This is a genomic window from Escherichia albertii (assembly GCF_028622335.1).
Taxonomy (GTDB): domain Bacteria; phylum Pseudomonadota; class Gammaproteobacteria; order Enterobacterales; family Enterobacteriaceae; genus Escherichia; species Escherichia albertii.
On record NZ_CP117568.1, the window covers coordinates 4,610,243 to 4,667,913 of the forward strand.

The 57,671-nt window shown below is 50.9% G+C and carries 51 protein-coding genes, 1 tRNA gene, 1 other RNA gene and 2 pseudogenes (1 of these 55 cut by a window edge); 26 read left to right on the plus strand and 29 right to left on the minus strand.

Annotation, left to right across the window (positions count from 1 at the left end):
• Window positions 1-27: 27 nt before the first annotated feature.
• Window positions 28-624 carry an undecaprenyl-diphosphate phosphatase gene (ybjG, locus tag PS053_RS22325; RefSeq protein WP_000892318.1) on the minus strand — a complete coding sequence of 199 codons (597 nt, stop codon included), beginning with the start codon at window positions 622-624 and terminating at the stop codon, window positions 28-30.
• A gap of 284 nt (window positions 625-908) precedes the next feature.
• Here ybjG and mdfA point away from each other — a divergent pair, with 284 nt between their 5' ends.
• Window positions 909-2,141 (plus strand): multidrug efflux MFS transporter MdfA, encoded by a 1,233-nt coding sequence (gene mdfA / locus PS053_RS22330; protein ID WP_256879287.1) that lies wholly within the window; start codon window positions 909-911, stop codon window positions 2,139-2,141.
• A gap of 39 nt (window positions 2,142-2,180) precedes the next feature.
• Here mdfA and ybjH read toward each other — a convergent pair whose 3' ends face one another.
• The 3 genes and pseudogenes from ybjH to PS053_RS22345 form a co-directional block, all read right to left on the minus strand.
• Complete coding sequence (ybjH, locus tag PS053_RS22335) at window positions 2,181-2,465, minus strand: protein YbjH (RefSeq protein WP_000605490.1); 285 nt, start codon at window positions 2,463-2,465, stop codon at window positions 2,181-2,183.
• Window positions 2,466-2,549: 84 nt separating this feature from the next.
• Window positions 2,550-3,365, minus strand: coding sequence for a Cof-type HAD-IIB family hydrolase (locus PS053_RS22340; protein ID WP_002430166.1), 816 nt, complete (start codon window positions 3,363-3,365; stop codon window positions 2,550-2,552).
• A pseudogene (locus PS053_RS22345) lies at window positions 3,365-4,575 on the minus strand (MFS transporter). Before PS053_RS22345 ends, PS053_RS22340 begins: the two are co-directional and overlap by 1 nt.
• Window positions 4,576-4,657: 82 nt before the next feature.
• Between PS053_RS22345 and PS053_RS22350 the strand changes: the two are divergent.
• Complete coding sequence (locus tag PS053_RS22350) at window positions 4,658-5,233, plus strand: TetR/AcrR family transcriptional regulator (RefSeq protein ID WP_256879286.1); 576 nt, start codon at window positions 4,658-4,660, stop codon at window positions 5,231-5,233.
• Between the two features lie 135 nt (window positions 5,234-5,368).
• Here PS053_RS22350 and PS053_RS22355 read toward each other — a convergent pair whose 3' ends face one another.
• Window positions 5,369-7,054, minus strand: a complete 1,686-nt coding sequence (locus tag PS053_RS22355; RefSeq protein ID WP_001024864.1) for an aspartate:alanine antiporter — start codon at window positions 7,052-7,054, stop codon at window positions 5,369-5,371.
• 268 nt (window positions 7,055-7,322) lie between these two features.
• Here PS053_RS22355 and PS053_RS22360 point away from each other — a divergent pair, with 268 nt between their 5' ends.
• Window positions 7,323-7,700, plus strand: coding sequence for an inner membrane protein YbjM (locus tag PS053_RS22360; protein ID WP_000681105.1), 378 nt, complete (start codon window positions 7,323-7,325; stop codon window positions 7,698-7,700).
• Between the two features lie 31 nt (window positions 7,701-7,731).
• Here the strand turns inward: PS053_RS22360 and grxA are convergent, their stop codons facing one another.
• On the minus strand, window positions 7,732-7,989 hold the full coding sequence (gene grxA, locus PS053_RS22365; RefSeq protein WP_001195235.1) for a glutaredoxin 1: 258 nt from the start codon (window positions 7,987-7,989) through the stop codon (window positions 7,732-7,734).
• Between the two features lie 175 nt (window positions 7,990-8,164).
• On the opposite strand from grxA, the gene PS053_RS22370 reads away from it, so the two are divergent.
• The 10 genes and pseudogenes from PS053_RS22370 (at window position 8,165) to rlmC (ending at window position 16,920) form a co-directional block, all read left to right on the plus strand.
• On the plus strand, window positions 8,165-8,452 hold the full coding sequence (locus PS053_RS22370; protein ID WP_054411044.1) for a YbjC family protein: 288 nt from the start codon (window positions 8,165-8,167) through the stop codon (window positions 8,450-8,452).
• A complete protein-coding gene (gene nfsA, locus PS053_RS22375) occupies window positions 8,436-9,158 on the plus strand; it encodes a nitroreductase NfsA (protein ID WP_054411042.1) in 723 nt (240 codons plus the stop codon). Before PS053_RS22370 ends, nfsA begins: the two co-directional genes overlap by 17 nt.
• A gap of 59 nt (window positions 9,159-9,217) precedes the next feature.
• Window positions 9,218-10,120 (plus strand): annotated as a pseudogene (gene rimK / locus PS053_RS22380) (30S ribosomal protein S6--L-glutamate ligase).
• Between the two features lie 87 nt (window positions 10,121-10,207).
• Window positions 10,208-10,684, plus strand: coding sequence for a type III secretion system chaperone family protein (locus tag PS053_RS22385; RefSeq protein WP_002430164.1), 477 nt, complete (start codon window positions 10,208-10,210; stop codon window positions 10,682-10,684).
• A gap of 350 nt (window positions 10,685-11,034) precedes the next feature.
• Complete coding sequence (potF, locus tag PS053_RS22390; RefSeq protein ID WP_059235217.1) at window positions 11,035-12,147, plus strand: spermidine/putrescine ABC transporter substrate-binding protein PotF; 1,113 nt, start codon at window positions 11,035-11,037, stop codon at window positions 12,145-12,147.
• Between the two features lie 94 nt (window positions 12,148-12,241).
• Window positions 12,242-13,375 carry a putrescine ABC transporter ATP-binding subunit PotG gene (gene potG / locus PS053_RS22395; RefSeq protein ID WP_059215684.1) on the plus strand — a complete coding sequence of 378 codons (1,134 nt, stop codon included), beginning with the start codon at window positions 12,242-12,244 and terminating at the stop codon, window positions 13,373-13,375.
• A 9-nt stretch (window positions 13,376-13,384) separates the two neighbouring features.
• Window positions 13,385-14,338 carry a putrescine ABC transporter permease PotH gene (gene potH, locus PS053_RS22400; protein WP_025237300.1) on the plus strand — a complete coding sequence of 318 codons (954 nt, stop codon included), beginning with the start codon at window positions 13,385-13,387 and terminating at the stop codon, window positions 14,336-14,338.
• Window positions 14,335-15,180, plus strand: a complete 846-nt coding sequence (gene potI / locus PS053_RS22405; RefSeq protein WP_001061658.1) for a putrescine ABC transporter permease PotI — start codon at window positions 14,335-14,337, stop codon at window positions 15,178-15,180. The genes potH and potI overlap by 4 nt, the downstream gene beginning before the upstream one ends.
• A gap of 59 nt (window positions 15,181-15,239) precedes the next feature.
• Entirely contained in the window at window positions 15,240-15,728 is a 489-nt protein-coding gene (locus PS053_RS22410) for a YbjO family protein (RefSeq protein ID WP_000389264.1), read from the plus strand.
• A 40-nt stretch (window positions 15,729-15,768) separates the two neighbouring features.
• Entirely contained in the window at window positions 15,769-16,920 is a 1,152-nt protein-coding gene (gene rlmC, locus PS053_RS22415; RefSeq protein WP_256879285.1) for a 23S rRNA (uracil(747)-C(5))-methyltransferase RlmC, read from the plus strand.
• 141 nt (window positions 16,921-17,061) lie between these two features.
• Here the strand turns inward: rlmC and artJ are convergent, their stop codons facing one another.
• From artJ to PS053_RS22445, 6 genes are all read right to left on the minus strand, one after another.
• Window positions 17,062-17,793 carry an arginine ABC transporter substrate-binding protein ArtJ gene (artJ, locus tag PS053_RS22420; RefSeq protein ID WP_002462427.1) on the minus strand — a complete coding sequence of 244 codons (732 nt, stop codon included), beginning with the start codon at window positions 17,791-17,793 and terminating at the stop codon, window positions 17,062-17,064.
• Window positions 17,794-18,088: 295 nt separating this feature from the next.
• Entirely contained in the window at window positions 18,089-18,757 is a 669-nt protein-coding gene (gene artM / locus PS053_RS22425) for an arginine ABC transporter permease ArtM (RefSeq protein WP_000895403.1), read from the minus strand.
• Window positions 18,757-19,473 carry an arginine ABC transporter permease ArtQ gene (gene artQ, locus PS053_RS22430; protein WP_001001694.1) on the minus strand — a complete coding sequence of 239 codons (717 nt, stop codon included), beginning with the start codon at window positions 19,471-19,473 and terminating at the stop codon, window positions 18,757-18,759. Before artQ ends, artM begins: the two co-directional genes overlap by 1 nt.
• A gap of 6 nt (window positions 19,474-19,479) precedes the next feature.
• A complete protein-coding gene (gene artI / locus PS053_RS22435) occupies window positions 19,480-20,211 on the minus strand; it encodes an arginine ABC transporter substrate-binding protein ArtI (protein WP_000756580.1) in 732 nt (243 codons plus the stop codon).
• Window positions 20,212-20,228: 17 nt separating this feature from the next.
• Window positions 20,229-20,957 (minus strand): arginine ABC transporter ATP-binding protein ArtP, encoded by a 729-nt coding sequence (gene artP / locus PS053_RS22440; RefSeq protein ID WP_000027216.1) that lies wholly within the window; start codon window positions 20,955-20,957, stop codon window positions 20,229-20,231.
• 217 nt (window positions 20,958-21,174) lie between these two features.
• On the minus strand, window positions 21,175-21,690 hold the full coding sequence (locus PS053_RS22445) for a lipoprotein (RefSeq protein WP_001270732.1): 516 nt from the start codon (window positions 21,688-21,690) through the stop codon (window positions 21,175-21,177).
• Window positions 21,691-21,815: 125 nt separating this feature from the next.
• Here PS053_RS22445 and PS053_RS22450 point away from each other — a divergent pair, with 125 nt between their 5' ends.
• Both PS053_RS22450 and amiD read left to right on the plus strand, forming a co-directional pair.
• Complete coding sequence (locus tag PS053_RS22450) at window positions 21,816-22,139, plus strand: heavy metal-binding domain-containing protein (RefSeq protein WP_001160731.1); 324 nt, start codon at window positions 21,816-21,818, stop codon at window positions 22,137-22,139.
• Window positions 22,136-22,966, plus strand: coding sequence for an N-acetylmuramoyl-L-alanine amidase AmiD (gene amiD / locus PS053_RS22455; RefSeq protein ID WP_000832593.1), 831 nt, complete (start codon window positions 22,136-22,138; stop codon window positions 22,964-22,966). Before PS053_RS22450 ends, amiD begins: the two co-directional genes overlap by 4 nt.
• Here amiD and PS053_RS22460 read toward each other — a convergent pair.
• The 8 genes from PS053_RS22460 to aqpZ form a co-directional block, all read right to left on the minus strand.
• On the minus strand, window positions 22,963-23,976 hold the full coding sequence (locus PS053_RS22460) for an NAD-dependent epimerase/dehydratase family protein (RefSeq protein ID WP_024164829.1): 1,014 nt from the start codon (window positions 23,974-23,976) through the stop codon (window positions 22,963-22,965). The two genes, amiD and PS053_RS22460, sit on opposite strands and share 4 nt — an antisense overlap.
• A gap of 98 nt (window positions 23,977-24,074) precedes the next feature.
• A complete protein-coding gene (locus PS053_RS22465; RefSeq protein ID WP_256879284.1) occupies window positions 24,075-25,505 on the minus strand; it encodes an SDR family oxidoreductase in 1,431 nt (476 codons plus the stop codon).
• Between the two features lie 10 nt (window positions 25,506-25,515).
• Window positions 25,516-26,517 carry a low-specificity L-threonine aldolase gene (gene ltaE, locus PS053_RS22470; RefSeq protein WP_256879283.1) on the minus strand — a complete coding sequence of 334 codons (1,002 nt, stop codon included), beginning with the start codon at window positions 26,515-26,517 and terminating at the stop codon, window positions 25,516-25,518.
• Window positions 26,518-26,554: 37 nt separating this feature from the next.
• Window positions 26,555-28,273: a ubiquinone-dependent pyruvate dehydrogenase gene (gene poxB / locus PS053_RS22475; RefSeq protein WP_000815389.1), complete on the minus strand. Its 1,719-nt coding sequence runs from the start codon at window positions 28,271-28,273 to the stop codon at window positions 26,555-26,557.
• A 133-nt stretch (window positions 28,274-28,406) separates the two neighbouring features.
• On the minus strand, window positions 28,407-29,375 hold the full coding sequence (gene hcr / locus PS053_RS22480; protein ID WP_000178653.1) for an NADH oxidoreductase: 969 nt from the start codon (window positions 29,373-29,375) through the stop codon (window positions 28,407-28,409).
• An 11-nt stretch (window positions 29,376-29,386) separates the two neighbouring features.
• Window positions 29,387-31,039: a hydroxylamine reductase gene (gene hcp, locus PS053_RS22485; protein ID WP_000458800.1), complete on the minus strand. Its 1,653-nt coding sequence runs from the start codon at window positions 31,037-31,039 to the stop codon at window positions 29,387-29,389.
• A gap of 143 nt (window positions 31,040-31,182) precedes the next feature.
• Window positions 31,183-32,082 carry an L-lysine exporter LysO gene (gene lysO / locus PS053_RS22490; protein ID WP_002462423.1) on the minus strand — a complete coding sequence of 300 codons (900 nt, stop codon included), beginning with the start codon at window positions 32,080-32,082 and terminating at the stop codon, window positions 31,183-31,185.
• Between the two features lie 494 nt (window positions 32,083-32,576).
• Complete coding sequence (aqpZ, locus tag PS053_RS22495; RefSeq protein ID WP_002462422.1) at window positions 32,577-33,272, minus strand: aquaporin Z; 696 nt, start codon at window positions 33,270-33,272, stop codon at window positions 32,577-32,579.
• A gap of 424 nt (window positions 33,273-33,696) precedes the next feature.
• On the opposite strand from aqpZ, the gene PS053_RS22500 reads away from it, so the two are divergent.
• A complete protein-coding gene (locus PS053_RS22500) occupies window positions 33,697-35,355 on the plus strand; it encodes an ATP-dependent endonuclease (RefSeq protein ID WP_000599780.1) in 1,659 nt (552 codons plus the stop codon).
• Here the strand turns inward: PS053_RS22500 and PS053_RS22505 are convergent.
• Window positions 35,352-36,308 (minus strand): VirK/YbjX family protein, encoded by a 957-nt coding sequence (locus tag PS053_RS22505; protein ID WP_129560754.1) that lies wholly within the window; start codon window positions 36,306-36,308, stop codon window positions 35,352-35,354. The two genes, PS053_RS22500 and PS053_RS22505, sit on opposite strands and share 4 nt — an antisense overlap.
• Before the next feature lie 150 nt (window positions 36,309-36,458).
• On the opposite strand from PS053_RS22505, the gene macA reads away from it, so the two are divergent.
• Complete coding sequence (macA, locus tag PS053_RS22510; RefSeq protein ID WP_059219859.1) at window positions 36,459-37,574, plus strand: macrolide transporter subunit MacA; 1,116 nt, start codon at window positions 36,459-36,461, stop codon at window positions 37,572-37,574.
• Complete coding sequence (macB, locus tag PS053_RS22515) at window positions 37,571-39,517, plus strand: macrolide ABC transporter ATP-binding protein/permease MacB (RefSeq protein ID WP_256879282.1); 1,947 nt, start codon at window positions 37,571-37,573, stop codon at window positions 39,515-39,517. Before macA ends, macB begins: the two co-directional genes overlap by 4 nt.
• A gap of 71 nt (window positions 39,518-39,588) precedes the next feature.
• Here macB and cspD read toward each other — a convergent pair whose 3' ends face one another.
• Window positions 39,589-39,813, minus strand: a complete 225-nt coding sequence (gene cspD, locus PS053_RS22520; protein WP_000410785.1) for a cold shock-like protein CspD — start codon at window positions 39,811-39,813, stop codon at window positions 39,589-39,591.
• A 149-nt stretch (window positions 39,814-39,962) separates the two neighbouring features.
• Between cspD and yljB the strand changes: the two genes are divergently transcribed.
• The 3 genes from yljB to clpA all read left to right on the plus strand — a co-directional run bounded on the left by yljB (window position 39,963) and on the right by clpA (window position 42,763).
• Window positions 39,963-40,037 carry a hypothetical protein gene (yljB, locus tag PS053_RS22525; RefSeq protein ID WP_212741660.1) on the plus strand — a complete coding sequence of 25 codons (75 nt, stop codon included), beginning with the start codon at window positions 39,963-39,965 and terminating at the stop codon, window positions 40,035-40,037.
• Between the two features lie 98 nt (window positions 40,038-40,135).
• Window positions 40,136-40,456: an ATP-dependent Clp protease adapter ClpS gene (gene clpS, locus PS053_RS22530; protein WP_000520793.1), complete on the plus strand. Its 321-nt coding sequence runs from the start codon at window positions 40,136-40,138 to the stop codon at window positions 40,454-40,456.
• A gap of 30 nt (window positions 40,457-40,486) precedes the next feature.
• Complete coding sequence (gene clpA / locus PS053_RS22535) at window positions 40,487-42,763, plus strand: ATP-dependent Clp protease ATP-binding subunit ClpA (RefSeq protein WP_025237287.1); 2,277 nt, start codon at window positions 40,487-40,489, stop codon at window positions 42,761-42,763.
• A 345-nt stretch (window positions 42,764-43,108) separates the two neighbouring features.
• Here clpA and PS053_RS23240 read toward each other — a convergent pair.
• From PS053_RS23240 to trxB, 7 genes are all read right to left on the minus strand, one after another.
• Window positions 43,109-43,246, minus strand: a non-coding RNA gene (locus tag PS053_RS23240) — RtT sRNA.
• A gap of 46 nt (window positions 43,247-43,292) precedes the next feature.
• A tRNA-Ser gene (locus PS053_RS22540) sits at window positions 43,293-43,380 on the minus strand.
• A gap of 480 nt (window positions 43,381-43,860) precedes the next feature.
• A complete protein-coding gene (infA, locus tag PS053_RS22545) occupies window positions 43,861-44,079 on the minus strand; it encodes a translation initiation factor IF-1 (protein WP_001040187.1) in 219 nt (72 codons plus the stop codon).
• Between the two features lie 284 nt (window positions 44,080-44,363).
• Window positions 44,364-45,068: a leucyl/phenylalanyl-tRNA--protein transferase gene (gene aat, locus PS053_RS22550; protein ID WP_001241660.1), complete on the minus strand. Its 705-nt coding sequence runs from the start codon at window positions 45,066-45,068 to the stop codon at window positions 44,364-44,366.
• A gap of 44 nt (window positions 45,069-45,112) precedes the next feature.
• Window positions 45,113-46,834 (minus strand): heme ABC transporter ATP-binding protein/permease CydC, encoded by a 1,722-nt coding sequence (cydC, locus tag PS053_RS22555; RefSeq protein ID WP_085456136.1) that lies wholly within the window; start codon window positions 46,832-46,834, stop codon window positions 45,113-45,115.
• Window positions 46,835-48,601 carry a heme ABC transporter permease/ATP-binding protein CydD gene (gene cydD, locus PS053_RS22560; protein ID WP_059227828.1) on the minus strand — a complete coding sequence of 589 codons (1,767 nt, stop codon included), beginning with the start codon at window positions 48,599-48,601 and terminating at the stop codon, window positions 46,835-46,837.
• 105 nt (window positions 48,602-48,706) lie between these two features.
• Entirely contained in the window at window positions 48,707-49,687 is a 981-nt protein-coding gene (trxB, locus tag PS053_RS22565) for a thioredoxin-disulfide reductase (RefSeq protein WP_256879281.1), read from the minus strand.
• A gap of 544 nt (window positions 49,688-50,231) precedes the next feature.
• Here trxB and lrp point away from each other — a divergent pair.
• The 5 genes from lrp to serS form a co-directional block, all read left to right on the plus strand.
• Window positions 50,232-50,726, plus strand: coding sequence for a leucine-responsive transcriptional regulator Lrp (lrp, locus tag PS053_RS22570; RefSeq protein WP_000228473.1), 495 nt, complete (start codon window positions 50,232-50,234; stop codon window positions 50,724-50,726).
• Window positions 50,727-50,860: 134 nt separating this feature from the next.
• Window positions 50,861-54,829, plus strand: a complete 3,969-nt coding sequence (locus PS053_RS22575) for a DNA translocase FtsK (RefSeq protein WP_059227749.1) — start codon at window positions 50,861-50,863, stop codon at window positions 54,827-54,829.
• Window positions 54,830-54,987: 158 nt separating this feature from the next.
• A complete protein-coding gene (lolA, locus tag PS053_RS22580; RefSeq protein ID WP_002462419.1) occupies window positions 54,988-55,599 on the plus strand; it encodes an outer membrane lipoprotein periplasmic chaperone LolA in 612 nt (203 codons plus the stop codon).
• A gap of 10 nt (window positions 55,600-55,609) precedes the next feature.
• Window positions 55,610-56,953, plus strand: coding sequence for a replication-associated recombination protein RarA (gene rarA / locus PS053_RS22585; protein ID WP_059219851.1), 1,344 nt, complete (start codon window positions 55,610-55,612; stop codon window positions 56,951-56,953).
• A gap of 90 nt (window positions 56,954-57,043) precedes the next feature.
• On the plus strand, window positions 57,044-57,671 hold the 5' end (the start) of the coding sequence (gene serS, locus PS053_RS22590; RefSeq protein ID WP_000886690.1) for a serine--tRNA ligase. 665 nt of this gene lie beyond the right edge of the window; 628 of the gene's 1,293 nt are visible here — the first part of the coding sequence; its start codon is at window positions 57,044-57,046; its stop codon lies off the right edge, out of view.

A 57,671-nucleotide genomic window follows, 5' to 3' on the forward strand; every position in this document is an offset into this window, starting at 1 on the left:
GCGTAATACTACACTTTTTACTATAAATCAGTCACGCACCCAGCCTTTGCGGATTGGTAAAGCAAAGCAGAAACGATACCACGATTGCAGATGCTGGTAGAGTGTTAACCCCGCCGCCTGCCAGATAATCTGGGCGCTAAGGCAGCCAATCATACCTGCCAGCAAACCACCGAGCATGTCCAGAGGCCAGTGTACGCCAAGATAAATTCGCGACCAGGCAATAATTATCGCCAGAACCATCAAGACTGCGCCAGACCACAGGCGATGCCAGCATAGAAACGCCAGCGCGAAGGTGAAAATCACCGTACCGTGATCGCTGGGGAAAGAGTCATCCGCCGCATGATGTAAGAAGTTATAGCCGATATTCTCGGCAAATGGACGGTCGTGGGGAAACAGGTGACCCATTGTCCAGGAAACAAACAGGCTGACTGCCAGCGCGATGGCGATTTTTATCACCAGTTGTCGTTGAGCCGTAAGTCCCCACAGCCAAAGTACCACAGCCAGTAGCGGCACCACGGTAATCAAATCTTTAGCGATAAAAATCGCCAACGAGATCATCCACGGGGCCGAGTCTGGCGTCGCGTTAATAAGAGAGAATAGAGAAAGATTCAAATTTTCTAACATAACATCCAGACTTAAAAAGTGATTAATGGGGAGCCATCAGCTAACCGACGAGAATAAAGCGCGCGTTAAACAGGGTAAAGCGGCATTGTCTTATTTCTCTCAAACAGACTGGCTTGCAGCAGGTGATGGTAACGCGAAGAAATTAAATAAAGCTTAAAGAAAGAGTGGCTATATCAGGAATAATGTAAGAATGTGCTTAACTGGAGTTTCAGGTTCAAAATTTGCTTTCTCGGTAGCCGCGCTTTTATTAAACTTTGCGCGATTATTATTGGCGAAGAAATTGCATGCAAAATAGATTAGCTTCCGGTGCCAGACTTGGGCGTCAGGCGTTACTTTTCCCTCTCTGTCTGGTGCTTTACGAATTCTCAACCTATATCGGCAACGATATGATTCAACCCGGTATGCTGGCCGTGGTGGAACAGTATCGGGCGGGTATTGATTGGGTTCCGACGTCGATGACCGCCTATCTGGCTGGTGGGATGTTTTTACAGTGGCTGTTAGGGCCGTTATCGGATCGTATTGGTCGCCGTCCGGTAATGCTGGCGGGCGTGGCGTGGTTTATTGTCTCCTGTCTGGCGATATTACTGGCGCAAAATATTGAACAATTTACGGTACTGCGATTCTTGCAGGGCATTAGCCTCTGTTTTATTGGCGCTGTGGGTTATGCCGCGATTCAGGAATCTTTTGAAGAGGCGGTTTGCATCAAAATAACCGCGCTAATGGCGAATGTGGCGCTAATTGCTCCGCTACTCGGCCCGTTGGTGGGAGCAGCGTGGATCCATATGTTGCCCTGGGAAGGGATGTTTGTCCTGTTTGCGGTGCTGGCGGCGATCTCTTTCTTCGGTCTGCAACGTGCTATGCCGGAAACGGCGACGCGTATTGGTGAGAAACTGTCGCTGAAAGATCTTGGCCGTGACTACAAGCTGGTGCTGAAGAACGGTCGTTTTGTTGCCGGGGCTTTGGCGCTGGGATTTGTCAGCCTGCCGTTGCTGGCGTGGATCGCCCAGTCACCGATTATCATCATCACCGGCGAACAACTGAGCAGTTATGAATATGGTTTGCTGCAAGTGCCTATTTTTAGCGCGTTAATTGCGGGTAATTTGCTGCTGGCGCGTCTGACTTCACGCCGCACCGTTCGTTCATTGATCATCATGGGAGGCTGGCCGATTCTGATTGGTCTGGTTGTCGCTGCTGCGGCAACGGTCATCTCATCGCATGCATATTTATGGATGACGGCAGGGCTAAGTATTTATGCTTTCGGTATTGGCCTGGCGAATGCGGGATTAGTGCGTTTAACGTTGTTTGCCAGCGAAATGAGTAAAGGCACCGTCTCGGCGGCAATGGGCATGTTGCAAATGCTGATTTTCACCGTGGGCATTGAGATCAGTAAGCACGCGTATCTGAACGGTGGCAACGGTCTGTTTAATCTCTTTAATCTTGCCAACGGGATTTTGTGGCTATTGTTGATGGTTATCTTTTTGAAAGATAAACGGATCGGAAATTCACGCGAAGGATAAAAAATGCCTGAGTGCGCAGAGTACTCAGGCATTTACGCATTAATGGTGATGGTCGTCGATCTGATGTTCGATAACCATCCCTTCGCCTACGCTGGCGAGGTGGCGAACATATGGATGTGGACGGTAAGCCGGAGCTGGCGTAGGGGCCACATATACTGTTTGCGGCACGGTGGTGACGCTGACGGCTTGCGGCACATTAACGGAGTCAGGAACCACGACCACTTTGTATCCGCCTGGCACATCGACGGTGACACTTTGCGCCATTGCTGCACCAGTAAAGCTCAAAAGAAATACGCCCAACAGTAGACAATTCTTCATAATCATTTCGCCTGAAATAATCCAGAGGGTTAATTTCTGCGAATTATGCGACCTTCATTCTGGCATTGTGTTGCCGGGCGTGCTGCCGTTTTATTGATTAAATGGCGCTTCGTGTTTAAGAACTTTATCGATCACGTCCAGTACGCCTTCGTGGTTATTAGACCCTGCGCGGTATTTTGCCGCTGCAACTACGGCACTGCCGGCATTTTCCATTGCAAAGCTATAGCCGGCCTGGCGCAACATCTCTATATCGTTGCCGCCATCGCCAAAGACCACCACTTCGCTGTCGTCAATTCCCCAGAGCTTTTGGAGTTGACGCAGGCCATTGGCTTTATGTACGCCAGGAATAATCAGATCGATACTACCGTTGCCGGTATGTACCGGCACCATAATATCGCCAATCGAATCATGTAATTCTTTTTGTACTTGTGGAATTAGTTCGTCGGAGAGATTCAGGCCAAATTTAAAGAAGATATCTTCCAGATTGTCAAAGTTATCGACGTATTCCAGTCGGTGATAATACATCTCTGCTACGGCTTTCATTTCGTCGTTATACTTTTTCAGGGTATAGGCGCTATTTTTACCACAGGCGATGATTTCAACCTCCGGGCGCGTCAGCAAATGTTTAACAATAGTGGTAAATGCCTCCTTAGACAGCTCGCCATTAAAAACATCTTTGCCTTCGCTCACTACCCAACCGCCATTTTCTGCCACAAAAGCAATTTCATCAGCAATGTCGGGAAAGAAAGAAATTAGCTGATAATATTGATTACCACTGGCGACCACAAAGCGGATACCTTGTGCTTTCATCTGCTGATACTGAGCCATAAACCGCTCACGGTTATAGCTTTTTTGATCGCTTAAGAAAGTACCGTCCATGTCTACTGCAATTAATTTAATGCCCATCAACTATTCTCCATCGCAGTTTGCGTTTTTATATCGGGTTTGGCGACAGCCCTGGCAATGATTGCCGCGAGTATGACCAGCGCCAGCACAACCAGCATTGCGCTACGTAATCCATAATGTTCGCCGAGATAGCCCAGCAGCGGCGGCCCGACGAGGAACGCCAGATAACCGGTCGTTGCCACCACGCTGACACGGGTTGGCGCATCGGGGCCGGTATCGCTGGCGGCCGAAATAGTCAGAGGGAAGCCCAGCGACGCACCCAGTCCCCAGAGAACAACGGAAACCCCGGCCACCCATGCGCTATCGACAAAAATAATCAGCCCGATCCCCAACGCTCCCATCAATGCACTGGCGCGCACAACGGCAACGCGACTGTAGCGGTCAATAAACCAACCACCGGTAAAGCGTCCTACGGTCATCCCTAGTGTGAAACCGGCGTAAATCAGTGAGCCGGAAGTAGGGCTAAAGCCGTGACCATCGACCATGAGTAATGGTAGCCAGTCGTTGGCGGAACCTTCGGCAAAGGCCATTGCCAGCACTACGACACCAATCAATAACAACTGAATGTCGCGATAAAAAGGCACGCCTTTTTCACCATGTTGTGCGCCATCGGCAGCATTTTTTCCCGTACCATCGGGTATTGCCTGAATAGCGATATAAATAGGCGTGATGCCAACCACCGCCGCCAGCAAAATGTGAATTGTTGCCGGAACACCGAAGGCCGTCAGCGCCATCCCTACACCAGCGCCTGCCAGCGTGCCCAGGCTATAAAAGCCATGCATCATTGGCAAAACTGTTTTATTCATTTCGCGCTCAACGGTGGCGCCTTCAACGTTTATCGCCACTTCTGCGGAACCAAAACTGGCCCCAAAGACGCCAAGACCAACGGCAAAGAGTACGGGCGATATCAACCAGAGCGCCAGACTTAATATCATCATCCCGAGCAGAGCGCAGGACATCGTGACACCAGGATGACGTTACGTGTTCCAAAACGTTTCACTAACCACGCCGAGCAGAGAATGCCGCTCATCGAACCGATCGACAGGCCAAAGAGGACACCACCCATCTCAGCGATAGATACAGAAAGAATATCTCGAATTGCGGGTGTACGGGTTGCCCAGGAAGCCATTAATAGTCCGGGTAAAAAGAAGAACATAAACAGCGCCCACATACGGCGTTTTAGTGCTTTGCGTGAAGAATTTGCTGTCATAGCTCACGTCAAAAAAGAGAAGGGAAGACAACATTAACAAGGTTGTGTACATTTGTACACAATTGCAAAGAGAGGAAATGACATGCGTCGCGCTAACGATCCCCAACGGCGAGAGAAAATCATCCAGGCTACTCTTGAAGCCGTAAAACTGTACGGTATACATGCTGTTACGCATCGCAAAATTGCCGTTCTGGCTCAGGTTCCGTTAGGGTCGATGACTTACTATTTTTCGGGAATCGACGAACTTTTGCTGGAAGCATTCAGTCGTTTTACGCAGACCATGTCCCTGCAATATCAGACTTTTTTTGATGATGTTAGTGATGCTTCCAGCGCTTGCCAGGCCATAACAGAGATGATCTACAGCTCGCAGGTGGCAACCCCGGATAATATGGAGCTGATGTATCAACTCTACGCTCTGGCCAGTCGGAAACCGCAATTAAAAACGGTCATGCAAAACTGGATGCAACGTAGTCAGCAAACCCTCGAACAATGGTTTGAACCAGAAACAGCCCGGGCGCTTGATGCGTTTATTGAGGGGATGACGCTGCATTTTGTTACTGACTGTAAGCCGCTATCGCGCGAGGAGATTTTGAAGATGGTGGCGCGGGTCGCGGGACTGGAGACAAATTTCAGGCAACAAAAAACCCATCAACCTTGAACCTAAATGGCGGGGTTGATGGGCTCCACAAAATGGGGACATCAAAGAAAAGCAGTGGCACTAATTAAGACTGATGCCCCGAAGAAAAGTTCTGCGCTTGTGCAAAAAAATTTCATTCTCAGGGCAACTTCAGGTTTATCCGAGTCCTGGCCACACCATTACAATGATTGTCCCCGCCAGCGTCAGTAGCACGTTAGCTATTGCATAGGTACCTGCATAGCCCAGCGCCGGGATATTACTGCGCGCAGTATCGCTGATAATCTCCATTGCCGGAGCGCAAGTACGTGCTCCCATCATTGCGCCGAATAACAGCGCGCGGTTCATACGCAGTACGTAAGCACCGAACAGGAAGCAGATAACCACTGGCACCAGACTGACAATCAATCCGGCAATTAGCATTTGACCGCCAATTGCACCAAGGCCGTTATTGATGCCGCTACCGGCGCTTAAACCAACGCCTGCCATAAACACCATCAAACCGAACTCTTTCACCATGCTTAAGGCACCCTGCGGAATATAGCCGAAGGTAGGATGGTTGGCGCGCATAAAGCCCAGCATAATACCGGCAAATAACAATCCGGCAGCATTACCCATGCCAAAGCTAAATGTACTGAACTGGAAAGTGATCATCCCAATCATCAGACCAATGACAAAGAATGCGCAGAATGCCAGCAAATCGGTAACCTGGCTGTGAATTGAGATAAAGCCAATGCGATCGGCGATGGTTTTCACGCGACGGGCATCACCACTGACTTGCAACACGTCACCTTTATTAAGCACCACGTTGTCATCGATTGGCATCTCTATCTGGCTGCGGATGACGCGGTTAAGGAAGCAACCGTGATCGGTCAATTTCAATTGCGCCAGACGTTTACCAACGGCGTTATGGTTTTTAACTACTACCTCTTCAGTGACGATACGCATATCGAGAAGGTCACGATCAAAAACTTCTTTACCGTTACGGAAGCTGGGATCGAGTCGGGCGTGGGCGTCAGGGTAACCGACCAACGCAATTTCATCCCCCATTTGCAGCACGGCATCGCCATCCGGGTTCGCCAGAATCCCATTACGGCGGATACGCTCGATATAGCAACCCGTTTGCCGATAGATGCCCAGTTCTCGTAGATTTTTGCCGTCGGTCCATGCAACCAGTTCCGGGCCGACGCGGTAGGCGCGGATGACAGGTAAATAGACTTTACGGCTGGCGTCGGTGTCCAGACCTCGTTCACGGGCGATCTGTTGAGCACTGGTCTGCAAGTCCTGATGCTGCAACTTCGGCAAATAACGCGCGCCGACAATCAGACTGACCAGACCAATTAAATAGGTTAACGCATACCCGAGGCTAAGATTATCCAGTGCCAGAGAGAGCTGCCTGCTTTCCATACCAGAATGGCGTAACGTATCGCCGGCACCAACCAGAACGGGTGTTGAAGTCATGGAGCCAGCTAACATCCCGGCTGTCAGGCCGATGTCCCAGCCAAACAGCTTACCCAGCCCTAAGGCGATCAGCAGCGCACTGCCGACCATTACCAGGGCTAACATTAGATAATTTTTCCCATCGCGAAAAAAAATGGAAAAAAAGTTGGGTCCGGCTTCGACCCCGACGCAGAAAATAAACAGCATAAAACCAAGATTCAGTGCGTCGGTGTTAATGCTGAAATGTTGTTGGCCTAATAACAGCGATACGACCAAAACGCCAATGGAATTACCCAGTTGGATTGAGCCAAGTCGTAATTTCCCGAGACACAGCCCAAGCGCGAGGACCACAAATAATAACAGAATGTAATTCCCATTTAACAATTCGGCGACGTTTATATTCACGGAGACTAACTTCTTGTTTACGAGTAAGCTGTTGAAAGAAATGGTAATTTACGATAATGTTTTTACCAGAACTCAGGGCGCAGATTCATTCAGCGCACCTAAACGATAGTAAAGCAACAATATATTTTACTAGTGTAATCACATTAGGTACCAGCGGCTATAAGAATTGCGTTGGCCTATATTAGCATGGAATGCGAAGCGGCTTTATCTTACTGAACGCCACACTGGCGAAAAATGTGTTCGATAGACGCAGTGTCAGGAGGAACGAGTGAAACATAAACAACGTTGGGCGGGGGCAATCTGCTGTTTTGTCCTTTTCATTGTGGTGTGCCTCTTTCTGGCGACGCATATGAAAGGCGCTTTTCGGGCTGCCGGGCACCCTGAAATCGGTCTGCTGTTTTTCATTCTTCCTGGAGCGGTTGCCAGCTTTTTTTCACAGCGTAGAGAAGTTCTTAAACCGCTGTTTGGCGCAATGCTGGCAGCACCGTGCTCGATGTTAATTATGCGACTGTTTTTTTCTCCCACCCGCTCATTTTGGCAGGAGCTGGCGTGGTTATTAAGTGCAGTCTTCTGGTGTGCGCTGGGAGCGTTGTGCTTCTTATTTATCAGCAATCTGTTCAAGCCACATCACAGAAAAAATCAATAAAGCCCTCAAACAGAGAGGGCTTATCCGGCGATCAGGCGTCAAGATTCTCTTTCACCCATGCGGCAAAATCGGTATAGCCGCCAATGTGTTGCTGATCAACAAAAATCTGCGGCACGGTTTCTACAGGCTTCCCGGCTTTCTGCTGCAAATCTTCTTTAGTGATCCCTTCAGCACGAATATCAACATACTGATACTGAAAATCATCACGTTCGTTGCTCAACTGCTCTGCCAGATCTTTCGCTCGCACGCAGTAAGGACATCCCGGGCGCCCAAAAATAACGGTTTGCATTGTTTCTCTCCTCACAGGTCTACATTTGTCATGATCACGCTAAAGCTTATTCGCTAAAAGTAGGTTTAGGCTGTTGCATTGATTGGCTAAAACTATGATTGATTAAAGCTATAACTGTTAAGCACAACGTAACGAAAGGTTTTAAACTGGCTATTCACTTTGTAGAGGGAAGCTTATGCGCGCGATGGGTAAATTGCCTAAAAGCGTGTTGATACTGGAATTTATCGGAATGATGCTGCTGGCGGCGGTGCTGTTATCGGTAAGCCACTACCTTACGTTTCCGGCACCGTTTGCTACGCCAGAAGCGCAAATTCTGATGATTTTTCTCGGTGTTTTACTCATGCTTCCCGCTGCCGCGGTGGTTATTCTTCAGGTGGCAAAACGACTTGCCCCACAATTGATGAACCATCCACCGGAATCTTCACGTTCAGAAAGAGAAAAAGATAATGACGTCAACCATTGAACTTATTTGCGGTCATCGCTCCATTCGCCATTTCACTGATGAACCAGTTTCTGCTGCGCAGCGGGAGGCGATTATTAACAGCGCCCGGGCGACGTCCAGCTCTAGTTTTTTGCAGTGCAGCAGCATTATTCGCATTACCGATCCCGCACTGCGTGAAGCCCTGGTGCCGCTAACCGGTGGGCAAAAACACGTTGCGCAAGCTGCAGAGTTCTGGGTTTTCTGTGCCGACTTTAACCGTCATTTACAGATTTGCCCGGATGCCCAGCTTGGTCTGGCTGAACAACTGCTTCTCGGTGTGGTTGATACGGCGATGATGGCGCAAAATGCGTTAACCGCGGCGGAATCGTTGGGATTGGGCGGAGTATATATTGGCGGCCTGCGCAATAACATTGAAGCGGTGACGGAACTGCTGAAATTGCCAAAGCATGTTCTGCCTCTGTTTGGTCTGTGTCTTGGCTGGCCGGCGGATAATCCAGATCTTAAGCCGCGTTTACCTGCCTCTATTCTGGTGCACGAAAACAGCTATCAACCGCTGGATAAAGACGCGCTGGCGCAATATGACGAGCAATTAGCGGAATACTACCTCACTCGCGGCAGCAACAATCGTCGGGACACCTGGAGCGACCATATTCGCCGGACGATTATTAAAGAGAGCCGTCCTTTTATTCTTGATTATTTACATAAACAAGGTTGGGCGACGCGCTAAATCGGTAATGCCGGTGTATGATACGCCGGCTTTTGGCCAGGTTGACAGAGAGGTACAGGGTGAAAATTGCCATATTGTCCCGGGATGGAACGCTCTATTCGTGTAAGCGGCTGCGTGAAGCTGCGATACAGCGCGGTCACCTGGTTGAAATTCTCGATCCGCTTTCTTGTTACATGAACATTAATCCTGCTGCGTCTTCGATTCATTATAAAGGGCGCAAGCTTCCTCATTTTGATGCAGTGATCCCGCGTATTGGTACCGCCATTACCTTTTATGGTACGGCAGCGCTGCGCCAGTTCGAGATGCTGGGCAGTTATCCGCTGAATGAATCCGTCGCCATTGCTCGCGCGCGTGACAAATTGCGCTCAATGCAGTTACTGGCGCGTCAGGGCATTGACTTGCCCGTCACGGGCATTGCACATTCGCCGGACGATACCAGCGATTTGATCGAGATGGTCGGCGGCGCGCCGCTGGTGGTCAAACTGGTCGAAGGCACACAGGGAATTGGAGTGGTGCTGGCGGAGACGCGGCAGGCGGCGGAAAGCGTGATTGACGCATTTCGCGGGCTGAACGCTCATATTCTGGTACAGGAATATATAAAAGAGGCGCAAGGGTGTGATATTCGTTGTTTGGTTGTCGGCGATGAAGTGGTTGCGGCAATTGAACGGCGAGCGAAAGAGGGCGACTTTCGTTCCAATTTGCATCGCGGTGGTTCAGCAAGTATTGCCAATATCACGCCGCAGGAGCGCGAAATTGCTATTAAAGCCGCGCGGACGATGGCGCTGGATGTTGCGGGGGTAGATATTTTGCGTGCTAATCGTGGACCGTTAGTGATGTAAGTGAATGCGTCGCCAGGTCTGGAAGGCATAGAAAAAACGACCGGTATCGACATCGCGGGTAAAATGATCCGCTGGATTGAACTTCACGCGACGACAGAATTTAGCCTTAAAACGGGCGGTTAATCGCAATATCGTTGTTGATCATGGTTTTGCCTGCGCTTTTTGCGTAAGCTGTGCCGGTCTTTTTATCGGAAGAGGTTGTACAAAATTATGACATCGCTGGTCGTTCCTGGTCTGGATACGTTGCGTCAATGGCTCGATGACCTGGGGATGAGTTTTTTTGAATGTGATAACTGTCAGGCGCTGCATTTGCCGCATATGCAGAATTTCGACGGTGTCTTTGATGCCAAAATCGATCTGATTGATAACACGATCCTGTTTTCTGCTATGGCCGAAGTCAGACCATCTGCCGTGTTGCCGCTGGCGGCAGATTTATCGGCTATCAATGCCAGTTCGCTGACCGTGAAAGCATTTCTTGATATGCAGGATGATAATCTGCCAAAACTGGTGGTTTGCCAGTCTTTATCTGTTATGCAGGGTGTGACCTATGAACAGTTTGCATGGTTCGTGCGCCAGAGCGAAGAGCAGATTTCGATGGTTATCCTCGAAGCCAATGCCCATCAACTGCTACTGCCAGCCGAGGATGAAGGGCAAAACAACGCGGCTGAAAACTATTTCCTTCACTGATAACTCCTTTTGATCTCGCAGTCGCTGTTGCAGTGGCTGCGTGTCGTAATATTTCCTGCTGAATTTAACCTTTCATTAAAGATTATTTCACTTGTATGGTGGCGAATTTGTTTTATCGCATAGATCAAATGCGAATAAAAATTTGCTAAATGCCGTTTTTTAATTACAGCTATAGTTTCAAACCCTGGCTAAAGTTATTCTTGCGAGGCTTTTATATAGCGAGCAATGCTGGCCGGGAGAGAGTTCTCTTTTCTTACACCGTGCCGATAAAGAATATGCACGTTTATTGCATATCTTTCAGTGTGACAATTTTTGTTCGTTTGTTAACGAACTTTCAGAAGGAAAGAGATATGGCTGCCTTAAATAAAAAATGGCTATCGGGTCTGGTTGCAGGCGCTCTGATGGCTGTCTCTGTCGGCACGCTCGCGGCTGAACAAAAAACACTTCACATCTATAACTGGTCTGATTATATCGCCCCGGATACGGTGGCTAATTTTGAAAAAGAGACCGGTATCAAAGTCGTCTATGATGTTTTTGATTCCAACGAAGTGCTGGAAGGTAAATTAATGGCGGGGAGCACGGGATTTGATCTTGTTGTTCCGTCAGCCAGCTTTCTTGAACGCCAGTTGACCGCGGGTGTGTTCCAGCCGCTGGATAAAAGCAAACTGCCAGAATGGAAGAATCTCGATCCAGAGCTGCTGAAGCTGGTGGCAAAACACGATCCCGACAATAAATTTGCCATGCCGTATATGTGGGCAACCACTGGAATTGGCTACAACGTTGATAAAGTCAAAGCAGTGCTGGGCAAAAATGCTCCCGTTGATAGCTGGGATTTAATCCTGAAACCAGAAAATCTGGAAAAACTGAAAAGCTGCGGCGTCTCTTTCCTCGATGCGCCGGAAGAAGTTTTTGCCACCGTGCTGAATTATCTCGGCAAAGATCCGAACAGTACTAAAGCGGATGATTACACCGGCCCGGCTACCGATCTGCTGTTAAAGCTGCGCCCGAACATTCGTTATTTCCACTCTTCTCAGTATATCAATGACCTGGCGAATGGCGATATCTGCGTTGCTATTGGCTGGGCGGGCGATGTCTGGCAGGCGTCTAACCGTGCGAAAGAAGCGAAGAACGGCGTGAATGTTTCCTTCTCGATTCCTAAAGAAGGAGCGATGGCATTCTTTGATGTCTTTGCCATGCCTGCGGATGCCAAAAATAAAGATGAGGCTTATCAGTTCCTGAATTATCTGCTACGCCCGGATGTGATTGCGCATATCTCCGACCATGTGTTCTATGCCAATGCTAACAAAGAAGCAACGCCGCTGGTGAGTGCGGAAGTGCGTGATAACCCAGGAATTTATCCTCCGGCGGATGTCCGCGCGAAGTTGTTCACTCTGAAAGTACAGGACCCCAAAATCGACCGTGTGCGCACCCGCGCCTGGACCAAAGTGAAGAGCGGAAAATAATCTGCTGAATCAGAAGCCGGACGGGAACAAAGCTCCTGCCGGCAATTCGCACCATCATGGTGCGCTTGCACACATTAAATGCCGGAGAGCAGCCGTGAATGACGTTATCTCTCGCCCGCAGGCGAAAAACCGTAAGGCGCTGACACCGCTATTAGAAATCCGTAATCTGACCAAATCTTATGAGGGGCAACATGCAGTCGATGATGTCAGCCTGACCATTTATAAAGGCGAAATCTTTGCACTGCTGGGTGCGTCCGGTTGTGGTAAGTCTACGTTGCTACGGATGCTGGCAGGTTTCGAACAACCCTCTATCGGACAAATCATGCTTGATGGTGTCGATTTGTCACAGGTGCCGCCTTATCTGCGGCCTATCAATATGATGTTTCAGTCCTACGCGTTGTTTCCGCATATGACTGTGGAGCAGAACATCGCCTTTGGTTTGAAGCAGGACAAACTGCCAAAAGCGGAAATTGCCAGTCGGGTCAATGAGATGCTCGGGCTGGTGCATATGCAGGAGTTCGCTAAACGCAAACCACATCAGCTTTCCGGCGGTCAACGTCAGCGTGTGGCGCTGGCCCGAAGCCTCGCCAAACGCCCGAAGTTATTACTGCTTGACGAACCGATGGGCGCGCTGGATAAGAAACTGCGTGACCGGATGCAGCTTGAAGTGGTGGATATTCTGGAGCGCGTCGGTGTGACCTGCGTAATGGTCACCCACGATCAGGAAGAGGCGATGACCATGGCGGGGCGTATCGCCATCATGAATCGTGGAAAATTTGTCCAGATTGGCGAGCCGGAAGAAATTTATGAGCATCCGACTACCCGCTACAGCGCTGAGTTTATTGGTTCAGTTAATGTTTTTGAAGGGCTGCTAAAAGAACGCCAGGAAGAGGGGTTGTTGCTCTATTCTCCGGGACTGGTACATCCGTTGAAAGTGGATCCTGAAGCATCCGTGGTAGATAACGTACCGGTACATGTGGCGGTGCGCCCGGAAAAAATCATGCTCTGTGAGGAATCTCCTGCCGATGGTTGTAACTTTGCGGTGGGGGAGGTGGTGCACATTGCCTATCTTGGCGATCTTTCGGTGTATCACGTTCGTCTGAAGAGCGGACAGATGATTAGCGCCCAGCTACAAAACGCCCATCGTTATCGCAAAGGTTTACCAACCTGGGGCGATGAAGTGCGCTTGTGCTGGGAAGTGGACAGTTGTGTGGTGCTGACGGTGTAAGGAGCAAAGATGAGTACACTTGAACCTGCTGCCCAGCCCAAATCGCCAGGCGAATTTAAGCTTTGGTTATCGCGGTTGCAAATGAAGCACGGGCGTAAACTGGTGATTGCGCTGCCCTATATCTGGCTAATCCTGCTGTTTCTGCTGCCATTTCTGATCGTCTTTAAAATAAGCCTGGCGGAAATGGCGCGCGCTATTCCCCCGTATACCGAACTGATGGAGTGGGCTGACGGGCAACTTTCCATCACTCTTAATCTCGGTAATTTCCTGCAACTGACCGACGATCCGCTCTATTTAGATGCTTATCTTCAGTCGTTACAGGTGGCGGCGATTTCGACTATTTGCTGTTTACTGATCGGCTATCCGCTGGCGTGGGCGGTGGCGCACAGTAAGCCCTCGACCCGCAATATCCTATTGCTGCTGGTGATCCTGCCGTCGTGGACCTCGTTTCTGATTCGTGTCTACGCCTGGATGGGGATATTAAAAAATAACGGTGTGCTGAATAATTTTCTGCTGTGGCTGGGGGTTATCGATCAACCGCTGACCATTCTGCATACCAACTTTGCGGTTTATATTGGCATTGTTTACGCCTACGTGCCGTTTATGGTGCTGCCGATTTACACTGCGTTGATTCGTATTGATTATTCGCTGGTGGAAGCCGCACTGGATCTCGGTGCACGGCCGCTGAAAACGTTCTTTACCGTGATTGTGCCACTGACCAAAGGCGGGATTATTGCCGGATCGATGCTGGTCTTTATCCCGGCGGTCGGCGAGTTTGTGATCCCGGAACTGCTTGGCGGCCCGGACAGCATCATGATTGGTCGCGTGCTGTGGCAGGAATTCTTCAATAACCGTGACTGGCCAGTGGCTTCGGCGGTGGCGATCATCATGTTGTTGCTGTTGATCGTACCGATAATGTGGTTCCACAAGCATCAGCAAAAAAGCGTGGGAGAACACGGATGAATAATTTACCGGTTGTTCGTTCACCCTGGCGGATTGTGATTTTGCTACTGGGCTTCACCTTTCTTTATGCGCCAATGCTGATGTTGGTTATCTATTCGTTTAACAGCTCGAAGCTGGTGACGGTGTGGGCAGGCTGGTCAACGCGCTGGTACGGCGAGTTATTGCGTGATGACGCGATGATGAGCGCGGTTGGTTTAAGTCTGACAATCGCTGCCTGTGCGGCGACGGCGGCGGCGATCCTCGGGACTATTGCGGCGGTCGTGCTGGTACGTTTTGGGCGGTTTCGCGGCTCAAATGGCTTTGCCTTTATGATAACCGCACCGCTGGTGATGCCGGATGTGATCACGGGCTTGTCGCTGTTGTTATTGTTTGTCGCGCTTGCGCATGCTATCGGCTGGCCAGCGGATCGCGGCATGTTGACCATCTGGCTGGCGCATGTCACCTTTTGTACGGCTTATGTGGCGGTGGTTATTTCTTCGCGACTGCGAGAGCTGGATCGCTCTATTGAAGAAGCCGCGATGGATCTCGGCGCGACGCCGCTGAAAGTGTTTTTCGTTATTACGCTACCGATGATCATGCCAGCGATCATTTCTGGCTGGTTACTGGCTTTTACTCTGTCGCTTGATGATCTCGTCATTGCCAGTTTTGTCTCCGGCCCCGGAGCCACCACATTGCCGATGCTGGTTTTCTCTAGCGTACGGATGGGAGTGAATCCAGAAATTAACGCTCTGGCGACGTTGATCCTCGGTGCGGTTGGCATTGTTGGATTTATCGCCTGGTATTTAATGGCACGTGCAGAAAAGCAGCGGATACGCGATATCCAGCGTGCAAGACGTGGCTGAAGACACTAAAATTTGCCAACCTGGCTATATTGTGCCGCGCAGGTTGCGGCATTGTTTTCATGGAAGACGAAACGTTGGGATTTTTTAAGAAAACATCTTCATCACATGCCCGTCTGAATGTACCCGCGATGGTACAGGTGGCGGCGCTTGCCATTATTATGATCCGCGGCCTTGACGTGCTGATGATTTTCAATACGCTGGGCGTGCGTGGTATTGGTGAGTTTATCCATCGTAGTGTGCAAACCTGGAGCCTGACGCTGGTCTTTTTAAGCAGTCTGGCGCTGGTATTTATAGAGATCTGGTGCGCGTTCTCGCTGGTGAAAGGCCGTCGCTGGGCACGTTGGCTTTATCTGCTGACACAAATCACTGCGGCCAGTTATTTGTGGGCAGCCTCGCTCGGTTATGGGTATCCAGAGCTGTTTAGCATTCCCGGTGAATCAAAACGCGAAATCTTCCACAGCCTGATGTTGCAGAAGTTGCCGGATATGCTCATCTTGATGCTGCTATTCGTGCCCGCCACCAGTCGGCGGTTCTTCCAGTTGCAATAATGTGTATAATCGTCGCCCCTGATGATGTGAAGGTCAATGTATGCAGTGCGCACTTTACGACGCGGGTCGCTGTCGTTCCTGTCAGTGGATAACCCGGTCGATTCCAGAACAACTTTCCGCTAAAACCGCCGATCTTAAAAACTTACTTACCGATTTCCCGGTTGCGGAATGGTGCGTGCCAGTCTGCGGCCCGGAACAAGGGTTTCGTAATAAAGCCAAAATGGTGGTGAGTGGTAGCGTTGAAAAACCACTGCTCGGTATGCTGCATCGCGACGGCACGCCGGAAGATCTTTGCGACTGCCCGCTTTATCCGCCCTCATTTGCGCCCGTTTTTGCGGCGCTAAAACCGTTTATTGCCCGTGCGGGGCTAACCCCGTATAACGTGGCGCGCAAGCGTGGCGAACTGAAATACATCCTGCTGACTGAAAGCCAGAACGATGGCGGTATGATGCTGCGTTTTGTACTGCGTTCCGAAACCAAACTGACGCAATTGCGTAATGCGTTGCCGTGGTTACAGGGCCAACTACCTCAGCTTAAGGTCATTACCGTCAATATCCAGCCAGTGCATATGGCGATTATGGAAGGGGAGACGGAGATTTACCTGACTGAGCAACAGGCGCTGGCGGAGCGTTTTAACGATGTGCCGCTGTGGATCCGTCCGCAAAGTTTCTTCCAGACCAATCCGGCGGTCGCCAGCCGGCTTTATGCCACCGCGCGCGACTGGGTAAGGCAACTGCCAGTTAAACATATGTGGGATCTGTTCTGTGGCGTGGGGGGCTTTGGTTTACACTGCGCGACGCCTGACATGCAGTTAACCGGGATTGAAATTGCGCCAGAAGCCATTGCCTGTGCGAAGCAGTCAGCCGCTGAACTGGGCTTAACGCGTTTGCAATTTCAGGCGCTGGATTCCACTCAATTTGCTACCGCTCAGGGGGAGGTACCGGAGCTGGTGCTGGTTAATCCACCGCGTCGCGGCATTGGTAAACCGCTGTGTGATTATCTCTCAACGATGGCACCGCGTTTTATCATCTACTCCAGCTGTAACGCCCAAACGATGACCAAAGATATCCGCGAGTTGCCGGGGTATCATATTGAAAGAGTGCAGCTTTTCGATATGTTCCCACATACCGCGCATTATGAAGTGTTGGCGCTATTGGTGAAGCAATCTGAAGCCGCGGCTTCAGATTGCTGACCAGGTGCGCGTTGTTCATGCCGGATGCGGCGTGCGCCTTATCCGGCCTACAAAATCGTGCTAAATCAATATATTGTAGAGTCAATGTGGTCCTGAGAAGCGTAGCGCATCAGGCAATCTTACTTTTATCATCAGTCTCAATTACTGCGGGAACCACTGGTCGCTGATTTTCTGATACGTACCGTCCGCTTTAACGGCTGCCAGTGCGTTATTCAGTTTCTCCAGCAGGGCTTTGTTATCCGGGCGAACAGCGATGCCCAGACCGGTGCCGAAGTATTGCGGATCGGTCACTTTTTCGGTAGCAACACCCAGTTGCGGGTTTGTTTTCAGCCACTCATTTACCACCGCTGTGTCGCCAAATACGCCATCAATACGACCATTTTTCAGATCGATAAAAGCATTTTGATAACTGTCATAGGAGACTGTTTTCACTTCCGGGTGTTGATCCTGAATATATTTCTGGTGCGTCGTACCGTTTTCCATCCCAATACGTTTGCCTTTCAGATCTGCGAACGTTTTGTAGGCATCTTTTTTGGCTATGACGACCGCTGAGTTTTCGTAGTAGGGCGTGGTAAACGATACCTGCTTGCTACGCTCAGGCGTGATATCCATACCGGAAATAACCGCGTCATATTTCCTGAATTTCAGTGACGGGATCAGGCTGTCGAAAGCGTGATTGGTAAAAGTACATTCTGCCTGCATCTGTTTGCATAACGCTTTTGCCAGATCGATATCAAAACCAACAATCTGGTTATTGGCGTCCATCGACTCGAACGGAGGATAGGTCGCTGATACGCCAAAGTTGATTTTTTCCGCGGCAGAAGCGCCGAACGCACAGGATGCCAGTAATGCAGCAAGAACTAACTTTTTCATGATGGAACTCCCGTCTGTCAATCTTATGATTTTTAGCCGTGTCTGCGGCATGGATTTACAATGCCACCAAATGAATTTATATGCAATAAATGTGATTAAATAATTTATCTGTTATAAAAAAAGACGGACAACTTAGCGTGTTGCCCGTCTTCATTATAATGATTTATGCAGTATGTGGATTCTGTGTGGGTGTCTGATGCGACGCTGGCGCGTCTTATCAGACCTACAAATCATCCAGCGAATGTAGGCCGGATAAGGTGGTTTACGCCGCATCCGGCATCAGCACGCAGCCACATTAATTCCGGCGTTCAAAGGCAAGGGCTTTGCGCTCGATCAGACGCATCATCAGCGTCAGCAGGCCGTTAACGACCAGGTAAATAATCCCCGCCGCACCGAACACCATTACATCGTAGGTGCGACCGTACAGCAACTGGCTGTAACCCATCACTTCCATCAGCGTAATGGTGTAAGCCAGAGAGGTACTTTTGAATACCAGCACCACTTCGTTGGAATAAGATGAGAGAGAGCGTTTAAGCGCATACGGCAACAGGATCGCCAGCGTATCTTTTTTGCTCATCCCCAGTGCACTACAGGATTGCCACTGACCTTCCGGGATCGCGCGAATAGCACCGTAAAATAGCTGCGTGGTATACGCCGCACTGTTCAGTGACAATGCAATCAGCGCGCATAACCACGGTTCTGACAACAAATGCCACAGTGCCGGATACTCCTGCAACGTCGGGAACTGGCCCGGCCCGTAGTAAATCAGGAAGATCTGTACCAGCAGCGGAGTACCAGTAAACAGTGTGATATAGCCACGCACCAGCCACACCAGTACCGGCGTTTTCAGCGTCAGAATGATGGTAAAAATTAACGCCAGAATCAGCGCCACAATTAGCGAGGCAACGGTCAGCGTCAGGCTGGTATGCAGCCCTTTCATTAGTTCGGGTAAATACTCAAGCATCAGCCAGGCCTCCGCTCAAAACGTGTCGCGCGCAGGTCAATGCGTTTGAGAATGTACTGACTTAACAGGGTGATCACCAGGTAAATCGCCGCCGCCACAATGTACCAGGTAAATGGTTCCTGAGTGCGGGTAGCAATGCTTTTGGTTTGCAGCATTAAATCATTCACACTAATCAAACTGACCAGCGCGGTATCTTTCAGCAGTACCAGCCACTGGTTGCCGAGGCCGGGCAGCGCATGACGCCACATCTGCGGCATCACCAGACGAAAGAAGATGGCTGATTTCGACAGCCCCAGCGCCTGACCCGATTCCCACTGGCCTACGGGCACCGCTTTCAGTGCGCCACGCAGGGTTTGCGAAGCATAGGCAGCATACAGTAACGACAGGGCGATGACGCCGCAGAGGAACGGGCTAACGTCGAAGTTCTCAATGTTCATCTGCACCGGGATCTGCACGAACCCAAGATTGATGGTAAAGCCATCCGAAAGCGTCAGCAGTAGCTGCGAGGAGCCAAAATAGATAAACAACACCACCAGAATTTCTGGCAGACCACGTAAAATCGTCACCAGTGCCGAACCTGCCCACGCGACAGGGCGCCATTTCGCTGACTCCCACACCGCGAAGAACATTGCCAGCGCCAGTCCGACAATCAATGCACAAACGGCAAGGCCGACGGTCATCCCGGCGGCACTTGCTAAAGGAAAAAATTCATTCATCAGGAATTACTTCTGGAACCATTTGTTGTAGATGGTTTCGTAAGTGCCATCTTTCTTCACTTTTTCCAGCGCAGTGTTGAATTTCTGCTGCAGTTCAGTATTGCCCTGACGCACTGCGATGCCGAGGCCAGTACCGAAGTAATCTTTATCGGTCACTTTATCGCCCACCGCCGCCAGTTTCGGGTTATCTTTCAGCCATTCGGTTACCACTGCGGTGTCGCCGAATACGCCGTCGATACGACCGTTTTGCAGATCCAGTTTTGCGTTCTGGTAGCTGTCATACGGAACAGTGGTGATTTCCGGGTGCTTATCCATAATGAATTTCTGGTGCGTCGTTCCGTTCTGCACGCCGACTTTTTTGCCTTTCAGCTGATCAACGCTGGTGTATTTACCCTGCTGACCCACAAACAAGGCAGAGTTGTCATAGTACGGGGTGGTAAACAGTACCTGCTTTTCACGTTCAGGGGTGATATCCATCCCGGCCATAACGGCGTCCACTCGGCGGAATTTCAGGCTTGGGATCAGGCTGTCGAATGCCTGGTTAGAGAAAGTACAGGTTGCATCGATCTCTTTACACAGCGCCTGCGCCAGGTCAACGTCAAAACCGACGATCTGGTTATTCGCGTCCATAGATTCAAACGGAGGATAGGAAGCTTCGGTAGCAAAACGGATAGTTTCGGCTGCTGTGGCGGAAAGACTAAAACCTGCAATTAACGCGGCAATCAGAACTTTTTTCATTGTCGTTATCCCGAATCTTAGTGAGAGAGATAGTTTTTAAATGCTTCGGTTTGCGGCTCGGTAAAGCAGCTCGCGTCGCCTTGCTCTACGATGTGACCATTTTCCATATACACCACACGGCTGGCGGTTTTACGTGCGACTTCAACTTCGTGGGTGACGATCACCTGGGTAATGTTCGTTTCCGCCAGTTCACGAATAATGCTGACGATTTGCGCGGTAATTTCCGGGTCCAGCGCGGCGGTCGGTTCATCAAACAGCAGCACCTGCGGTTCCATCATCAGCGCACGGGCGATGGCGACACGTTGTTGCTGACCACCGGAAAGGTGCAACGGGTAACGATCGCTATAAGGTTTCAGTCGCAGGCGTTCCAGCAATTTTTCCGCGCGAGCCAGCGCCTGATCTTTACTCAATCCCAGCACGCGGCAGGGGGCTTCAATCAGGTTTTGTTGTACCGTCAGATGCGGCCATAAATTGTATTGCTGAAACACCATCCCAACATTACGACGCAGCTCGCGGATCGCTTTGTCTGACGGCGCTTTAGTGAAATCGAAATGGTTGCCTGCGATGTTGAGCGTACCGGAGCGCGGCATCTCAAGCAGATTGAGTACACGCAGCAGCGAGCTTTTCCCCGCGCCGCTGGGGCCAAGTAACACCAGTGTTTCGCCCTGCGGGCAATCCAGCGTGATATTGAACAGCGCCTGATGTGCGCCGTAGAAGCAATTAATGCCGTTTAATTGAATACTCATTGACACTCGTATACTGGCAGTCGGATAGCTATTGAGGTCGAAGATAGTACCTTTGACAGAATAATTATGCAATATTTCTGCTTTAAAAGTTAAATGCAAAGCGCATTATTCACTAAACATAGCACAAAATAACGGGGGCAGTAGGTGGCGAGCATAAATGTCGGCATTCCTTGCAGAATGCCGGACAATTTACGGGGGTTATTGGTTGATCAATGTCTTAGCGGTTCTCTATGGACTGGCGGAGCGTGCCCGCTGTCGCATGGACACTGCCGCCCAGATAACGCACATCGTCGATGACCCAACACTGGCCTTCCTGAATCATTAACACTTCATCTTGCCAGCTTTGATCGCCCTGTTTCAGGTCCACGCGCAACGGAATATTGCGCGCATCGCGATTAGGGATGGTAGATGCGCTGGCAACACGGGCGCTGTCAGGTAACGTGGTACGACTGGAGAAGGGATCGCTGCTTAACAATTCACGATGGCTATTATCACGGCTGGCATTGCTAAGCAGGGTTGCCAGTTTGTCGCTCAGGTAGGGGCGCAGAGCGGTGATGTCGTTACTGCGATGCAAAATGCGATAGTCGTAAAATTGCTGAGCCACGCTATCGGGGCCGCCCTCGATGCAGGGACCACTGCGGGTGCCATTGTCTTTATAAGCGGGAGTGACGGTGGTGCAGGCACTGAGTAGCAGTGCGCAAGGGATAAGCATGGTCAATTTGCTGTAGCGCATAATGATTTCCTTATAAGCGAACGCTCTGAAAGCGTTCTACGATAATAATGATATCCTTTCAATAATAGCGTATCAGTCCGATAATGCGTTGAAGATCGAAGGCTTAGCAAACAAGGAGATCGATCATGCAATTTTCCACAACCCCAACACTGGAAGGCCAGACCATCGTTGAATATTGCGGTGTGGTGACCGGCGAAGCGATTTTAGGCGCTAACATTTTTCGCGATTTCTTTGCCGGTATCCGCGATATCGTTGGCGGACGCTCCGGGGCGTATGAAAAAGAACTGCGTAAAGCGCGGGAGATAGCATTTGAAGAGTTAGGCGATCAGGCCAGAGCGCTGGGGGCCGACGCCGTGGTCGGTATTGATATCGATTACGAAACGGTCGGGCAAAACGGCAGTATGTTGATGGTCAGCGTCAGCGGAACGGCGGTGAAAACGCGTCGATGAAAAGAGTTCTCTGGTTGGTCACTGCTGCTCTGTTACTGGCAGGATGCGCTGGCGAAAAAGGAATTGTCGAGAAAGAGGGATACCAACTCGATACCCGACGTCAGGCGCAGGCGGCGTATCCACGCATTAAAGTGTTGGTGATCCACTACACCGCAGATGACTTCGATAGCTCGCTGGCGACACTGACCGACAAACAGGTCAGTTCGCATTATCTGGTGCCTGCCGTGCCGCCGCGTTATAACGGTAAACCGCGCATCTGGCAACTGGTGCCGGAACAGGAACTGGCCTGGCATGCGGGAGTCAGCGCCTGGCGCGGCGCAACACGGATTAACGATACTTCGATTGGCATTGAGCTGGAAAATCGCGGCTGGCAAAAATCGGCGGGCGTGAAATATTTTGCGCCATTTGAGCCAGCGCAGATTCAGGCTCTTATTCCTTTAGCGAAAGATATTATTGCTCGTTATCACATCAAGCCGGAAAACGTGGTGGCGCACGCAGACATTGCGCCGCAGCGTAAAGATGATCCCGGTCCGTTGTTCCCATGGCAGCAACTGGCGCAGCAGGGGATTGGCGCCTGGCCGGATGCTTCGCGGGTCAACTTTTACCTTGCCGGACGTGCGCCGCATACGCCAGTCGATACCGCATCATTGCTGGAACTGTTGGCGCGCTATGGCTATGACGTGAAGCCCGATATGACGCCGCACGAGCAAAAGCGAGTGATTATGGCCTTCCAGATGCACTTCCGCCCGGCGTTATATAACGGCGAAGCGGATGCGGAAACTCAGGCCATCGCACAAGCGTTGCTGGAGAAATACGGTCAGGATTAGCGCGGCAGTTTTCCGTGGTCGCGCAGCCAGGCGGCAGTTTTTTCGATGCCTTCATCCAGGGTGATGACTGGCTGATAACCTAACTCTTCCTGCGCGCGTGTAATATCGAGCGTAAAGTCAAAATTCAGCTTGGAGACGCCGTAGTGGGTTAGCGGCGGCTCTTTTGCTGATTTGCGTCCTAAACGTTCCATACTGCGGGCGATCATATCCAGCATCGGGTAAGGCACTGACCGAATACGACAATCAATATTCAGTTCGTCAATCAGTTTTTGCACGATACTGCGCAATGTGCGATGTTCGCCGTTGGTAATGTTGTACGCACGACCAGAAGGGCGTTTATCGCATGTTTCCTGACTTGCCAGCCACATGGCGTGAACCGCATTTTCGTAGTACGTCATATCGACCAGCGCGCTGCCGCCGTGCGGTAACAGAATGCTGCCATAGTGGTGCATCATATGTGCCAGACGGGGGATAAAAACTTTGTCGTGCGGCCCGAACAGGCTTTGTGGGCGTAAGATGGTAAAGCGTGTTTGCGGGTTTGCCTGCGAAAGCAAGTTGATCACCTCTTCGCTGGCGGCTTTACTGCGGGCAAACTCATTGGCGAAACGGTGAGGACGAAAATCTTCTTTGATATCGCGGTGGTGGTGATAATCGAAGTACAGGGACGGTGAAGAGATATGAATAAAATTACGCACGCCCCAGGCAACAGCCCATTCGCCCAGGCGGCGAGTGGCACGAACGTTGGCCAGATCGAACGCCTGCTGCGTTCCCCACGGCGAGGTAAAGCTGGAACAATGCCACAGCGTATCAATACCTGCGAGCATCACTTTCGCCTGCGATGAGACCAGCTCGGTCAGATCTGCCAGGACAAACTCTGCGCCCATTTTTTCCAGCAATTTGCCCATCGCTTCATTGCGACCGGTCGCTCGCACGCTAATACCTTTCTGGCATAAAAACTCTACCGCGTTTCGACCTAAGCCGCTGGTGGCGCCGGTAACCAGTACCTTCATATCAATCCACTGTTGTTGAGAAAATGACGTGCGCATTCTTCCGTGATTTCCCCCTTGATGCAATGGGAAACATGAAAGAATAACGCAGGTTTTTTCGATTAATCTGTGCTTTGTTCTGCAAGTCTGGCAATTTGTTTTGCCATACCGCGAAAAATAAACAGATGTGCAGGGATCATCAATAACCAGTAAAACAGGCCAGGCATGCCGTGCGGATGCCAGAATGCGCGAACATCGATAGTACGATAGTCGCCTTTATCTTCCAGGGTAAAACAAAGCCGCCCAAGCCCCGGCGCTTTCATACCAAATAACAACGTGAGTTGTTTTTCCGGTTCAACGACAATCACTTTCCAGCTATCCACTGCATCGCCCGTTTGCAAGTATTCTCGTTCGGGGCGACCTTTCGCGAGTTTATGGCCGATCGCCCGGTCCATCAGCGCTCGGGTTTGCCATAAAATATTGCCAAAGAAATAACGCTCCTTACCGCCGATTTGATTCACTACTTTCCATAAGGCCTGAAGGTTGGCAGCGGTTTTTACTGTAAACCCTGCCTGTTTAGCGAAATAGCCATATTCTGGTCGCCAACGGGCGAAAGCCTGAGCGTCATATCCCCAGTCGCTGGAGTTGGCCAGTTTTTCTTCTTCTTTCAACGTGTGGCGTACCGCGTCATCGAAGGCGATTAACGGTTGTGGGATGAGCGCGCGTAGTGCGGTGTCATCTGCCAGCAGATCGTGTTTTAGCCCCTGAATCAACGCGTTGGCGGTGGTGGGCGGTACGGAAGTAATTACATTGAGAAACCATACCGAAATCCAGCGGGTGGGGAAGGGGATGGGGAACAACCAACGGCGCTTACCGCTCACCGCCATAAAATGTTCAAACTGTTGTTGATAACTGAGCACCTCTGGTCCGGCGGCTTCGAATATCCGATGCTTGCTGGTAGGGTGGTCTAACAGCGCCACCAGATAGTGCAGCAGATTTTCCAGCGCAATAGGCGTAGTGCGTGAACGAACCCAGCGTGGCGGCGTTAACACTGGCAGGTTGTAAACCATATCGCGCATGACTTCGAATGCAGTCGATCCGGCGCCAATAATAATTCCCGCTCGTAGCTCAGTAATCGGTACACCCGCTTCACGCAGAATGTCCGCCGTAGCCTGACGGGCACGCAGATGATCAGACTGCTCATGAGGTGGGGCCTGCAACGAACTGAGAAAGATTAATTGCTTAACGGGGACTTCGCGTAGCGCATCACGCACGTTGAGGGCCACCTGGCGCTCCTGAGCGATGAAATCACCGCCTTCGCCCATGCTGTGCACCAGAAAATAGACCGTATCGATATCCTGCAACAGGGCCGGAAGGTTATCCGGCCAGCTAAGATCGAGTGTATGACAACTGACGTTAGCCAGTTGCCACTTTGCAAGCCTGTCGACATGACGTGCCGCTGCCAGGATCTGATGCCCTTGCTGGCTGAGCGTTTGCACCAGATGTTGACCGATATAGCCACTGGCGCCGAGAACTAAGATGCGTTGCGGCACGCCTTTCTCCTTAACGGGCTAAGAAAGCGCGCCAGTGGGCGGCGACTTCCGCCAGTTGTTCACGCGAGACGTCAAGATGGGTCACCAGGCGGACAATCGGCGAGGCGTTAATCAGCACATTTCTTGCTTTCATATATTCGCCTAACGCGGCGGCCTTTTCTTCACCGACACGGACAAACAGCATATTGGTGTCCTGGCGCATCACATCTGTGCCTGCTGCACGCAGTTGCTCCGCCATCCAGGCGGCATTGTCATGGTCTTCCTGCAAACGCGCGACGTTATTTTTCAGCGCATACATCCCGGCAGCAGCCAGAATCCCGGATTGACGCATGCCGCCGCCGGTCATTTTTCGCCAGCGAATGGCACGTTTGATGTAGTCGCGATTACCGACCAGTAATGACCCGACTGGCGTACCAAGACCTTTCGACAGACAAATGGTGAACGAATCACAATATTGCGTGATCTCTTTCAGTTCGCAGCCATAAGCCACCACGGCGTTAAAGATGCGCGCTCCGTCAACGTGCAGCGCCAGATTACGCTCGCGGCTAAATTCCCATGCCTGTTTCAGGTATTCACGCGGCAACACTTTGCCGTTGTGGGTGTTTTCGAGACTGAGCAATTTGGTGCGGGCGAAGTGGATATCGTCGGGTTTGATTTTCATTGCGACTTTATCCAGCGGTAGCGTACCGTCGGCAGCAGCGTCGATGGGTTGCGGCTGAATACTTCCCAGCACCGCTGCACCACCGGCTTCAAACAGATAGTTATGCGCCGCCTGACCGACAATATACTCCTCGCCGCGTTCGCAGTGACTGAGCAGAGCGACCAGGTTAGCCTGGGTGCCAGTAGGCAGAAAAATGGCGGCTTCTTTACCGGAAAGCTCTGCTGCATAGTTCTGCAGAGCATTGACGGTAGGGTCGTCTCCGTAAACGTCGTCCCCAACCGGGGCGGCCATCATCGCTTCGAGCATGGCGCGGCTCGGTCGGGTTACGGTATCACTGCGTAAATCAATCATGGCATATCCTTATTTATGACGGGAAATGCCATCCTTTTTACCTTAGCCAGTTCGTTTTCGCCAGTTCGATGACTTCATCACCACGTCCGTTGATGATCGCCCGCAACATATACAAGCTAAATCCTTTTGCTTGTTCGAGTTTGATTTGCGGTGGAATGGCTAATTCTTCTTTGGCGACCACCACATCTACCAGTACCGGACCATCAATGGAGAAGGCGCGTTGCAGAGCTTCATCAATTTCAGACGCTTTTTCCACGCGGATACCGGTAATACCGCAGGCTTCGGCAATACGAGCAAAGTTGGTGTCGTGCAATTCGGTGCCGTCAGTCAGATAGCCCCCGACTTTCATTTCCATTGCCACGAAACCCAGCACGCTGTTGTTAAACACGATGATTTTCACCGGTAATTTCATCTGTACTACTGAGAGGAAATCGCCCATCAACATGCTGAATCCACCGTCGCCGCACATGGCGATAACCTGGCGTTCTGGCTCTGTGGCCTGTGCGCCCAGCGCCTGTGGCATGGCGTTGGCCATCGAACCGTGGTTAAACGAACCTAACAATCGGCGTTTACCGTTCATTTTCAGATAACGTGCGGCCCACACGGTTGGCGTACCGACATCACAGGTGAAGATGGCGTCATCATCGGCCAAATGACTGATTTGTTGGGCCAGATATTGCGGGTGGATCGCTTTATCGCTGGGTTTAGCTAAATCGTCCAGCCCTTTGCGGGCATCGCGGTAATGCTCCAGCGCCTTGTCGAGAAATTTGCGATTGGTTTTTTCTTCCACCAGCGGCAGTAATGCACGCAAGGTTGATTTGATATCGCCTACCAGCGCCATATCCACCTTGCTGTGCGCGCCGATGCTCGCTGGATTGATATCAATCTGAATGATTTTGGCATCAACAGGATAGAACGCGCGGTAGGGAAATTGGGTGCCGAGCAACACTAACGTGTCGGCGTTCATCATGGCATGAAAACCGGATGAAAAGCCGATTAAGCCGGTCATTCCCACGTCGTAGGGATTGTCATACTCGACATGTTCTTTCCCGCGCAGGGCATGAACGATGGGCGCTTTAATTTTCCCGGCTAACTCCACAAGCTCTTGATGTGCGTCCGCACAGCCGCTGCCGCACATCAGAGTGATATTGTCGGAATAATGCAGCAGTTGCGCCAGCTTGCGTAATTCTTCTTCTTCCGGTGTTACTACCGGCAGTGGCGCGTGATACCAGCTCGTGGTCGCCCCTTCCGGGGCAGGTTTTAACGCCACATCGCCTGGTAAAACCACTACTGAAACGCCGCGGTTTAACACCGCTTTGCGCATGGCGATCGCCAGCACTTGCGGGATCTGTTCTGGATTGGAAACCAGCTCGCAATAGTGACTACATTCGCGGAATAACTCTTGCGGGTGGGTTTCCTGGAAATAGCCGCTGCCAATTTCGCTGGAAGGGATGTGGGCGGCAATCGCCAGAACTGGAACGTGATTGCGATGGCAATCAAACAGGCCGTTGATTAAGTGCAGGTTGCCGGGGCCACACGATCCCGCGCAGACAGCCAGTTCCCCCGAAAGTTGAGCTTCAGCACCCGCGGCAAAAGCGGCGACTTCTTCATGGCGAGTGGACATCCATTTAATGGTGCCCATCCGATTAAGGCTGTCGCTAAGTCCGTTAAGAGAATCACCTGTGACACCCCAGATGCGTTTCACCCCTGCCGATTCGAGCGTTTTGGCAATATAAGCAGCAACCGTTTGTTTCATGGTTTTCCGTCTCCTGAATGTGATGACGGTAACAAGTTTAGTTCATCTGATGAAAGGTGAAGGGGGTGGGGAAAAAAGGAAGCACTAACTGTTAAAATGCCCGATGACAGGATTATCATCGGGCATGGAGCAACTACGCGAGAACTAAATCTCCCTGCGGATGGCAGGAGCAGGCCAACACATAACCTTCGGCGATTTCCGCTTCGGTCAGCGTCATGGTGCTGGTTACCGTATATTCACCGGAAACCACTTTTGTTTTGCAGCAGCCGCAAACACCTGCACGGCACGCGGCGACAACCGGAACTTTATTGCTTTCCAGCGCTTCCAACAATGTGGTGCCAACGGGTGCGTAAAACTCTTGCGCCGGTTGCAGTTTGGTGAATTTCAGACCGCTGGTCGCCGCTTCAGCTACTGGCGTAAAGAACTTCTCTTTAAAGAAACGCGTTACGCCGAGCGCTTTTACTTCCTGTTCCACCCAATCCATATACGGCGCCGGACCACAGGTCATGACGGTGCGTGAGGCTAAGTCAGGAACACTTTCCAGCAGTTCGCGGGTCAGACGTCCGGCAACGAACCCCTCGGTAATGTTATTTTCCGCTACCAGTGTCAGTGGATAATGACTCCATTCGTCGGCAAAAATGACATCCTGCGGCGTGCGCACGTTGTAGATCACCTGGACATCTGCCTGCGGACGGTTTTTCGCCAACCAGCGACGCATCGACATAATCGGCGTGACGCCGCAGCCTGCCGCCAGCAGCAGGAATTTATCTTCTGGCTTATCGTCGCAGGTGAATTCCCCCATCGCATCCGAAAGCCAGATATAGTCGCCGCGTTTTACGTCGCGGGTCAGCCACTGGGAACCGACACCATCATCAATTCGCCGCACGGTCAGTGTGATGTATTCACTCACGCCCGGTGTGGAGGAAATAGTATAAGCACGCAGCGTCTCTGCCGAGTTACGTACGCTGACCAGCGCATATTGCCCGGCGCGATACGGATAGTAATCGTGGCAAATCAGAGAAAGGGTCCACACATCTGGCGTTTCTTGCTTAATGTGATGAACCTGCATCCGCCACGGGCATTGATTCGTTGGCATCGTCATTCAAAAACTCCTTACGCGCTCAACAGTTGCTTCATATCTTCTTCAACAGTGGTGATAGAACGCAGACCGAATTTTTCGTTCAGCACCGCCAGCAGATCTGGTGTCAGGAAGCCTGGCGCAGTTGGGCCAGTGACGATATTTTTCACGCCCAGAGAAAGCAGCGTCAGCAGAATGACAATCGCTTTCTGTTCGAACCAGGAGAGCACCAGTGACAGCGGCAGGTCGTTAACTCCGCAGCCCAGTTTTTCTGCCAGCGTCACCGCCAGAATTATCGCTGAGTAAGCATCGTTACATTGACCGGCATCCACCAGACGCGGCAGACCTTCGATATCGCCAAACTCGAGCTTGTTAAAGCGATATTTACCACAGGCGAGGGTCAGGATCAGACAGTCATCCGGCACGCTGGTGGCGAAATCGGTGAAGTAATGGCGTTCGCCGCGCGCGCCGTCACAGCCGCCAAGCAGGAAGATATGACGCAGTTTTTCACGGCTCACCAGATCAATCAGCGTATCCGCTGCGCCAAGCAGCGTCTGACGACCAAAACCAACGGTGATCAGATGCGGAATTTCGCTGTACGGGAAGCCTGCCATTTGTTGCGCCTGGGCGATGACCGGCGAGAAATCCTCGCCATCCAGATGGCGAACGCCCGGCCAGCCAACGATGCTGCGGGTCCAGATACGATCATCATACGCGCCTACGGTTGGGTCGATGATGCAGTTAGAGGTCATCACGATAGGGCCCGGGAAACGAGCGAACTCAACTTGCTGATTCTGCCAGCCGCTGCCGTAGTTACCGACCAGATGTTTAAACTTACGCAGTTCCGGGTAGCCGTGGGCTGGCAGCATTTCACCGTGAGTGTAGACGTTAACGCCCGTGCCTTCGGTTTGTTCCAGCAGATTGTAGAGATCTTTGAGATCGTGACCGGAAATCAGGATACATTTGCCCGCCGTCGCTTTCACATTCACTTGAGTTGGCGTCGGGTGACCGTATTTACCGGTTTCGCCTGCGTCCAGAATGCTCATCACTTTGAAGTTCATCTGGCCGATTTCCATTGAACATTCGAGAAGCGCGTTCATATCGGCAGGCCAGGTACCCAGCCACGCCATGATCTTATGGTACTGGGCGTAAATATCATTGTCGTATTGACCGAGAACGTGCGCGTGTTCCATATAGGCCGCCGCACCTTTCAGGCCATACAGGCAGAGTAGACGCAGGCCGAGAATGTTTTCGCCAATCGCTGCTTTATCTTTATTTGGCGTAAATTCCGCCGCCTGACGTTGCAGCTCGCCGAGATCGTCGCTCACCAGTTGCAGGTCAGCCATCGGGTTATCGACATGAGCGTTTGCATCCACTGCCAGACATTGCGCTTTCAGCGCTTCACGCAGAGCAATGGCTTCACGGGCGTAGCCGACAATACGCGGAGAATCGAAGTTAACGTTGGTCAGGGTCGAGAAAAAGGCACGTGGCGCGAAGCTATCTACATCGTGGTTGATGATGCCGTATTCACGCGCTTTTACCGCCCAGGCAGAAAGCCCTTGCAGCGCCGCGATGAGTAAATCCTGAAGGTCAGAGGTTTCCGCCGTTTTACCACACATCCCCTGCGCGTATGAGCAGCCGTTTCCTGCCGGAGTACGGATTGTTTGTTCACATTGCACACAAAACATGATCACACCTTTTAAAGTTATATTTAATATACATGTTTAAGGTTAAGACGCTTAATGCAGGGATAAAAGTGATTTTTGCTGCAACTTTAAGGGAGATTGATTTAGCGCAATTTTGGCGGCAGAGATCTACCGCCAGAGAGGTATCAGGCAGAGAAAAGGGCGATGAGAATCGGCACTAACAGGCTAAGAATAAAGCCGTGAACAATCGCCGCCGGGATCATCTCTAAGCCGCCGGTTCGCTGGAGCACAGGCAGAGTGAAATCCATTGATGTGGCACCGCATAAGCCGAGTGCAGTGGAGCGACTGCGGCGTATCAGGCCGGGAATCAACATGATGGCGAGCAGTTCTCGCGCCAGATCATTAAAAAACGTCGCACTACCGATTACCGGACCAAAAGATTCGGTCAGCAAGATGCCGGAAAGTGAATACCAGCCGAAACCGGAGGCCATTGCCAGTGCGGTGTTGATGGGGAGATCAAGAATAAAGGCGTTAATTAAACCGCCAATTAAAGAACTTGCTACGACGACCGCCGCGACGATTATTCCGCGGCGATTAAGGATAATTTGTTTTAAGGTCATGCCATTGTTGCGTAGCTGAATCCCGACGAGAAAAAGTAACAGAATTAGTGTGTATTCGCTGGCTTCAGTAGCGTGTTGTAAGAAAGCAAAACCACTAAGGCCAATGACAAAACCAATCACCACCACGCCGCACAGTTTTAGCGACTCCAGCGCCATCGCAATACGTGACGGCAATTTCTCTTGCTGGTGGTTGTTGCGCCACGGCAGACCGCGCTCCAGCCACATCAGGGCGACAATATTACACAGCAAAATAACGGTAATGCTAACGGCGGAATAATGCAGGATCGCCAACAGATTACTGGCGAGATTATCAAGAAACGCCAGACTGATGCCCATAAAAAAGAGAATGAGATAGACCATCCAGCTTAATAGCTGATTAATGCGTTTTAACGCAGCTTTTTGGCGAAGCGGAATGAGGTAACCCACAATCAGGGGAACCAGAATGATTAACAGCCCAGAAAACATGAAAACCCAGTCCTTGCAAAGAAGAAGTCGAAATGCGCGATGACACACTACTGAAAGCGGAAGGACGAGTAAAGTTGCAATTAAAAGGAAATGTTATTCATAAGGATCGGTAGGGTATTCATTTTCATTTAAAGATATTCTTGCGCTTTAATTACAAACTGCACTGTTGTTGGTGGCGTCAAAATCGCTGAGGCGTTCCCTGGAGGCCGGGTCAGCCCACATAGATGTGGGCTGAGGGCGCGTTTTACAGGGATGTTACCTCGCGCCCGACCCGGTAGCCGCAAGGGATAAGCCGAGGGAACCGCGCAGCGGCGATTTTGTTCGCCAGAGTCCGGGGGGGCAGGGGGCGGCGGCGATTGGCCGCCCCCTGCGTGCTCCTTGCGCCAGTGGCAATATGTGGCTTAGCTCATGAAAGGAGCGCAACAAGATGATAAATCAACATATAACAACATATTAAAAAAAGGCCTGACATTGTGTCAGGCCTTCTGCGCTTATCAATCGCGTTTTTCCAGAAGGGTCCGGTAAATCAGACCACCGATAATGCCGCCGACAATTGGCACTACCCAGAAGAACCACAACTGCTCTAACGCCCAGCCACCCTGGAAGATGGCAACCGCAGTACTGCGCGCCGGGTTAACGGAAGTATTAGTTACCGGAATACTGATTAAGTGAATCAGCGTTAATGCCAGACCAATGGCGATTGGTGCAAAACCTGCCGGAGCGTGTTTGTCGGTCGCACCGTGGATAACCAGCAGGAAACCTGCACTCAGTACCAGTTCAACCACCAGGGCAGAAAGCATGGAATAACCGCCAGGTGAATGCTCGCCATAACCGTTAGAAGCAAAGCCGCTGGCGGCAGCATCAAATCCAGCTTTACCGCTGGCGATTAAATATAACAGCGCCGCCGCAACAATACCGCCGACAACCTGAGCAATCACGTAGCCAATCACTTCTTTGGCCGGGAAACGACCGCCAGCCCATAAGCCAATAGTGACCGCAGGGTTAAAATGCCCGCCGGAAATGTGACCGACAGCAAAAGCCATCGTCAGTACGGTCAGACCGAACGCTAACGCGACACCGACAAAACCAATGCCTAATTCCGGGAATGCTGCCGCCAGCACGGCGCTGCCGCAGCCACCAAAAACAAGCCAGAAAGTACCAAAACATTCGGCTGCTAATTTTCTGAACATATCCACCTCAATTAAAAATTGACCCTGTGAAAATACGGTCGTTTTATATGGTCGCCGTAAAAAAGTGGCGACAGAAATAATGCGTGGCTATTGTAAAAACGAAAACAATATATTCACCAGATAAATAAATACATTAAGTTTGATTTAGGGCAACTGGCGCTTCCCCCATATAGTCATTTGTCTGATTGACAGTGTAGTGCAAACGGCTGAATTAAGCCTTTAGGCGTAATAAAAAATAATTTAGCTTGCTAATCATTTGATTTTGTTATTTTTGCTGACAAACCGCAAACGGATCATACGATCCAATTATTCGCTCATTTTTCAGACATTTGCCATGCTTAAATGTGAAGTCATCACGTATTGCTATGGCCTTTCCCGTTATACTGCCAGAGTAAAGGATAAGTTACATATTTCTGGAGGGGATATGATTCTTGAGCGCGTTGAAATTGTCGGCTTTCGCGGTATCAACCGATTGTCGTTGATGCTGGAGCAAAACAACGTCCTGATCGGGGAGAACGCGTGGGGCAAATCCAGTTTACTGGATGCTTTAACCCTGCTGTTGTCGCCAGAGTCAGATCTCTACCATTTTGATCGCAATGATTTCTGGTTTCCACCGGGCGACATCAATGGTCGGGAACATCATTTACATATTATTCTGACCTTCCGCGAATCGCTGCCAGGACGACATCGGGTACGGCGATATCGTCCGCTGGAAGCCTGTTGGACGCCGTGCACTGATGGCTATCATCGCATTTTTTATCGTCTGGAAGGGGAAAGTGCAGAAGACGGCAGCGTGATGACGCTACGTAGCTTTCTCGATAAAGACGGACATCCGATTGATATTGATGATATTAACGAGCAGGCGCGCCATCTGGTGCGCTTAATGCCAGTTCTGCGCTTACGCGACGCTCGCTTTATGCGCCGCATACGCAATGGTACGGTGCCGAATGCTCCTGATATAGAAGTCACCGCACGCCAGCTTGATTTTCTTGCCCGTGAATTATCTTCACATCCGCAAAATCTCTCTGATGGACAAATTCGTCAGGGACTTTCCGCAATGGTGCAATTACTGGAACATTACTTTTCGGAGCAGGGGGCCGGACAATCGCGATATCGCTTAATGCGTCGGCAGGCTAATAATGAGCAGCGGAGCTGGCGTTATCTGGACATCATCAACCGGATGATTGACCGACCAGGAGGGCGTTCGTATCGGGTTATTTTGCTCGGACTATTTGCGACTTTATTGCAGGCAAAAGGTACGCTACGGCTGGATAAAGATGCGCGTCCGCTATTGCTGATAGAAGATCCAGAAACGCGTCTGCATCCGATTATGCTTTCAGTCGCCTGGCATCTGTTGAATCTTCTGCCTTTACAGCGTATTACCACCACCAATTCTGGTGAGTTACTTTCGTTAACGCCAGTGGAACATGTTTGCCGCCTTGTACGGGAATCTTCCCGTGTCGCCGCCTGGCGACTGGGGCCAAGTGGTTTGAGTACCGAAGATAGCCGGCGTATCTCGTTTCACATTCGCTTTAACCGTCCGTCATCGCTATTTGCCCGTTGCTGGCTGCTGGTGGAAGGCGAAACGGAAACCTGGGTTATCAACGAGCTGGCGCGTCAGTGTGGGCATCATTTCGATGCAGAAGGGATTAAGGTGATTGAGTTTGCCCAGTCTGGATTAAAGCCTCTGGTCAAATTTGCCCGTCGGATGGGCATCGAGTGGCATGTGCTGGTTGATGGCGATGAAGCCGGTAAAAAATATGCCGCTACGGTACGCAGCCTGTTGAATAACGATCGTGAAGCCGAGCGTGAACACCTGACAACGCTACCGGCGCTGGATATGGAACATTTTATGTATCGTCAGGGGTTTTCCGATGTGTTCCACCGTGTGGCGCAAATCCCGGAAAACGTGCCGATGAATTTGCGCAAAATTATCTCGAAGGCGATCCATCGTTCCTCCAAGCCCGATCTTGCCATTGAAGTGGCTATGGAAGCCGGGCGTCGCGGTGTGGAATCTGTCCCCACTCTGTTGAAAAAAATGTTCTCGCGTGTGCTGTGGCTGGCGCGTGGTCGGGCCGATTAACCGCGAAACATTGTCGCCATTTGTGGCTGAATTGTGTCGAGCATCTCATAGCGTCGACGATATTCAGCCCGTTTTTTGCTGGCGATATCGGCAATCTCTTTGCGAGCGATGCTTGTCGGAAGACGGTAATGCCGTTCAGCATCGCACTCACCGCCAACTGATTCCCAGAAGGCGTTGTAATCAGCGTGGATTTTGCCTTCTTTATCACGATAACGCAGGCTACGATAAATATGTGTTTCATTGCTGACAGCGATAATTTGCTCAACCTGTAAGCGTTGGGCAAAGATACAGGCTGCTTCCATCACGAGGCGTTTTGGAAACAGGCCGTGGCAGGCTTTCGTCGCATTTTGTATTTCCTGATGCGGCACTTCCCATTTCGCGCCTTGCAGCCCGCCAATAAACATCGTTCTTTTCCCCTGATATTCACAAAGAGTAAAGGTGAGCTCCGCCAGAGGGATACCGTCGCCGTTACGGAACAGAATTGTGCTGTCGCCTTCTTTATCCATAGAGATCATCATGGTCAGCTCAAGCGTAAACTGCTCGCCGTTTTTTCCTTCCAGCTTCGCCAGTTGCAGCCCGGGGGTATTCAAATATAAGCTGAACTCCTCTGCCGACATACACGCGCGCAGCAACGCATAATGATAACGTAACGCCCCCAGCAATTGCTTGCGATTAAGATTCGCAGCAAGGTAAGGGCGGTGCAGACGAACAGGCAGACGCGGCTGGCGCGTTAACAGGGTATTGAGGTTAGGCCAGTGGGCAAGCTCGTTCATCCACTCGACGCTTAAACGCGGCATAATCAAAGAGCGCAGCAAAAATTTCTGGCGAAAGCTACGGCGATGCCAGAATTTACCCGGTCGCCATTGACCACCAGCCAGACGAAGGAAAAGAGACATGCTGCTAAGAGGTTCAGATGGTGTAAATGCCTGTTCAGTGAGCTGCGACATATTCATAAAATCAATGGTTATACATAACATTGATTTCACTATTACTTACCTTAACAAAACATCAATCATGTAATTACTAACGGAAATTTTAGGGGGTTGTTGATATTTTGTTGAAGTTAGCGACCCAGTTGCGCATATGGAGTATTCAGAATATTTATGAAAAAGCGGAGAAACGTGAAGAAGCGTTACGTTATTGCGTTGGTGATAGTCATCGCCGGGCTGATTGCATTATGGAAAATTCTTAATGCGCCTGTGCCAACGTATCAGACACTGATTGTACGCCCTGGAGATTTGCAGCAAAGCGTGCTGGCGACCGGAAAACTGGACGCACTGCGAAAGGTTGACGTGGGGGCGCAGGTCAGCGGTCAGTTGAAAACGCTGTCGGTAGCGATTGGCGATAAAGTGAAAAAAGATCAGCTTTTAGGAGTTATTGATCCCGAACAGGCAGAAAACCAGATTAAAGAAGTGGAAGCGACACTGATGGAGCTGCGTGCGCAACGTCAGCAAGCGGAAGCAGAACTGAAACTGGCGCAGGTGACATATTCGCGCCAGAAACGGCTGGCGCAGACGCAGGCGGTTTCTCAGCAAGATCTTGATACCGCCGCCACTGAAATGGCCGTTAAACAGGCGCAAATAGGCACTATAGACGCGCAAATTAAACGCAATCAGGCTTCTCTCGACACGGCTAAAACCAACCTTGATTACACGCGTATCCTTGCACCGATGGCGGGTGAAGTTACGCAAATCACTACCCTGCAAGGGCAAACGGTGATTGCCGCGCAACAAGCGCCAAATATTCTGACGCTGGCGGATATGAGCACTATGCTGGTAAAAGCGCAGGTTTCTGAAGCGGATGTTATCCACCTGAAACCAGGGCAAAAAGCCTGGTTTACCGTGCTGGGTGATCCGCTGACGCGTTATGAAGGGCAGATTAAAGATGTGTTGCCGACGCCGGAAAAGGTCAATGACGCCATTTTCTATTACGCCCGTTTTGAAGTGCCAAACCCTAATGGCCTGCTGCGTCTGGATATGACCGCGCAGGTGCACATTCAGCTTACTGATGTGAAAAATGTGCTGACCATTCCTCTGGCAGCGTTGGGCGAGCCGGTTGGCGATAACCGCTATAAGGTTAAATTACTGCGTAATGGCGAAACGCGTGAACGCGAAGTGGTGATTGGCGCACGTAACGATACCGACGTTGAGATTGTCAAAGGATTAGAAGCGGGTGATGAAGTGGTGATTGGCGAGGCCAAATCAGGGGTAGCGCAATGACGCCTTTGCTTGAGCTAAAGGATATTCGCCGCAGCTATCCCGCGGGTGACGAGCAGGTCGAGGTGCTGAAGGGCATCAGCCTGGATATTTATGCTGGCGAGATGGTAGCGATTGTCGGTGCTTCGGGCTCCGGTAAATCAACTCTGATGAATATCCTCGGCTGCCTGGATAAAGCAACCAGTGGCACGTATCGCGTTGCCGGACAGGATGTTGCCACGCTGGACGCCGATGCGCTGGCGCAACTGCGCCGTGAGCATTTTGGGTTTATTTTCCAGCGTTATCATTTGCTTTCACACCTAACCGCTGAGCAGAACGTTGAAGTTCCCGCAGTGTATGCTGGTGTTGAACGCAAACGGCGACTGGCACGCGCCCAGGAATTACTGCAACGGTTGGGGCTGGAAGAGCGCGTAGATTATTATCCTGCGCAACTGTCCGGCGGTCAGCAACAACGCGTCAGTATTGCCCGCGCATTGATGAACGGTGGACAGGTGATCCTCGCCGATGAGCCTACGGGCGCGCTGGACAGCCATTCCGGCGAAGAGGTGATGGCTATTTTGCATCAGTTGCGCGATCGCGGACACACGGTGATTATTGTCACCCATGATCCACAAGTTGCTGCCCAGGCTGAGCGGGTGATCGAAATTCGCGACGGCGAAATCGTGCGTAACCCTCCCGCTACTGAAAATATGAATGTCGTCGCCGGGACGGAATCAATAGTTAAAATGTCTTCTGGCTGGCGGCAGTTTGTCAGCGGTTTTAACGAGGCGCTGACCATGGCGTGGCGGGCGTTGGCAGCGAATAAAATGCGTACCTTGCTGACTATGCTGGGGATTATTATTGGCATTGCATCGGTAGTTTCTATCGTGGTGGTGGGCGACGCTGCCAAACAAATGGTGCTGGCGGACATTCGCTCTATTGGTACTAACACGATTGACGTTTATCCCGGGAAAGATTTTGGTGATGATGATCCACAATATCAACAAGCACTCAAGTACGATGATTTAATCGCCATTCAAAGACAGCCGTGGGTTGCTTCTGCCACGCCTGCCGTCTCGCAAAATCTGCGCCTGCGTTACAGCAATGTTGATGTTGCTGCCAGCGCCAACGGTGTAAGTGGTGATTATTTCAATGTTTATGGTATGACTTTCAGTGAAGGGAATACGTTTAATCAGGAGCAATTGAATGGCCGTGCCCAGGTGGTGGTTCTTGACAGTAATTCGCGTCGTCAGCTTTTTCCGCATAAAGCTAATGTGGTTGGTGAAGTGATTTTAGTTGGCAACATGCCTGCGAGAGTCATCGGCGTGGCGGAAGAAAAACAGTCAACGTTTGGCAGCAGTAAAGTGCTACGCGTGTGGCTGCCTTATAGCACTATGTCCGGGCGGATAATGGGGCAGTCGTGGCTGAATTCCATTACTGTAAGGGTGAAAGAAGGCTTTGACAGCGCCGAAGCTGAACAGCAGCTCACTCGTTTATTGTCATTGCGTCATGGCAAAAAGGATTTCTTCACCTGGAATATGGACGGTGTCTTGAAAACGGTTGAAAAGACTACACGTACATTACAACTGTTTTTGACGCTGGTAGCGGTGATTTCTCTGGTAGTAGGCGGTATTGGCGTCATGAACATTATGCTGGTGTCGGTGACCGAGCGAACGCGGGAAATTGGCATTCGTATGGCTGTAGGAGCGCGTGCCAGCGATGTTCTGCAACAATTTTTGATTGAAGCTGTGCTGGTCTGCCTGATGGGCGGCGCGTTGGGGATTACGCTTTCGCTGTTAATCGCTTTCGCCTTGCAGCTTTTTTTACCCGGTTGGGAGATTGGATTTTCTCCGTTAGCGCTGTTGCTGGCGTTCCTTTGCTCGACTGTTACTGGCGTTTTATTTGGCTGGTTGCCTGCAAGAAATGCGGCGCGCCTGGATCCAGTGAATGCTCTGGCGCGAGAGTAATTATGAGATAAAAATGCCAGCCGATCGGGCTGGCATTTTGCCTCCAGGATGTACACAATGAAACAGAAGAGCTATGCGACTGCTGCTTCTACTTCAACGGGCACAATGACACTGGCATGATTGCCTTTTGGCCCTTGGTGGACATCAAACTGAACGGATTGTCCAGCTTTTAGCGTTCTGTAACCATCCATCTGAATGGTGGAATAATGAGCGAAAATATCTTCGCCGCCGCCTTCAGGGCAGATGAAACCAAACCCTTTGGCATTGTTGAACCACTTAACAGTACCCTTTTCCATGCTTCGACATCCTTCGCAAATCTTATACAAGTAAGATGGAATAAACCGGGGTCAGAGAGGGGGCTGTTCAAAACCTCGCCAACTCTAGAAATACAATTTAGAGAAATAGGGCGAGCCGTCAAGCGTTTGACAGGGGCCTGGGGGCAGGTATGAATCAAAAATTTGAAGCAGTTAACGCTATTGGCAGGAATGTGACAGATGTCGCTGATGCCAACGATAGATGATAGTTATCTATCATGTGAAGTAGATTGGTCAGGCAAATAAGCTCTTGTCAGCGGCAGAGCGTTCTGCCGATAACCGTAACCGAAGATGATAACTGACAATGGGTAAAACGAACGACTGGCTGGACTTTGAGCAACTGGCGGAAGAAAGAGTGCGCGACGCGCTAAAACCGCCATCTATGTATAAAGTGATATTAGTCAATGATGATTACACTCCGATGGAGTTTGTTATTGACGTGTTACAAAAATTCTTTTCTTATGATGTAGAACGTGCAACGCAATTGATGCTCGCTGTTCACTACCAGGGGAAGGCCATTTGCGGCGTCTTTACCGCTGAGGTTGCAGAAACCAAAGTAGCGATGGTGAACAAGTATGCGAGGGAGAATGAGCATCCATTGCTGTGTACGCTGGAAAAAGCCTGAATGCAGGCATAAAAATTGGGGGAGGTGCCTATGCTCAATCAAGAACTGGAACTCAGTTTAAACATGGCTTTCGCCAGAGCGCGCGAGCACCGTCATGAGTTTATGACCGTCGAGCACTTGTTACTGGCGTTGCTCAGTAACCCATCTGCCCGGGAGGCGCTGGAGGCGTGTTCCGTAGATCTGGTTGCGCTCCGTCAGGAACTGGAAGCCTTTATTGAACAAACCACGCCCGTTCTGCCTGCCAGCGAAGAAGAGCGCGACACGCAGCCGACATTGAGTTTTCAGCGTGTACTACAACGTGCGGTATTCCATGTTCAGTCCTCCGGTCGCAATGAGGTTACCGGTGCGAACGTTCTGGTCGCTATCTTCAGCGAACAGGAATCACAGGCGGCTTATCTGTTGCGCAAACATGAAGTCAGCCGCCTTGATGTAGTGAACTTTATTTCTCATGGCACGCGTAAAGACGAGCCATCTCAGTCTTCTGAACCAGGAAACCAGCCGGGCAGTGAAGAACAAGCTGGTGGGGAGGAGCGTATGGAGAATTTCACGACTAACCTGAATCAGCTTGCACGAGTGGGCGGCATTGACCCACTGATTGGTCGTGAGAAGGAACTGGAACGCGCCATTCAGGTTCTTTGCCGTCGCCGTAAAAACAACCCGCTGCTGGTTGGTGAGTCTGGCGTCGGTAAAACTGCGATTGCGGAAGGTCTCGCCTGGCGCATCGTCCAGGGCGATGTGCCGGAAGTGATGGCTGACTGTACGATTTACTCTCTGGATATCGGTTCTTTGTTAGCAGGCACCAAATATCGTGGTGACTTTGAAAAACGTTTTAAGGCGTTGCTCAAACAACTGGAACAGGATACCAACAGCATTCTTTTTATCGATGAGATCCACACCATCATCGGCGCAGGGGCAGCATCTGGCGGTCAGGTGGATGCGGCTAACCTGATCAAACCGTTGCTCTCAAGCGGTAAAATTCGCGTTATTGGTTCAACGACATATCAGGAATTCAGCAACATTTTCGAGAAAGATCGTGCTCTGGCGCGCCGCTTCCAGAAAATCGATATTACTGAGCCGTCGATCGAAGAAACCGTTCAAATTATCAATGGCCTGAAACCGAAGTACGAAGCGCACCACGACGTGCGTTATACCGCGAAAGCAGTGCGTGCGGCGGTAGAACTGGCGGTGAAGTACATTAACGATCGCCATCTGCCGGATAAGGCGATTGATGTCATTGACGAGGCCGGCGCGCGTGCGCGACTGATGCCGGTCAGCAAGCGTAAGAAAACCGTCAATGTAGCGGATATTGAGTCCGTGGTAGCTCGTATCGCGCGTATCCCTGAGAAGAGTGTTTCTCAGAGTGACCGCGATACGCTAAGAAACCTCGGCGACCGTCTGAAAATGCTGGTTTTCGGTCAGGATAAAGCTATTGAGGCGCTTACCGAAGCTATCAAGATGTCGCGTGCGGGTTTAGGCCATGAACATAAACCGGTCGGTTCGTTCCTGTTTGCTGGTCCAACCGGGGTCGGTAAAACTGAGGTTACAGTGCAGCTTTCCAAAGCTCTGGGCATTGAGCTATTACGCTTTGATATGTCCGAATATATGGAACGTCACACTGTCAGCCGTCTGATTGGCGCGCCTCCGGGATACGTTGGTTTTGATCAAGGCGGTTTGCTGACCGATGCGGTAATTAAGCATCCGCACGCGGTGCTGCTGCTGGACGAAATCGAGAAAGCGCATCCAGACGTGTTCAACATTCTGTTGCAGGTGATGGATAACGGTACGCTGACCGATAACAACGGACGCAAAGCAGACTTCCGTAACGTGGTATTGGTGATGACCACCAACGCCGGGGTACGAGAAACCGAGCGTAAATCGATTGGCCTTATCCAGCAGGATAACAGCACCGATGCGATGGAGGAGATCAAGAAGATCTTTACGCCGGAGTTCCGTAACCGCCTCGACAACATTATCTGGTTCGATCATCTTTCTACTGATGTGATCCATCAGGTGGTGGATAAATTCATCGTCGAGTTGCAGGTACAGTTGGATCAAAAAGGCGTTTCTCTGGAAGTGAGTCAGGAAGCTCGTAACTGGCTGGCCGAAAAAGGTTACGACCGGGCAATGGGAGCGCGTCCGATGGCACGTGTGATTCAGGATAACCTGAAAAAACCGCTCGCCAACGAACTGCTGTTTGGCTCGCTGGTGGATGGCGGCCAGGTGACCGTTGCGCTGGATAAAGAGAAAAATGAGCTGACCTACGGCTTCCAGAGTGCGCAAAAGCATAAACCGGAAGCCGCGCATTAATCTGATTGTTAGGTAAGTTGATGAAGTCCGTAATCTCGTCAGAGGTTACGGACTTTTTGTTTATGGGGTGGAGGTGGTTCAGACCCTTTTTTTGATGATGATGGTAAGTTGTTGATAATTAATGCTGTTTGAAGGTAAGGATAAAAAAGGGTTGCGGCAGGAAAATGAGATGGTTTTGCTTTATTAACAACGGGCTAAACGTGTAGTATTTGAGTTCACTGCTGAGCAGGCAGCTTAGAAAATTCATGCCGGTAAGGTTGATAACTACGCGCAGTTCACTGCCGTACAGGCAGCTAAAATGCGAAAAAAAAGCCCGTACTTTCGTACGAGCTCTTCTTTAGAAAATGGCGGTGAGGGGGGGATTGACTTGCTTCGCTCGCCCTGCGGGCAGCCCGTTCACTGCGTTCGCGGACTGTCCAACTGGCTATCGCCAGTTGTCGAACCCCGGTCGGGGCTTCTCATCCCCCCGGATGTGTGCAACATGCGAAAAAAAAAGCCCGTACTTCCGTACGAGCTCTTCTTTAGAAGATGGCGGTGAGGGGGGGATTCGAACCCCCGATACGTTGCCGTATACACACTTTCCAGGCGTGCTCCTTCAGCCACTCGGACACCTCACCAAATTGTTTTGCTGCCCGACCTCATAGGTGGCAACGGGGCGCTACTATAGGGAGTTGTAGTAAATCGGTCAAGCAGAATTTATTAAGAACGATTCATTTGGTTACGCATTGTACATGCAGTTCGTTTGAATGAGATAATTGCAGAACGTGTTCTGAGCATTTGTTTATCAAAAGCTACGCAGAAAATATGAGATTGAAGCAATGTTAGACTAGCCCTTTTTGTGGTATGAAATTTAACTTATTGATTTTGTTTGGTGTTTTTTTTATGACTGTAAAAAGACGTTAACCTGTTATTTTGTAAGTTTTGGCAGTAAATCAATCGGATAGCCAGTTATCATTTCTGCTCACTGCCGTGCAGGCAGTTTCCGAACTCCCACATCATCTCCCGATATTTATTCCCCGTAACTCCAAATGCAAAAAAGGCCGGTTAAACCGACCTTTTATTCGTTCTTTCTCTTCGCCCGTCAGGCGGTAAAACAATCAGCGACTACGGAAGACAATGCGGCCTTTGCTCAGGTCGTACGGGGTCAGCTCAACAGTCACTTTGTCGCCCGTCAGGATGCGGATGTAGTTTTTACGCATTTTACCGGAGATGTGTGCAGTAACCACGTGACCGTTTTCTAACTCTACGCGGAACATGGTGTTAGGTAACGTTTCCAGTACGGTACCTTGCATTTCAATATTGTCTTCTTTGGCCATCTAATCCTCTGGGGTATCACTACCATAATTTGAACCGGCAAGATAATGCCGAAGTTCTGTAAATAAGTAAAGATTTGTGCGCTAAATCGCAACAAACAGGTTTTGCACATAACTCCGAAAACACACGGCTAAGCCGCACCATAAGCGCAACATATAAGGGAGCGGTGAGATAAACGATGGGCGTTACCTGACGCGAAAAGTTCCTTATCGGCAGCGGAGTAATGAGCGTAACCAACTCTGCGATCGCAATTATAACACTCTGGTGAGAAATGTGCCGAAAACATTCATTCTTGCGGTGAAAACAATCGTCGCGGCACCCAGAAATTATTCGGTAATCGTCCGAGACGCATCTGATTGAGATAACTCAGATAATCTCGGCGGGGAATTTCGCAGGCGCCAAGCGAAGCTGTATGCTCATTAAGCACCTGGCAGTCGATCAATTTACCGCCATGATGGATAAATTCTTCACAGAATACTAATAGAGCAGTTTTAGAAGCATTCTCCATCCGGCTGAACATCGACTCGCCGCAAAACAGTGTTCCCTGCGCCACGCCATACATGCCACCGACAAGTTCCTCTTCACGCCATACCTCTATTGAGTGGGCATGACCTAACTCGTGAAGACGGTGATAGGCTTCGATTACGCCGCGCGTAATCCAGGTCCCTTCTTCGCGATTGCTGGCACATCCTTCTATGACCTTACCAAAAGCATAATTCAGAGTGACACGATACGGTGAGCGTTTATGAAAGCGTTTCATACTACGGCTGATATGCAGTGATTCCGGCCATAGTACCGCGCGAGGATCGGGCGACCACCAGAGGATGGGGTCGCCTGGAGAAAACCACGGAAAAATACCACGCTGATAAGCCATTAGCAGGCGTGCCGGGCTAAGATCGCCTCCCAGCGCCAGCAGGCCGTTAGGCTCACGTAATGCGCCTTCCGGGGAAGGGAAGGCTATTGAATGGCGAGAAAGCTGAACCAGGCGCATGACTGCAAAACTCCACTACGCAAGTTGGATCGTTCAATAATAGCTTACAAACCCTGCTTAAACTGGTAATAACGCCCCTGTCTGGCAAGCAGTTCTGCGTGGCTACCTTGTTCAATAATTTGCCCATTGTCCATGACTATTATTTGCTGGAAATGAGAGAGGCCGCGAAGCCGATGGGTCACCATTAATACCGTTTTTCCGTGCATCATTTCAGCAAGCAATTCAAGGATCTGGCTTTCGGTTGTGGCATCTAAACCTTCGGTAGGTTCGTCCAGCAGAACCAATGGCGCATCATGCAGCAGCGCGCGGGCAATAGCCAGACGGCGCAGTTCACCACCGGAGAGTTGGCGTCCGCCTTCCCCTAGCCAACTGTTAAGTCCTGCATCTTCGAGCAGTTTCTCCAGGCCAACACGACGCAATACCTCCGCCAGCGCTTCATCACTGGTGCCAGGTGCTGCAAGTAACAGGTTATCGCGCAATGTGGCGCTAAACAGATGTACACGTTGCGGTACAACGCTGATGGCCTTGCGTAACGTTGACTCACTCAGGCTGGAGATTGGGTTACCATTAAATAAAATCTCGCCATGTTGCGGGTCCCATGCGCGGGTTAGTAGTTGTAACAGCGTCGATTTGCCGCATCCGGTTCGTCCCAGAATAGCAATATGTTCCCCGGTGTTTGCCTGAAGGGAGATCCCTTTTAGCGCTTGTTGGGATTGCTCGGGGTAAGTGAACGCAACATTGCGCAATGTCAGTGAAACGTGCTGTGGAACATCAGTGCTGGTGTCAGGGAAAGCCACTTCTGGTTTTTGTTCCGTTAAATCAGTGATGCGCATGGCAGAGGCAATGACTTGCCCCAGATGCTGAAAAGCGCCAGTCACTGGAGCCAGTGCCTCGAATGCAGCCAATGCACAGAAGACAAACAGAGCAATTAACGCACCGGGTTGGCTATTACCGCCAACGCCGCCGGAGGCCATCCATAACATCAGGATCACCGCCAGCGCGCCAATCAACAACATAATTGCTTGTGACAAAGCAGTCAGCTCAGATTGACGGCGCTGTGCTTCCAGCCACTGAATTTCGGTATTCTCTAACTGCGTGCGATAACGTTCGCTGGCGCCAAAAATGGTCAGTTCGGCCTGGCCTTGCAGCCAGGCGGTTAATTGCTGCCGATACTGGCCGCGCAAGTGAGTCAGATTTTGTCCTGTACTTTTTCCCGCACGATAAAACAGCGGCGGCATCAGGAACAGCGTCAGCAACATAATGCCGCCCAGCGTGAAGGCGAGGGTGAAATCAAGGAAACTTAACCCGACAGTTACCACCATAATCACCACAAAAGCGCCCAGCAATGGCGAGATAACGCGCAAGTAAAGATGATCGAGCGTATCAACATCCGCCACGACACGATTGAGTAATTCGCCCTGACGATAGCGCGCCAGCCCGGCAGGGGAGAGGGGCAGCAATTTGCTGAAGGTGTAAATGCGCAGATGCTGCAATACGCGGAACGTCGCATCGTGGCTAACCAGACGTTCAAAATAGCGCCCGGCGGTACGGGTGATCGCCGCACCGCGCACTCCTGCGGCAGGCAACATATAGTTAAAGCTGTACAGTCCTGCAATGCCCGCAACCGCTGAGGCTGAGAGGAACCAGCCGGAAAGCGTCAACAGACCGATACTGGCGAGCAGCGTGACAATTGCCAGCACAATACCAAGACTTAACATCCACTTATGGCGTTTATACAGTGCCAGATAGGGTAGCAAAGCGCGCATTTAAATTTCCTCCTGACGATGGGCCAGCAACGTGGAGAAAGGACCGTTAGTTACGCTTAAATCCGCGTAATGGCCTTGTTCTATGATCTGACCGTCCTGCATTACCCAGATGACATCCCAGTCAGCAAGATCTTCTAACTGGTGGGTGACCATTAAGGTTGTCTGGCGCAGCGATGCGGCGTTAAGCGCCTGCATCACACGCTGTTCACTGTGTGCATCGAGGCTGGCTGCGGGTTCATCCAACAATAATAATGAACAGGGATTAAGCAATGCTCGCGCCACCGCCACGCGTTGCGCCTGGCCCACGGAAAGACGAGCAGCCTGATCACCCACGGGAGTATCTACGCCTTGTGGCAGTGACGGAAGGAACTCACTGACCCAGGCATTATCCAGTGCAGTCTGTAACTCTTGCTCACTGGCATCAGGGCGTGCCAGCAGAACATTTTCCCGTAGTGTTGCAGCGGGTAATTGCGGGTTTTGACCAACCCAGGAGAGGTGCTTACGCCACGATTCTGGTGATAAATCTCGCAATTCTATCCCGTTGATCCGTAGCGACCCCTGATAGGAAAGAAAACCGGAAATCGCGTTCAACAGAGAACTTTTCCCTGATCCGCTACGACCAACTAACACCGCACGTTTTCCAGCTGATAGTGTGAAGTTCAGCGGGCCAGCCAGGGTTTTGCCTTCTGGTGATGTGATAAACAGCTCCTCAGCCTCAATGGTTACCGGTTCGGTAGACGTCAATTCAGTCTCGCCGCGCTGTGGATGGGCGAGCGGAGTTTCCATAAACGTTTTCAGGCTATCTGCCGCGCCGACAGCCTGAGCTTTGGCATGATAAAAGGTGCCGAGATCGCGTAATGGCTGGAAAAACTCCGGGGCGAGAATCAGTGCCAGGAAGCCCGCAGCCAGTGTTACGCCAGTGTCGTAGTGACCAAAATCCAGCTCGCCGAGATAGGAGAAACCAAAATAGACCGCCACCAGGGCAATAGAAAGGGAGGTAAAGAACTCCAGAATGCCGGAGGATAAAAACGCCAGACGTAGCACTTCCATTGTCCGTTGGCGGAAATCTTCTGAGGCTGAACGGATACTTTCAATTTCAGCTTCTCCACGACCAAAAATACGCAACGTTTCCATGCCACGCAGACGATCAAGAAAATGTCCACTTAAGCGAGCAAGCGCGAGAAAGTTACGTCGGTTAGCATCAGCAGCGCCCATCCCAACTAAAGCCATAAATAAAGGGATTAATGGCGCGGTGCCCAGCAGAATGAGCGCCGCGGCCCAGTTAGAGGGGAAGATCGCTATAACAATCAGTAGCGGCACTGATACTGCCAGCGCCATTTGTGGCAGATAGCGAGCATAGTAATCATGCATATCGTCAATTTGTTCTAGCACTAACGTCGCCCAGCTTCCCGCCGGTTTGCCCTGAATCCACGCAGGCCCGGCCTGTTGCAGCCGATCCAGAACCTGACGGCGGATGGCAAAGCGGATATGTTGCCCGGCGTGATAACCCACTCGTTCGCGCAACCAAACTACCCACGCGCGCAGTATAAAGGTCAGCACCAGCATGGCGAAGGGAAGCAATAAAGCTTCTCTGGGAATGTTTTCCATGATCATATGTTGCAGAATACGCGCCATAAACCAGGCCTGGGCAATGATCAATATGCCGCTCACAAAGCCCAGCAGACGAGAAATATTCAGCCAACGTTGGGAGATGACGCTTTGCTGTTTTAACCAGCGAGTTAACTCTTTTTGACGAGATTTATTCATTGCACGCTTAGCAGGTGAGTTATCAGAATTTTTGCAGGGCAATGTTACAACGAGGAAAAAATAAAGGCGACCCATAGTCGCATGGCGCCGCCTTTTTTACCTTTGTTACTGATTTGTAAATTGTTTTGCGTCAGCTAAACTGTCGAGGTAGCGTTCTGCGTCCAGTGCAGCCATGCAGCCAGTACCGGCAGAGGTGATGGCTTGACGATAAATGTGATCCATTACGTCACCTGCGGCAAATACGCCCGGAATGCTGGTTTGGGTGGCGTTACCATGAATACCCGACTGTACTTTGATGTAGCCGTTTTCCAGTTCCAGTTGCCCTTCAAAGATGGCGGTATTCGGGCTGTGACCGATAGCAACGAACAGACCAGCAACGTCGAGGGATTCGATGTTATCGCTGTTTTGCGTATCACGCAGACGCACGCCAGTGACGCCCATCTGATCGCCAGTCACTTCTTCCAGCGTACGGTTGGTGTGCAAAATAATATTGCCGTTTTCCACTTTATCCATCAGACGCTTAATAAGAATTTTTTCTGCACGGAAACCCTCGCGGCGGTGGATCAAATGCACCTCGGAAGCAATGTTGGAAAGATACAGAGCTTCTTCAACAGCGGTATTACCGCCACCGATAACCGCCACTTTCTGGTTGCGATAGAAGAAACCATCGCAGGTGGCGCAGGCAGAAACGCCGCGGCCTTTAAATGCCTCTTCAGACGGTAAGCCGAGGTAGCGTGCAGAAGCCCCGGTGGCAATAATCAGTGCGTCACAGGTATATTCGCCGCTGTCGCCAGTCAGGCGGAACGGACGATTCTGCAAATCTACTTTGTTAATGTGATCAAAGATGATTTCAGTTTCAAACTTGGCAGCATGTTCATGCATACGTTCCATTAACAACGGTCCGGTCAGATCGTTTGCATCGCCTGGCCAGTTTTCCACTTCTGTGGTGGTGGTCAGTTGGCCGCCTTTTTCCATGCCGGTAATCAGAACCGGTTGCAGGTTGGCGCGCGCCGCGTAAACGGCGGCTGTATATCCTGCCGGGCCTGAGCCCAGAATAAGCAGTTTGCTGTGTTTGGTCGTGCCCATGAGATCCCCATAGTTGTTGGCAGACAATGAGCAGGATTGTAGGGAATTTACAGCCGTAAAAAAAGAGTATGGCAATTTTGTTAACAATTTGTGCAATCGTCAGAAACGATGGATGCGCAGGAGTTGTGCGTCATTATCACGTCTGCTACTTAATTTTTTCGGTGTATGAGCTGATTAAATGATGATTAAACGTCACTGTTAATGAATAACTGGCATGTTGTACTAAAAAACGATGTTTTGCTTTGACAATCACCTGGCGTTTTGCGAAAACATTCGAGGAAGAAAAAAACAGTATTCTTATATGCGCATAATCATGCATGTAAATACCATGTTTACCGTGCTAGTGAAATCTACGTATGGCGTGGACAGACGCCATTCGTGATGTCGATAGCTGCCTCAAGGCGACGGTCTTCTCACCGTAGACCCAGGCATTGCGCGCCGTGAATCATCGTGATTTCGGTCTATCGTGACGGGTAGCGACTCTGAACAGTGATGTTGTAAGGGTCAGACAGGAGTAGGGAAGGAATACAGAGAGACAATAATAATGGTAGATAGCAAGAAGCGCCCTGGCAAAGATCTCGACCGTATCGATCGTAACATTCTTAATGAGCTGCAAAAGGATGGGCGTATTTCTAACGTCGAGCTTTCTAAACGTGTAGGTCTTTCTCCAACGCCGTGCCTTGAGCGTGTGCGTCGACTGGAAAGACAAGGGTTTATTCAGGGCTATACAGCGCTGCTAAACCCGCATTATCTGGATGCATCACTGCTGGTATTCGTTGAGATTACTCTGAATCGTGGCGCCCCGGATGTGTTTGAACAATTCAATACCGCGGTACAAAAACTTGAAGAGATTCAGGAGTGTCATTTGGTGTCCGGTGATTTCGACTACTTATTGAAAACACGCGTGCCGGATATGTCAGCTTACCGTAAGTTGTTGGGGGAAACCTTGCTGCGTCTGCCTGGAGTCAATGACACCCGGACATACGTTGTTATGGAAGAAGTCAAGCAAAGTAATCGTCTGGTTATTAAGACGCGCTAACACGGAACAGGTGCAAAATCGGCGTATTTTGATTACACTCCTGTTAATCCATACAGCAACAGTACTGGGGCAACCTGGTACTGTTGTCCGTTTTAGCATCGGGCGGGAAAAGCCTGTAACCTGGAGAGCCTTTCTTGAGCCAGGAATACACTGAAGACAAAGAAGTCACATTGACAAAGTTAAGCAGCGGGCGTCGACTTCTCGAGGCGTTGCTGATCCTTATAGTCCTGTTTGCCGTCTGGTTGATGGCAGCATTGCTTAGCTTTAACCCTTCGGACCCCAGCTGGTCGCAAACGGCCTGGCATGAGCCCATCCACAATTTAGGCGGAGCTCCTGGCGCGTGGCTGGCAGATACGCTGTTCTTCATTTTCGGCGTCATGGCCTATACCATCCCCATTATTATTATTGGTGGTTGCTGGTTTGCCTGGCGTCATCAGGACAGTGACGAATACGTTGATTATTTTGCCGTTTCGTTACGCATTATTGGTGTGCTGGCGATCATTCTCACTTCTTGTGGTCTGGCGGCGATTAACGCTGACGATATCTGGTATTTCGCTTCTGGCGGTGTGATCGGGAGTTTATTAAGCACAACGTTGCAGCCGTTGCTACATAGCAGTGGGGGAACAATTGCGCTGCTATGTGTCTGGGCGGCCGGACTGACGCTGTTTACCGGTTGGTCATGGGTGACCATTGCTGAAAAGCTGGGCGGCTGGATTTTAAATATCCTCACTTTCGCCAGTAATCGCACTCGTCGCGATGATACCTGGGTTGATGAGGATGAGTATGAAGACGACGAAGAGTACGAAGATGAAAATAACGGCAAACAGCGTGAATCACGTCGTGCCCGTATTCTTCGTGGCGCGCTGGCGCGTCGTAAACGTCTGGCGGAAAAATTCATCAATCCAATGGGGCGTCATACCGATGCCGCCTTGTTCTCTGGTAAACGGATGGATGATGAAGAAAATGCAACCTATAGCGCTCGCGGCGTCACTTCCGATCCTGATGATGTGCTTTTTTCGGGCAACCGCGCGACGCAGCCTGAATATGATGAATACGATCCATTATTAAACGGCGCGCCGATTATCGAACCTGTTGCCACAACCGCCGCAGCTAGCACGACGACGCAAAGCAGGGCTACGCCAATGGAGCTCCAAACTCCGCCTGTTGCGCCTGTTGAAGTTCCGCCGGTACAGCCTGGAGTGGCCTGGCAACCTGCGCCGCAAATGGGTGAATCGGCGAACGCTCCTGCATCTGAAGGTTACCCGCAACAATCGCAATATGCGCAACCTGCGGTGCAATATAATGAACCGTTGCAACAACCGACTCAGCCGCAACAACCATATTACGTATCTGCACCGGAGCAATCTGTTCAGCAGCCGTACTACACATCTTCGCCGGAACAACCAGTCCAGCAGCCGTACTACGCATCTGCGCCAGAACAACCAGTCCAGCAGCCGTATTATGCACCTGCGCCAGAACAACTGGTTCAGCAACCGTATTATGCGCCTGTACCGGAACAGCCGGCGACAGATAACACCTGGCAAGCTGAGGCGTCGCATTCCGCTTATGCTCCACAGTCTGCACACCAGCCGGAGCATACGTATCAACAGCCAGTAGCGCAACAGCCGCTGTATCAGCAACCGCAACCTGTTGAACCGCAACCCGTTGCGGAGCCTGAACCAGTTGTAGAAGAGACAAAACCCGCTCGCCCGCCGCTTTACTATTTTGAAGAAGTGGAGGAGAAGCGAGCGCGTGAACGTGAACAGCTGGCGGCCTGGTATCAACCTATTCCTGAACCGGTTAAAGAACCGGAACCGATCAAGCCGGTGATGACACGGCCGAGCGTTGCAACAGTGCCGCCGGTAGAAGCCGCGGCGTCTGTTTCGCCGCTGGCATCAGGCGTGAAGAAAGCGACTCTGGCGACAGGTGCTGCTGCAACCGTTGCTGCGCCAGTCTTCAGTATGGCGAATAGCGGGGGACCGCGGCCTCAGGTTAAAGAGGGCATTGGACCGCAGTTGCCGCGACCGAAACGCGTTCGTGTGCCGACTCGTCGTGAGCTGGCATCGTATGGCATTAAGCTGCCATCGCAGCGAGCTGCGGAAGAGAAAGCTCGCGAAGCTCAGCGTAATCAACCTGATTCTGCTGAACCGTTTAACGATGACGAAATAGATGCAATGCAGCAGGCCGAACTGGCGCGTCAGTTCGCTCAGGCGCAGCAGCAGCGCTATGGCGAGCAATATCAGCATGATGTGCCGGTAGATCAGGACGATGAAGATGCCGCGGCAGAGGCTGAGTTGGCACGTCAGTTTGCCCAGACGCAGCAGCAGCGTTATTCCGGCGAACAACCGGCAGGAGCGAATCCGTTCTCGCTGGATGATTTTGAATTTTCACCGATGAAAGCGTTGGTCGATGATGGTCCGCAAGAGCCGCTGTTTACGCCAATTGTTGAACCAGTGCAACAACAACCTGCTGCTGCCGCGCCGCAGCCACAATATCAACAGCCGCAACAGGCGGTAGCACCGCAGCCGCAGTATCAACAGCCGGCAGTGCCGCAGCCGCAAGATACTCTGCTGCATCCACTGCTAATGCGTAACGGTGATAGTCGTCCGCTACATAAGCCAACAACGCCATTGCCATCGTTGGATCTGCTAACGCCTCCACCGAGTGAAGTTGAGCCGGTGGACACTTTTGCTCTTGAGCAAATGGCGCGTCTGGTGGAAGCTCGTTTGGCCGATTTCCGTATTAAGGCTGATGTCGTCAACTATTCTCCGGGCCCCGTTATCACTCGTTTTGAGCTGAATCTGGCGCCGGGAGTAAAAGCTGCGCGTATTTCTAACTTGTCACGTGACCTTGCTCGCTCGTTATCGACTGTGGCAGTGCGTGTGGTAGAGGTTATTCCAGGCAAACCATACGTGGGCCTTGAATTACCGAACAAAAAACGACAAACCGTATACTTGCGAGAAGTGCTGGATAATGCGAAATTCCGCGATAATCCGTCACCGCTGACAATTGTATTGGGCAAAGATATCGCAGGCGATCCGGTCGTGGCCGATTTGGCTAAAATGCCGCACTTGCTGGTTGCTGGGACCACCGGTTCCGGTAAGTCTGTCGGTGTGAACGCCATGATTCTGAGTATGCTCTATAAAGCGCAGCCGGAAGATGTTCGTTTCATCATGATTGACCCGAAAATGCTGGAGCTTTCGGTTTATGAAGGTATTCCGCATCTGCTAACGGAAGTCGTCACCGATATGAAAGATGCCGCTAACGCGCTGCGTTGGTGTGTCAATGAGATGGAACGCCGTTATAAGCTGATGTCTGCATTGGGTGTGCGTAATCTGGCGGGTTATAACGAAAAAATTGCTGAAGCAGACCGTATGATGCGTCCGATTCCAGACCCTTACTGGAAGCCGGGTGACAGTATGGATGCTCAGCACCCAGTGCTGAAAAAAGAACCGTACATTGTGGTGCTGGTGGATGAATTTGCCGATTTGATGATGACGGTCGGTAAAAAAGTGGAAGAGCTGATTGCGCGTCTGGCGCAAAAAGCTCGTGCTGCCGGTATCCACCTCGTACTGGCAACGCAGCGTCCATCGGTGGATGTCATTACGGGGCTGATTAAAGCGAACATCCCGACGCGTATTGCATTTACTGTATCCAGTAAGATCGATTCACGCACTATTCTTGATCAGGCTGGCGCGGAATCATTACTGGGGATGGGGGATATGCTCTACTCCGGGCCGAATTCCACTATGCCGGTGCGTGTTCACGGAGCCTTTGTTCGCGATCAGGAAGTTCATGCCGTGGTGCAGGACTGGAAAGCGCGTGGTCGTCCGCAGTATGTTGACGGCATTACTTCCGATAAAGACAATGAAGGTGGTGCTGGTGGTTTTGATGGTGCTGAAGAGCTCGATCCGTTGTTTGATCAGGCAGTGGCATTTGTTACTGAAAAACGTAAAGCGTCGATTTCCGGCGTTCAACGTCAGTTCCGTATTGGCTATAACCGTGCAGCGCGTATCATCGAACAGATGGAAGCGCAGGGGATTGTCAGCGAACAAGGCCACAACGGGAATCGCGAAGTACTGGCGCCTCCACCGTTTGACTGATTAGTGCATTGTAGGCCGGATAAGACGCGATAGCGTCGTATCCGGCATTCGATTCCCTGAGAATTCAGTATTTTCTTCTTTCCTCAAGCTGATGATTAGCCTGGAATAGAGAGTAGAGGGAACTCCCGATCGGGAGTGACATAATTTGAGGAACAATGATGAAAAAAATTGCCATCACCTGTGCATTACTCTCAAGTTTAGTAGCGAGCAGCGTTTGGGCTGATGCCGCAAGCGATTTGAAAAGCCGCCTGGATAAAGTCAGCAGTTTCCATGCCAGCTTTACCCAAAAAGTGACTGACGGCAGTGGTGCCGCAGTACAGGAGGGCCAGGGCGATTTATGGGTAAAACGTCCAAATTTGTTCAACTGGCATATGACCCAGCCAGACGAAAGCATTCTGGTTTCTGATGGTAAAACCTTATGGTTCTACAATCCATTTGTTGAACAGGCTACGGCAACCTGGCTGAAAGATGCCACCGGCAATACACCGTTTATGCTGATTGCGCGTAACCAGTCCAGTGACTGGCAGCAGTACAATATCAAACAGAATGGCGATGACTTTATCCTGACGCCGAAAGCCAGCAATGGCAATTTGAAGCAATTCACTATCAACGTCGGTCGCGATGGCACGATCCATCAGTTTAGTGCTGTAGAACAAGACGATCAGCGTAGCAGTTATCAGCTAAAATCCCAGCAAAATGGCGCAGTGGATCCAGCAAAATTTACCTTCACCCCGCCGCAAGGTGTCACGGTAGATGATCAACGTAAGTAGAGGCAGATGAGTGAGTAATTTGTCGCTCGATTTTTCGGATAATACATTTCAACCTCTGGCCGCGCGTATGCGGCCAGAAAATTTAGCACAGTATATCGGCCAGCAACATTTACTGGCTGCGGGGAAACCGTTGCCGCGCGCAATCGAAGCCGGACATCTGCACTCCATGATCCTCTGGGGGCCGCCGGGAACCGGTAAAACGACCCTCGCTGAAGTGATTGCTCGCTATGCAAATGCTGATGTGGAACGTATTTCTGCCGTTACCTCTGGCGTCAAAGAAATTCGCGAAGCGATAGAGCGCGCGCGGCAGAATCGTAATGCCGGCCGCCGTACTATTCTGTTTGTCGATGAAGTACACCGTTTCAATAAAAGTCAACAGGATGCTTTTTTACCGCACATTGAAGACGGCACTATCACTTTTATCGGTGCGACAACTGAAAATCCGTCGTTTGAGCTAAATTCGGCGTTACTTTCCCGCGCCCGAGTTTACTTGCTGAAATCTCTGTCTACAGAGGATATTGAGCAAGTACTGACTCAGGCGATGGAAGACAAAACCCGCGGCTATGGTGGTCAGGATATTGTTCTGCCGGATGAGACGCGGCGTGCTATTGCTGAACTGGTGAACGGTGACGCGCGCCGGGCATTAAATACGCTGGAAATGATGGCGGATATGGCCGAAGTCGATGGCAGCGGTAAGCGTGTCCTGAAACCTGAATTATTGACGGAAATTGCCGGGGAACGTAGTGCTCGTTTCGATAACAAAGGCGATCGCTTTTACGATCTGATTTCCGCGCTGCATAAATCAGTACGTGGCAGTGCACCCGATGCGGCGCTTTACTGGTACGCGCGAATTATTACTGCCGGTGGTGATCCGTTATACGTTGCGCGTCGCTGCCTGGCGATTGCTTCGGAAGATGTCGGCAATGCCGATCCGCGTGCGATGCAGGTGGCAATAGCAGCCTGGGATTGCTTTACCCGCGTTGGTCCGGCAGAAGGCGAACGCGCCATTGCACAGGCGATTGTTTATCTCGCCTGTGCGCCAAAAAGCAATGCTGTTTATACGGCGTTTAAAGCCGCGCTGGCCGATGCTCGTGAACGCCCGGATTATGACGTGCCAGTTCACTTGCGCAATGCGCCGACCAAACTGATGAAGGAAATGGGCTACGGGCAGGAATATCGTTACGCCCATGACGAAGCAAACGCTTATGCTGCTGGTGAGGTTTACTTCCCGCCAGAAATAGCACAAACACGCTACTATTTCCCAACAAACAGAGGGCTTGAAGGCAAGATTGGCGAAAAGCTCGCCTGGCTGGCTGAACAGGATCAAAATAGCCCCATAAAACGCTACCGTTAATGTTATCGTTGCGGTAATGTTGTTACTGTATCCCTGTGGTCGCAGGCTGTGACCACATCTCCCATTTAATTCGATAAGCACAGGATAAGCATGCTCGATCCCAATCTGCTGCGTAATGAGCCAGACGCAGTCGCTGAAAAACTGGCACGCCGGGGCTTTAAGCTGGATGTAGATAAGCTGGGCGCTCTTGAAGAGCGTCGTAAAGTATTGCAGGTCAAAACGGAAAATCTGCAAGCGGAGCGTAACTCCCGATCGAAATCCATAGGCCAGGCGAAAGCGCGCGGGGAAGATATTGAGCCTTTACGTCTGGAAGTGAACAAACTGGGCGAAGAGCTGGATGCAGCAAAAGCCGAGCTGGATGCTTTACAGGCTGAAATTCGCGATATCGCGCTGACAATCCCTAACCTGCCCGCAGATGAAGTGCCGGTAGGTAAAGACGAAAATGACAACGTAGAAGTCAGCCGCTGGGGTACCCCGCGTAAATTTGATTTCGAAATCCGTGATCATGTGACGCTGGGTGAAATGCACTCTGGCCTGGACTTTGCGGCGGCAGTTAAGCTGACCGGTTCGCGCTTTGTGGTAATGAAAGGGCAGATCGCTCGCATGCACCGCGCACTGTCGCAATTTATGTTGGATCTGCACACCGAGCAGCATGGTTATAGCGAAAACTATGTCCCTTATCTGGTTAACCAGGATACGTTGTACGGTACGGGTCAGT

Bases quoted from the DNA above. Each gene is read 5' to 3' on its own strand.
- clpS (WP_000520793.1), top strand. From the start codon at position 40,136: ATGGGTAAAACGAACGACTGGCTGGACTTTGAGCAACTGGCGGAAGAA.
- aat (WP_001241660.1), bottom strand. From the start codon at position 45,068: ATGCGCCTGGTTCAGCTTTCTCGCCATTCAATAGCCTTCCCTTCCCCG.
- cydC (WP_085456136.1), bottom strand. From the start codon at position 46,834: ATGCGCGCTTTGCTACCCTATCTGGCACTGTATAAACGCCATAAGTGG.
- aqpZ (WP_002462422.1), bottom strand. From the start codon at position 33,272: ATGTTCAGAAAATTAGCAGCCGAATGTTTTGGTACTTTCTGGCTTGTT.
- PS053_RS22370 (WP_054411044.1), top strand. From the start codon at position 8,165: ATGCGCGCGATGGGTAAATTGCCTAAAAGCGTGTTGATACTGGAATTT.
- ybjG (WP_000892318.1), bottom strand. From the start codon at position 624: ATGTTAGAAAATTTGAATCTTTCTCTATTCTCTCTTATTAACGCGACG.
- PS053_RS22500 (WP_000599780.1), top strand. From the start codon at position 33,697: ATGATTCTTGAGCGCGTTGAAATTGTCGGCTTTCGCGGTATCAACCGA.
- PS053_RS22385 (WP_002430164.1), top strand. From the start codon at position 10,208: ATGACATCGCTGGTCGTTCCTGGTCTGGATACGTTGCGTCAATGGCTC.
- PS053_RS22340 (WP_002430166.1), bottom strand. From the start codon at position 3,365: ATGGGCATTAAATTAATTGCAGTAGACATGGACGGTACTTTCTTAAGC.
- PS053_RS22450 (WP_001160731.1), top strand. From the start codon at position 21,816: ATGCAATTTTCCACAACCCCAACACTGGAAGGCCAGACCATCGTTGAA.
- PS053_RS22350 (WP_256879286.1), top strand. From the start codon at position 4,658: ATGCGTCGCGCTAACGATCCCCAACGGCGAGAGAAAATCATCCAGGCT.
- mdfA (WP_256879287.1), top strand. From the start codon at position 909: ATGCAAAATAGATTAGCTTCCGGTGCCAGACTTGGGCGTCAGGCGTTA.
- artM (WP_000895403.1), bottom strand. From the start codon at position 18,757: ATGCTTGAGTATTTACCCGAACTAATGAAAGGGCTGCATACCAGCCTG.
- clpA (WP_025237287.1), top strand. From the start codon at position 40,487: ATGCTCAATCAAGAACTGGAACTCAGTTTAAACATGGCTTTCGCCAGA.
- ltaE (WP_256879283.1), bottom strand. From the start codon at position 26,517: ATGATTGATTTACGCAGTGATACCGTAACCCGACCGAGCCGCGCCATG.
- PS053_RS22460 (WP_024164829.1), bottom strand. From the start codon at position 23,976: ATGAAGGTACTGGTTACCGGCGCCACCAGCGGCTTAGGTCGAAACGCG.
- lysO (WP_002462423.1), bottom strand. From the start codon at position 32,082: ATGTTTTCTGGGCTGTTAATCATTCTGGTTCCCCTGATTGTGGGTTAC.
- potH (WP_025237300.1), top strand. From the start codon at position 13,385: ATGAGTACACTTGAACCTGCTGCCCAGCCCAAATCGCCAGGCGAATTT.
- artQ (WP_001001694.1), bottom strand. From the start codon at position 19,473: ATGAATGAATTTTTTCCTTTAGCAAGTGCCGCCGGGATGACCGTCGGC.
- cydD (WP_059227828.1), bottom strand. From the start codon at position 48,601: ATGAATAAATCTCGTCAAAAAGAGTTAACTCGCTGGTTAAAACAGCAA.
- PS053_RS22410 (WP_000389264.1), top strand. From the start codon at position 15,240: ATGGAAGACGAAACGTTGGGATTTTTTAAGAAAACATCTTCATCACAT.
- poxB (WP_000815389.1), bottom strand. From the start codon at position 28,273: ATGAAACAAACGGTTGCTGCTTATATTGCCAAAACGCTCGAATCGGCA.
- amiD (WP_000832593.1), top strand. From the start codon at position 22,136: ATGAAAAGAGTTCTCTGGTTGGTCACTGCTGCTCTGTTACTGGCAGGA.
- lolA (WP_002462419.1), top strand. From the start codon at position 54,988: ATGAAAAAAATTGCCATCACCTGTGCATTACTCTCAAGTTTAGTAGCG.
- grxA (WP_001195235.1), bottom strand. From the start codon at position 7,989: ATGCAAACCGTTATTTTTGGGCGCCCGGGATGTCCTTACTGCGTGCGA.
- macA (WP_059219859.1), top strand. From the start codon at position 36,459: ATGAAAAAGCGGAGAAACGTGAAGAAGCGTTACGTTATTGCGTTGGTG.
- trxB (WP_256879281.1), bottom strand. From the start codon at position 49,687: ATGGGCACGACCAAACACAGCAAACTGCTTATTCTGGGCTCAGGCCCG.
- PS053_RS22505 (WP_129560754.1), bottom strand. From the start codon at position 36,308: ATGAATATGTCGCAGCTCACTGAACAGGCATTTACACCATCTGAACCT.
- hcp (WP_000458800.1), bottom strand. From the start codon at position 31,039: ATGTTTTGTGTGCAATGTGAACAAACAATCCGTACTCCGGCAGGAAAC.
- potF (WP_059235217.1), top strand. From the start codon at position 11,035: ATGGCTGCCTTAAATAAAAAATGGCTATCGGGTCTGGTTGCAGGCGCT.
- macB (WP_256879282.1), top strand. From the start codon at position 37,571: ATGACGCCTTTGCTTGAGCTAAAGGATATTCGCCGCAGCTATCCCGCG.
- hcr (WP_000178653.1), bottom strand. From the start codon at position 29,375: ATGACGATGCCAACGAATCAATGCCCGTGGCGGATGCAGGTTCATCAC.
- PS053_RS22445 (WP_001270732.1), bottom strand. From the start codon at position 21,690: ATGCGCTACAGCAAATTGACCATGCTTATCCCTTGCGCACTGCTACTC.
- ybjH (WP_000605490.1), bottom strand. From the start codon at position 2,465: ATGATTATGAAGAATTGTCTACTGTTGGGCGTATTTCTTTTGAGCTTT.
- rlmC (WP_256879285.1), top strand. From the start codon at position 15,769: ATGCAGTGCGCACTTTACGACGCGGGTCGCTGTCGTTCCTGTCAGTGG.
- artP (WP_000027216.1), bottom strand. From the start codon at position 20,957: ATGAGTATTCAATTAAACGGCATTAATTGCTTCTACGGCGCACATCAG.
- artJ (WP_002462427.1), bottom strand. From the start codon at position 17,793: ATGAAAAAGTTAGTTCTTGCTGCATTACTGGCATCCTGTGCGTTCGGC.
- artI (WP_000756580.1), bottom strand. From the start codon at position 20,211: ATGAAAAAAGTTCTGATTGCCGCGTTAATTGCAGGTTTTAGTCTTTCC.
- infA (WP_001040187.1), bottom strand. From the start codon at position 44,079: ATGGCCAAAGAAGACAATATTGAAATGCAAGGTACCGTACTGGAAACG.
- potI (WP_001061658.1), top strand. From the start codon at position 14,335: ATGAATAATTTACCGGTTGTTCGTTCACCCTGGCGGATTGTGATTTTG.
- lrp (WP_000228473.1), top strand. From the start codon at position 50,232: ATGGTAGATAGCAAGAAGCGCCCTGGCAAAGATCTCGACCGTATCGAT.
- cspD (WP_000410785.1), bottom strand. From the start codon at position 39,813: ATGGAAAAGGGTACTGTTAAGTGGTTCAACAATGCCAAAGGGTTTGGT.
- nfsA (WP_054411042.1), top strand. From the start codon at position 8,436: ATGACGTCAACCATTGAACTTATTTGCGGTCATCGCTCCATTCGCCAT.